Origin of the sequence: Neopararhizobium haloflavum (assembly GCF_002750855.1) — a bacterium.
GTDB lineage: Bacteria > Pseudomonadota > Alphaproteobacteria > Rhizobiales > Rhizobiaceae > Georhizobium > Georhizobium haloflavum.
The window spans coordinates 168,905-225,359 of the sequence record NZ_NWUC01000002.1 but is presented as its reverse complement, the minus strand read 5'-3'; the positions used below and the strand labels follow the sequence as shown (position 1 = coordinate 225,359).

Here is a 56,455-nt window from a genome sequence, read left to right as displayed (position 1 = left end):
CCGAATCGGCTCGCCTTGCGCTGCCTCACCCTCGTCACGATCACCTGCCAGGTGCGCGGTTAACCATCCATCAAGGTTAATCGATCATCTTCGCCCTAAGGGACATTGGTTCGCGGGCGTTGGAGTGTGTTTGTGTTGGGGCGTTTTATCAGAGCCAGAAGACGACGCCGCCGTCAGGCGGGATTGAGACAGGCGGCATGGGCCGCGCCCTTTGTCATCGGGCTCGTTGGCTTGTTCGCAACGCCGACGCCGACTGCGCTGTCCGACACCACCAGCATGCTCGCCGGTCTCGACACAGGTTCCGCGCGCTGGCGCGCGCACATGATTGCCGCCCCGGCAGGCTCTCTTCATGGTGCGGAGATGCCCTTCACCGATTCGCTGACGACCGGAACGGTCGGCGCAGGTGTGGAACTCGCCAACGGAACAAAGGTTGCATTCCGCGGTGCGAACGACAAGAACAGCGCCTCGCCGGACGAGTGGCGCGTCAATCGGCCGGCCAAGAAGGGGCGGGTCCTCGCCATCACCCCGAAGGCGCCGCCCAAGGCGTTTTCGGCAGGTTCGATTCTTGAGCGCACCTCCCGCCTCATGGGCCCGGCACTTTCGGACGACACCCATCGCATGGCGTTCGCCGCACCGGAGCTTGACGGGCGGGAAATCGAGATCGCCACCGCATTCTACAAGAAGCACGAGGAGCCCGTCGTCACCGGCGTCTCGCCGATGCTCGCCAGCCTGGTGACGAGCAACACCGCCGACATCCTTGCGACCGCCTATGCGCCGCCGGCGCCCGATTATGCGCGCGAGTCGCCTTTCGCCTCGATCCTGCGCGAGGAAGAAGCGCGCGGCCGTTTCATCCCGCCTGTGGAGGAAGACGACCACAACTGGGCGTCGACACCCCTGCCGCCGCGCGTCTTCACCGCCGCGGAACAGAAATGCCTCGCTGAAAGCATCTACTTCGAAGCGCGTGGCGAATCGGTCAAGGGCCAGGCCGCCGTTGCTCAGGTGGTTCTGAACCGCGTGCGCAACCCGAACTACCCGAGCACGATCTGCGGCGTCGTCTATCAGAACAAGAGCTGGCGCAATCGCTGCCAGTTTTCCTTCGCCTGCGATGGCATCCGCGATGCTGTGCGCTCGCCCAAGAATTGGGACATCGCCGAGGAACTTGCGATGGCGGTGACCGCCGGCAAGATCTGGCTGCCGGAAGTAGGCTCGTCGAGCCATTATCACGCGACCTATGTCCGCCCGCGCTGGGCGCGCAGCATGAAGCGCATGAGCAAAATCGGGTTGCACGTGTTCTATCGCACCTATGGCGGCGGCTGGAGCTGAGGCTCCACCTGGCACGCGCCATCACACTGCGCCCGTCTGTCGCAGCGCACACCCGATTCATGCGACTTAAGACGGCCGTCACTGCGCTGACGATATAAGCCGCTGAATTTGATAGTGAAAATGCCTTCGGTTCCGACCGATTGCGTGCCTTGACTATAAATCCGCACAAAACTATGTTGCGCGCGACTTCGAGGGGCCCATGCGGCTGCTCGGTCGTGTTTTCCTGTCGGGCAGATTTTTTCAAGTGAGCCTTCATGAGCAACGGGCCGCCGCGCGACGACAGCGAGAATACGGAGCCGGATCGCGACATCTTCGATGATCGTGAATTGCAGGCACGGCGCGACCGGCTGGCTTCCAATCTGGCCAAGCTGCGAAAGCGCTCGAAGTCCGAAGAGGAAGGCGGCAGCACTTCGGCCAGGTCGGGCTGGGGGCTTGCAGTCAAGGTCTCTAGCGAATTCATAGCCGGCATCACGGTCGGCGCGATCTTGGGGTTCGGCTTCGACAGCTATTTCGGAACCTCGCCCTGGGGCTTGATCGTGCTCTTGATGCTGGGTTTTGCGGCGGGCGTGCTCAATGTGCTACGTGCCGTCGGCAAGGTGGCTGAGCCACCGAAATTGTAAGTGTGCCGGTTTTCCGGCAAGGGAATTGAGGCGCGGTTCGTGCCGCGCATTAAGAGAGGCTAGACGGTGGCACAAGATCCGATTCACCAGTTCCATATCTCGCAACTGGTCCCGATCGAAATCGGCGGGCTCGACTTTTCCTTCACCAATTCCTCGCTGTTCATGGTCGCCACGGCTGCGGTCGCTGGTGGCTTTCTTTATATGACGACCGCCAATCGCGGTCTCGTTCCGGGCCGCATGCAGTCGGTTTCGGAAATGTCCTACGAGTTCGTCGCCAATATGCTGCGCGACGGAGCCGGCTCTCAGGGCATGCGCTTCTTTCCGCTCGTCTTCTCCCTCTTCATGTTCGTGCTGGTCGCAAACCTCATCGGCATGTTCCCGTACTTCTTCACGGTCACCAGCCACATCATCGTCACCTTCATGCTTGCCATGCTGGTGATCGGTACGGTCGTCGTCTACGGCTTCATGAAGCACGGTCTTGGCTTTCTGAAGCTCTTTGTGCCGCAAGGCGTGCCGGGTGTGTTGATGCCGCTGGTCATCGCGATTGAGGTCATCTCGTTCCTCTCGCGACCGATCAGCCTGTCCGTCCGTCTGTTCGCCAACATGCTGGCCGGCCACATCACGCTCAAGGTTTTCGCGGGCTTCGTCACTTCTCTCGGTGCGCTCGGCGCGCTCGGCGTCGGCGGCGCGATCCTGCCGCTCATCATGACGGTGGCGCTGACCGGCCTGGAGTTCCTGGTCGCCTTCCTGCAGGCCTACGTCTTCGCCGTGCTCACCTGCATGTATCTGAACGACGCCCTGCATCCGGGCCACTGAATCCCCATCGGCGGCTCCGGCCGCTACCCGCAAAGCCGCATCCACATCCATTCCAAAGGAGTTCAATCATGGAAGCAGACGCAGCAAAGTTCATCGGCGCCGGTATCGCATGCCTCGGCATGGGTGGCGCAGGCATCGGCCTCGGCACGATTTTCGGCAACTACCTGTCGGGCGCCCTGCGCAACCCGTCGGCAGCTGACGGCCAGTTCGGCCGCCTCATCTTCGGCTTCGCCGTGACGGAAGCTCTGGGCATCTTCTCGCTGCTCGTTGCCCTGCTGCTCCTCTTCGCCGTCTGATTGATCAGCCGTCGCATTGACAACGGCCATGCCGCCCCGCGCAATGGCGGCGGCGTGGCCGCATGCAATTGGAGAGGATAATGTTCGTTACCCCGTCATTCGCCCAGGAGGCGACAGAGGACGCGGCGACGTCGGAACCGGAAGCGCTCCACACCGAAACGGGTGTCGACGATCACGGTGCTACGGCCGAAGGCTCGTTTCCGCCGTTCGACTCGTCCACCTTCGCCTCGCAGATTTTGTGGCTCGCGATCACCTTCGGGCTGTTCTACCTCTTCATGCAGAAGGTGGTCGTTCCGCGTATCGGCAGCATCCTGGAAAATCGACGCGATCGCATCGCATCGGATTTCGACGAGGCTGACAGGCTGAAAACGGAGGCCGACGAGGCCATCGCCGCCTACGAGCAGGAATTGGCCGAAGCCAAGACCAAGGCCAATCAGATCGCCCAGAAGGCGCGGGATGATGCCAAGGCCGAGGCCGACATCGAGCGCACCCAGGTCGAGTCCGATCTGGCGGCCAAGCTGTCCCAGGCCGAAGCCCGGATCGCCGAGATCAAGGCGCAGGCACTCGGCGAGGTCGACACCATCGCCGAAGACACCACGGCGGCGATCGTCGAGCAGCTCATCGGCGAACCCGTTTCGAAATCCACCGCTTCGTCGGCCGTCAAGGCTGCCGCCGCCGGCGAGAAGTAAAGGAGGCCCGCCATGGATGCGACATTCTGGGCGCTGGTCGCCCTCATCATCTTCATCGCCATCATCGTCTACCTCAAGGTTCCGGGCATGGTCGCCGGCTCGCTCGACAAGCGCGCCGACACGATCCGCAACGAGCTGGACGAAGCCCGGCGTATGCGCGAAGAGGCCCAGCAGCTGCTGGCCGAGTATCAGCGCAAGCGCAAGGACGCCGAGAAGGAAGCCTCCGACATCGTTGCGTCGGCAGAGCGCGAAGCACAGACCATCGTCAAGGAAGCCAAGGAAAAGACCGAGGAGTACGTCGTGCGCCGCACGGCGATGGCCGAGGAGAAGATCGCCAAGGCCGAATCCGACGCGGTGGGTGAGGTTCGCGCTTCCGCCGTCAACCTGGCGGTCGCCGCCGCCGAGCGCATCATCGCCGAGAAGGCCGATGCCGCGACGCAGAAGACGCTGTTCGACAAGTCTCTCACCGAAGTGAAGCAGCGCCTCAACTGAGGATCTGAACATGTTCGGTACGAATGGGCCGGGAGCGATCCCGGCCTTTTTTATGTCCGGCGCTTCATGGCTGGACGCCGTCGGGCCTGATCGGCCGGAAAGTCATGCGATGCAGCGGGCAGGGGCCAAGAACCGCGATGGCTTCGCGATGAACTTCCGTTGCATAGCCGGCGTGCATGGCAAACCCATAGGCCGGATAGCTGGTGTGCAGTCGCCGCATCATCCGGTCGCGCATCACCTTCGCGACGATCGAGGCTGCGGCGATCGAGGACGATCGCGCATCGCCCTTGATGACGGCATCGCCCGGACAGCGTATTCCCGGCGGCACGTCGCGGCCGTCGAAAAGCGCATGACAGGCTGCTTTCGGGAGCCCGCACAATGCCCGCCGCATGGCATCGAGGCTTGCCTTGCGAATATCGGTGCGGTCGATCGAGCGCGGACTGGAGGAGGCGACCGACACATCGGCCGATTCCAGAATTGCGTTGAAAAGCTGCTCGCGCCTTGCCGCCGTCAGCTTCTTTGAATCGTTGAGGCCGTCGGGTATCCGATCCGGCCTGAAAGCAACGGCCGCGGCGACCACCGGCCCGGCAAGCGGACCCCGTCCGGCTTCGTCGAGACCGGCGATGATGCGCAGCCCGCGCTTCAGGGCGGCAAGCTCCATCGAAAAATCCGGCCTGGCCGGCAGGTCGAAGAGAAGCGGTGAATCGGACGGTCTGCGAGACATGCGGCATCATTCGCATCCCGTCCGATTCCCGGCAAGGTCTTCCGCGGCGCCAGGGGCAATGCGCGGCGAAAGAAAGGGCATGACGAAGCCTTGCCTCCGTGACGATGCGAAGGCTGCGTCATGCCGGTCTCGGGATCGGCGGCCTTGGGGCGGGGCCGTGGCCGAGTGCCGAGAGCGTCACCGCCCTGCCATGCGGCAAGCAGGACGATCTCTTGAGGCGCCGCTGATGGGGCGCCCGCATTCAATCAGAGCTCACAGAAGCGCAAGCTGCGCGCCGGTGCCGGCCGGCGGAACGAAGAGATCCGTGCGCAAGGGACGGCGCGCGGTGTTCAGGCCAAGCCGCTTGGCTGCCAGCGAAAAGCGTCGGCCGAGCTGCCAGGCATAGGGACCGGCGCCGCGCATGCGCTTGCCGAACTCCGCATCGTAATCCTTGCCGCCGCGCATCGAGCGCACCAGCGACATGACGTGCCGATAGCGATCCGGGTAGTTGCGCAGGAGCCAGTCGCGAAACAGCGGGCTCACCTCGTGCGGCAGGCGAAGGAGCACATAACCCGCTTCGCGCGCACCGGCGGCCGCCGCCGAATCGAGGATGCGCTCGATCTCGTGATCGTTGAGTCCCGGAATGATCGGCGCTGCCATGACGGAGGCCGGGATGCCCGCCTCCGAAAGCGCGCGGATCGCCTCAAGCCGCTTGGTCGGCGTCGAGGCGCGCGGCTCCATGGAGCGGGCCAGTTTGCGATCGAGCGTCGTGACCGACAGCGCCACCTTCGCCAGCCCGCGTTCTGCCATCGGCGCCAGGATGTCGATATCGCGCATCACCAGCGCCGACTTCGTCACGATGCCGACGGGATGATTGGCCGCCGACAGCACTTCGAGGATCTGCCGCATGATGCGCCATTCGCGCTCCACCGGCTGGTAGGGATCCGTGTTGGTGCCGATCGCGATCGAGCGTACGGCATAGCCGGGCTTGGCGAGTTCACGTTCCAGAAGCCGCGCGGCATCGGGCTTGGCAAAGAGCTTCGATTCGAAATCGAGGCCGGCGGAAAGCCCCATATAGCTGTGCGACGGCCGGGCGAAGCAGTAGATGCATCCATGCTCGCAGCCCCGGTAGGGGTTGACCGACCGGTCGAACGAGATGTCGGGCGAGCTGTTTCGCGTGATGATGGTTCGCGGCTTTTCCACCTGGACGTCTGTGCGGAACGCAGGCAGGTCCTCCAGCGTCTCCCAGCCGTCGTCGAAGCCGTGCCGGGATGTTGTCTCGAACCGACCGGACGGATTGAGGCCCGCGCCGCGGCCGCGCCGGCGTTCTTCGCCGATGCGCATGCGCGACTGGTTGACCAGATGGTCGGCGATATCGGCCGTGTGGGCGGGTGAGAACGCGGCCTGTTTCAAGTCTTGCAACACATCCATCTGCGTCTCCGCCGGTCCGTATCGAATGACTTTATTCCTAAATCATAGAACCGAACAAAGCAAGAACAAATTTGGCGTTCGGCGCGCGCTTGGCCCTTCGGGGCATATGCGCTATGGGCTAAATCCATGATTTCTGTGCTGATCGAGGCGAGGGGCCCTGCCGAACCATTGGCCCTGACGCTGGCAGGGTTGGTGTCCGGCGCGGTCGAAGGTCTGGTCGGCGACGTCGTGATTCTGTCCGGCGGCGAGGATGGCGCGATAGCCGAGCTCGCCGATGCCGCCGGTTGTCGCCTCGCGCCGCTGGCCGATCTGAGGGCGGCGATCGAGAGCGCGCGCTGCGATTGGCTGTTGATGCTGGAGCCGGGCGCCCGGCTTCTTCCTGGCTGGATCGAGGGGGCGGGGGAGCATATCGCGCACGCGGGCGGCCCGGCGCGCTTCCGCCATGCCCGCAGCGAACGCGGGTCGATCCTGTCACGCTTTCAGGAGCGCCGGTCTCCGCTTGCCTTCGGGCTGCTTGCACCAAAGCGCGACGTGCTCGCCCTCGATCCGCGGCCGGGTGGTCTGCGCGATATCGCACGTGCGCTGAAAGGCACACGGCTCGACTGTGCCATCATGCCGGCCGGCCGGCCCCGCGCTTGAGGTGCTCGTCGAGCCGCGGCATGATTTCCACGAAGTTGCAGGGCATGTGGCGGTAGTCGAGCTGTGCCGCCAGAATGCCGTCCCAGGCATCCTTGCATGCGCCCGGCGAACCCGGCAGCACGAAGACGAAGGTGGCATCGATGACCCCGCCGGTCGCCCGCGACTGGATGGTCGAGGTGCCGATCTTGTCGTAGGAAATCCGGTGGAACACCTCCGAAAACCCGTCCATGCGCTTGTCGAAGATCGGCTCCAGCGCCTCGGGTGTCACGTCCCGGCCGGTAAAGCCGGTACCGCCCGTGGTGATGATCACGTCGATCTCTTCCGTGGCGCTCCACGCCCGCACCTGATCGCGTATCTGCTCCACGTCATCGGTGACGATCGCGCGCGCGGCGAGCCTGTGGCCGGCCTTTTCGACGCGCTCGGCAAGGATATCGCCAGAGCGGTCGTCGGCCATCGTGCGAGTGTCCGAAACGGTCAACACCGCAATGCCGATGGGGATGAAGGAGCGTGTTTCGTCAAGCCGTTGCATGCGCTGCCTCGCTGGCGCGGGTTGTGGTTGCCTCGATATACCAGTGCGCATGGCGCGCTTGAAGCTGCGCCGCCGCATCCTTCGCCGCCGTCTGTGTCGCGAAGATGCCGAAGCAGGTCGCGCCCGAGCCCGACATGCGCGCAAAGAGGGCGCCGCTTTGGGATAGTGCGTCCAGCACCGTTGCAATCGGCGGACATTGCAGCGTCGCCGCCGCCTGCAGATCATTGCGCGCGCTCTGCAGATAGTCGACCAGCCCGGCGGTGTCGACAAAACCGGTGGCGGGTGCGAGCGGCGGATTGTCGGTTCGCGCCAGCGCCTTGAAGACCGAAGGGGTCGAGACCGCCACGCCGGGGTTCACGACAACGAGGTGCAGCACTGGCAGATCGACGGCGGCAAGCGTCTCGCCGATCCCCTCGGCCCTGAGCGGCCGGTTTGCGAGGCACATCGGAACGTCGGCCCCGAGTTCCTGCGCAACCGCCTCCAGCCCCTCCGGTCCGATGCGCCACAGCCGGCAAAGACCGCGCAGCGTCGCCGCCGCGTCGGCCGAGCCGCCGCCTATGCCGGAGGCGACAGGCAGGTGCTTGTCCAGATGGATCGCTACCGGTTTGCCCTCAGCCATCCGTCCCGAATGCACACGAAGGCGATCGCGCGCTTCCAGCACGATGTTGGCGGTATTGCTCAGGTCCGTTGCAAACGGGCCGGCAAGGGTGAAGGCATCCTCGGCGCCATCGCGGAACGTCAGGTAGTCTCCGAGGTCACAGAAGACGACAAGGCTTTCCAGGAGGTGGTAGCCGTCGGCCCGCCGTCCGACGACATGCAGGGCCAGGTTGACCTTGGCAAAGGCGCGTTCTTCGACGATCAAGGCTGCGTCTGGTTGAGCGCGAGACCGCCGAACCGGTCATCAGGCGTCTTCAAATCGCTGCGCTCGTCGGGACTTGCCGCCGGCGGGCGATCGTTCTGGCGTTCCTCGGCGGTGGCCGGCTGCCCTTCCGCGTCCAGCCCATCCTCGATCTTCGCCCTGATCAGCGGGATCTGGTCGTCCTCCGGCTCCAGCGTCAGCGCCCGGTTCCACTGGAAGGTGGCCTCCAGCTTCCGGCCGACGCGCCAGTAGGCATCGCCCAGATGATCGTTGATCGTTGCATCGGCAGGCCGCAATTCGACCGCCCGTTCCAGTTCGCTGACAGCCTGCTCGTAGTCGCCGAGCCGATAATGCGCCCAGCCAAGCGAATCGACGATGTATCCATCGTTCGGCCGCAGTTCGACGGCCTGCTCGATCATGTCCATGCCTTCGTCGAGGTTCATGTTCATGTCGACCCAGGAGTAGCCGAGATAGTTCAGCACCTGCGGCTGGTCGGGAAAAAGATCGAGTGCCTTGAGGAAGTTCGGCTCGGCGGTCTCCCACTCCTTCAGCCGCTCATAGGCGATGCCCCGCTGGAAGAAGATGTTCCAGTGGCTGCGGTTCGGGGTTGGCCCGATCTTCTCCACCGCCGTATCGTAATTGGCCGCCATCTCTTCGTATTGCTTGGCGTTGGAAAGCACGCTGCCATAGGCGAGATAGGAGCGCATGTCGTCGGGGTCGGCTTCGATCAGCGCCTTCAGATGCGCCTTGGCTTCCTCCGTGCGGTCCAGGTCGGCCAGGTTCAGTCCGAGCTGCAATTGGGCGACTCGCCGCATCGGTGACGCTTCGGGAACGCTTTCGTAGATATCGATCGCCTGTTCCGGCTTGTCGAGATTCTCGGCAAGACCGGCGAGCAGGATAAGCGTCGCTGCGTTTTCAGGGTCGAGCACCAGCGAAAGGTGCAGATAGAGCGATACGACCTCCTCGGCGCCCTCGCGGTTCAGGGCGGCCGCGATCGTGTGCAGCACGGCGGCAACGCCGCCGCTGGCTGAACTGATGTCGATTTCCGGCTTCTCGCCGTTCTCGATGCTTTGCCTCAATGCCATCAGCGGCGCGTAGCCGCTGGAGAAGGCGTCGCCCGTGGATATCGCGTCGAGCGCTGCCTGCTGGTTACCGGCGCGCGCTTCAAGCGCGGCCAGCGCCATCACGGCGCGCATGTAGGTGTCGGGTGCCGCGCCGCCGCCCGCCTGATCGGTGATCACGGCTGTATAGCGCTGGCGCGCCTGTTCCCTGTCGCCGGCGGCAGCAGCGATCGCCCCGCCGTGGAAATTGAGGAAGATCGAATACCAGTCGGGCCCCTGCAATTCGTCGATCATCGCCAGCGCTTCGTCGGCGTCGCCGCTGCCGAAGCGCGCCCAGGCCTGCACCAGACCGGTCATCAGGCTGTCGAGTTCGTTCGGTCCGTCATAGTCGAGCAACTGCTCGACCGCGCGGTATTCGCGCTTGCGGATCGCTTCCACGGCCCGCGTCAGGTCCGTCACCCGTTCGATCGAGGAATCGTCCTTCAGCTCTTCCGCGAGCGCCAGGCCTTCCTTGAACCGCCCCTCGGTGATGTAGGCGAGCATCAGCCGCTGCTTGATCTCGTTGTTGTCGGGCTCGAAGGCGAGGCCGCGTTTGTAAAAGGCGATCGCCGCGTCGGTATCCCGATCGAAATCCGCCGTGCGCGCTGCGAGAAACGCGCCCGCGAAACTGCCGATGTGCTGGGGGTCGAACGGCGAGGATGCGGCATCCTCCCCACCATCCTGCGCCGCGGCCGCGGTCGAAAGAGCGGTGGTCGGCAGCGCCAGAACGAGCGTCAAAGCCGCCGCGCTCATCAACCGCACAAATCGACGTTCAAGCATAAGCATCAGCCTTCCGATGGTGTCCCGTCCAGGGGGCAAGTTGCGATTGTTCAGCCATCGCACCCCAGAATGGCTTTTTTTGGCAGATTCGCAACACGGCGCGAAGTCACGCCTTTGTGTGGATCGGGCGCCTGCCCGCCGCCATGACGGCGGGAATCGCGTTGGCTCGTCTCACACCACGCGGCTGATGCAGAAGTCGATCACTTCCATCAGCGCCGCCTTGTGGGCGCCTTCAGGTAGCGGAGCGAGCGCGTCGCGGGCGATGTCGCCATAATGATTCGCCCGCGCGATCGTGTCGTTCAGCGCACCGTATTTGGTGATCAGACCGAGCGCGTGGGACAGCGCCGCATCGTCGTTCCCGCCTTCTTCGATGGCCTCGCGCCAGAAGGCGCGCTCGTCCTCGGTGCCGCGCCGGTAGGCCAGTACGACGGGCAGGGTGATCTTGCCTTCACGGAAATCGTCACCGACGTTCTTGCCGAGTTCGGCGGCCTTGCCGCCATAGTCGAGCACGTCGTCCACCAACTGGAAGGCAAGCCCCAGATTGGTGCCGTAGGAGCGCATCGCGTTGCGCTCCGACTTGCCGGCGCCGGCCACGATCGGGCCGACCTCGGCCGCCGCCGAAAAGAGAGCCGCCGTCTTGGCGCGGATCACCGCGAGGTAGTCGTCCTCTGTCGTCTCCATGTTCTTGGCGACCGACAATTGCAGCACTTCGCCCTCTGCGATGACGGCGGCAGCGCTCGAGAGCACATCGAGCGCGTCGAGTGAACCGACATCGACCATCATCTTGAAGGCTTGGCCAAGCAGAAAGTCTCCGACGAGCACGCTTGCCTGGTTGCCCCATATGATCCGCGCCGTCGACGATCCGCGCCTGAGATCGCTTTCGTCCACCACGTCGTCATGCAGCAAGGTCGCCGTGTGCATGAACTCCACCGACGTCGCCAGCTTGATGTGCTTGTCGCCCTCGTAGCCGAACATGGCGCTCGCCGCGAGCGTCAGCATCGGCCTCAGTCGCTTGCCGCCCGAGGCGATCAGGTGGTTGGCGATCTCCGGGATCATGTCCACATGCGATCCGGCCTTGGCCAGGATCAACTGGTTCACCCGCTCCATGTCGTCTTTGGTCAGCGCCTGAAGCGGCTTTACCGACGCGGATTTGTTCTTGCCCTCATCGAGGGGTATGACGACGCCCACAGGCATGCACTCCTGTTCAAATTGCTGGTCGAAGCATAGAAAGGGTGCCAGTGCGCGGCAAGGGGCGAATTGGCGCGATGGGTGCCGCCAGACGATGCCAGAGAGGTGATATGCAGGAACTGATTCGGACCAACGACCCGGTGGTCATCTCCTTCGCCGAAAGCCTCCTGAAGGAAGCGGAGATCGGCTATTTCATCGCCGATCAGAACATGAGCATCGCAGAGGGCTCGATCGGCGTTCTGGCCAAGCGTATCCTTGTGGAAAGCGACCGGATCGATCAGGCCCGGCGCCTGATGATCGATGCCGGGATCGGCCAGGAACTTCGACGCGAGGATTGAGCCGTCAATGGTCCTGCCAGCGCCTCCCGCCCCATCCGAGCCGTGCGAAACGGTCGATGCCTTTCATTATGGCCGGTTCCATCTCGTCCAGCCGAAGGGGCGGGGGCATCGCGCCGGCATGGACGCCATGCTGCTCGCCGCGCTGGTACCGGACGATGCAACCGGCCGCCTGGCCGATCTTGGGGCAGGCGCCGGCGCGGCAGGTTTTGCCGTCGCCGTTCGCGCGCCGCGCCTCCATGTCGATCTCGTCGAGCGCTCGGCCTTCATGGCGCACTATGCGCGCAGATCCATAGCCCTGCCGCAAAACGGCGCGCTGGCCGGCCGTCTGTCCGTCATCGAGGCCGATGTGACGCTTGCTGGCAGGGCGCGCCTTGCGGCCGGTCTCGCCGACGAGGTCTATGATCACGTCGTCATGAACCCGCCGTTCAACGCCGCTGCCGATCGCCGCACGCCCGATGCGGAAAAGGCCGACGCCCATGCCATGCAGCCCGATATGTTCGAGACATGGATAAGGACCGCCGGCGCCATCGCGCGGCCGGGCGCGCAGCTCTCGCTGATCGCTCGTCCGGGCTCCCTTGCCGCCGTCATCGCCGGGTGTGGTCGCCGCTTCGGCGGTCTGGAGATCACGCCGGTGCATCCGCGAGCCGAGGAAGCCGCGATCCGCATCCTCGTCACCGCCATCAAGGGCAGTCGGGCAGGGCTTTCGTTGCGCTCCGCGCTTGTCATGCACGATGGCAACGGGCACGCCTTCTCCCCCCGCGTCAACGCGCTGAACAACGGTGAGGCCTTTCACCCCCGGCTATCTTCCCGGTGAATGCTGAAAAAATCGGCTTGATTAATCGCTATGCATGCGTTGCAATCGTCGCGCAACTTGCCGCAGCCCGCCCGCTGCAGGGTGGATCCATGATTGGAGCATTGCCATGGCGCACGACGATCTTTCCATCAAGTCGATCGATCCCACCCTTTACAACGAGGACCTCGCACCGTTGCCGCACGACAAGCGGCGCTGGGGTTGGTTCGAGATCTTCAATGTCTGGTCGAACGACATCCAGAGCCTTTTTGGCTACACGCTGGCCGCAACGCTCTTCATCTCCTACGGCCTGAACGGTTGGGCTGTCTTTGCCGCCATCGTTCTCGCCGGCCTCATCGTCATGTTCCTCGTCAATCTCACCGGCAAGCCGAGCGTCAAATACGGCATTCCCTATCCGGTCATGGCGCGTGCCGCCGTCGGCGTGCGCGGCGCCAATTTCCCGGCCATGGTCCGCGGCATCGTCGCCATCTTCTGGTACGGCGTGCAGACCTATTTCGCCTCGACCGCGCTCGCCCTGATGCTCTACGCGTTTTTCGGCGGCGAGGAGGGCGCCACCTTCCTCGGGCTGACGGCCGTCGACTGGATCGCCTATCTCCTCGTCTGTGTCTTCCAGGTCGCGCTCTTCATCCGCGGCATCGACTGGATAACCAAATTCCTCAACTGGGCCGGGCCGCTTGTCTACGTCGTGATGATCGTGCTGCTCGCCGTCATCTGGTACCAGGCAGGCAGCGGCATGCTCAGCGAAGTCGGCAACATCTTCGCCGGCTCCGGCGACTATGAAGGCGGACCCGTCATGGCCTTCGTCGCCATCGTCGGCACCATGGTCGCCTATTTCGCGGCGGTCATCATCAATTACGGGGACTTCTCCCGTTTCGTGCGTACCGAACGCGACATGAAGCTGGGCAACTTCCTCGGCCTGCCCGTCAGTCTCGCCTTCTTCTCGCTTCTGGCGCTGATGATCACCGCCGGCACGGTCGTCGTCTTCGGCGAGGCACTCACCAACCCGTCCGACATCGTCGGCCGCGTCGACAACATCGTCCTCACCATCGTCGCCGCCATCACCTTTTTCGCCGCCACCGTCGGCATCAACCTCGTCGCCAACTTCATCCCGCCGGCCTATGACCTTGCCAACCTTTCGCCGACCAACATCAGCGCCCGCACCGGCGGCTTCATCACAGCCTTCATCGCCTTCTTCATCGGCGCGCTGTGGATTTCCTTCATCTCCGCCATCGGCATCGCCGGCTTCGTCGATACGCTCGGCGCCGTGCTCGCCCCGCTCTACGGCATCCTCGTCGCCGATTATTATCTCATCCGCCGCCAGAGCCTGAACGTCCAGGATCTGTTCTCCGCCAATCCGGCCGGCGCCTATTTCTACGAGGGCGGCTGGAACAAGAAGGCGATGATCGCCTTCGCCGTCGCGGCCATCTTCTCCGTCGGCTCGGTCTGGATCCCGGCGCTTGCGGCCCTGTCCGGCTTCGCCTGGCTCATCGGCGCGGCGATCGGCGGTGCGCTGCACTTCATGCTGATGCGCCAGGAAGCATCGCGGCTCGCCGTCCCGACGGCGTAGCCAGGCCTTCGCCCTTGCAACCCGAGTGCCTGCCATTGCGTTTGTATGGCAGGCACTTACATCTGCCTGGAACAAACACCTCAAAGAACAGGCGGACCTCATGGCATTTTACGACGCACTGCTCCCCCGGCGCATGAAGAAGGATGTGACGGTGGTGCCTGTGGTGCGGCTTCAAGGGTCCATCATGTCGGGCGGCAGCCAGTTTCGTCCCCATCTCAATCTCGCTTCCGCCGCGCCGCTGCTCGAAAAGGCCTTCGCCAACAAGCGCGCCCCTGCCGTCGCCATCTCCATCAATTCGCCGGGCGGCTCGCCGGTCCAGTCGCGGCTCATCTACAAGCGCATCCGCGATCTGGCCGAGGAGAAGAACAAGCACGTCCACGTCTTCGTCGAGGACGTCGCCGCATCCGGCGGATACATGATCGCGCTCGCCGGCGACGAGATCATCGCCGATCCCTCGTCCATCGTCGGCTCGATCGGCGTCGTCTCCGCCAGCTTCGGCTTTCCCGAACTCTTGAAGAAGATCGGCGTCGAACGCCGCGTCTATACGGCCGGCGAAAACAAGGTCTCGCTCGATCCCTTCCAGCCGGAAAAGGAACGCGACATCGAGCACCTGAAGGCCCTGCAACTCGATGTCCACGGCACCTTCATCGACATGGTCAAGGCGCGCCGCGGCAGCAAGCTGGCCGACGACAAGGACCTTTTCACCGGCCTCTTCTGGTCAGGCGTCAAGGGGCTGGAGCTTGGCCTTGTCGATCAACTCGGCGACCTGCGCTCCTATCTCAAGACGAAATACGGCGCCAAGACCCGCCTCCAGCTCATCGCCCCGCCGCGCGGGCTCCTCGGGCGCCGCGTGCCCGGATTCGGCACCGCGGGCGGCCTTGCTCAAAATATTGCCGCATCTGCGGCCGATGGTCTTGTCGATTCGATCGAGGACAGGGCAATCTGGGCACGCTACGGTTTGTGAGCAAGATCTTTCCGGAGACACGCATGCCGCAACTCCTGCTTCTGGCAGCTGTCGGCGCCATCGCCTGGTATGGCTACCGCCGGCTTTTGAAGGAAGCCGAGCGGGTCAGCGCGCAGGTCCGCCGCGCCGAAAAGGAAGCGGAAAACCGAACCGCCGGCACCCTGGTTCGCGACCCGACGACCGGCGAATACCGCCTCGAAAACCGAGACTGAGCGCGCGAAGCCGTAGCGCAGCGCCAGGACGCGCAATCAGGACCTCAAGCTTCCACACCAAGCGCGCCAAGCCGCTCGGCTAACGCCTCGGGGGGGCTTGCCAGCAGCCCTCCGCTAAGGCTCCGGGCGCCCCCCTTTTCCCCGCCCCTCGCGCCCGTGCCATACTCTACTTTCCTTCGCCGCGACGGGATGGGACAGGTCGACGGTCCGGCCCAGGGCGAAGGACGGCGCTTCCGCCGGCGGTGAATCGTGGCCGCCGGCCGGAGAGATCCCGAAACGGCTCCCCCTGGCACTATGACCAGGTTCGGCTGCGTGCCCGTGCAAGCGGGCCGGCCGCGCGTCCCCGAAAGGCCGAGCGCCCGAAGGGATGGCCGGTCCGCGCAGAGAGCTTGAACCGGGATCTGACGGAGGATGCTCCCGAGAACGCCGCCGGGGCGCGAAGACCGCGCCATGACAACACACATCTCCAGGCGGCTCGATCCTTGCGCCCCGGACCCGTCATCACTGCCAGCCCCTCCGGCGCTCCCGCGTCGAGAGGCCGTTGGCGCGTCGGCTTGACGCTCCAGGGTCCGCATGGCACCTGTCCCGCCACAAGATCATCCGTGCAGGACCCTTTCGCCCCATGACCGCATCGCCCGCGCTTGCCGACCACATGCATCCGACGCGCTCCTTCCAGGGGCTCATCCTTGCGCTCCACAATTACTGGGCGAACTACGGCTGCGTCGTGCTTCAGCCTTACGACATGGAAGTCGGCGCCGGCACCTTTCATCCGGCAACGACGCTGCGCGCGCTTGGGCCGAAAAGCTGGAATGCGGCCTATGTGCAGCCCTCGCGCCGTCCGACGGATGGGCGCTATGGCGAGAACCCCAATCGGCTCCAGCACTATTACCAGTATCAGGTGATCCTCAAGCCATCGCCGCCCGACCTGCAGGAGCTTTATCTCGGCTCGCTGCGTGCCATCGGCATCGATCCGCTGGTCCACGACATCCGCTTCGTCGAGGATGACTGGGAAAGCCCGACGCTGGGAGCCTGGGGTCTGGGCTGGGAGTGCTGGTGCGACGGCATGGAGGTCTCACAGTTCACCTATTTCCAGCAGGTCTGCGGCATAGAATGCGCGCCCGTCGCCGGCGAGCTGACCTACGGGCTGGAACGCCTCGCCATGTATGTGCAGGGCGTCGACAGCGTCTACGATCTCAATTTCAACGGCCGCGAGGGCGATGAGAAGGTCACCTATGGCGACGTCTTCCTCCAGGCCGAGCAGGAATATTCGCGCCACAATTTCGAGTTCGCCGACACGAAGATGCTGCTGAAGCATTTCGAGGATGCCGAACGGGAATGCCAGGCCCTGCTTGCCGCCGGCGCTGCAAACCAAGAGGCGAGGAGTGCCGAAGGCACGACCGGGAACATCCATAAATGCGTCTTTCCCGCCTATGACCAGTGCATCAAGGCATCGCATGTCTTCAACCTGCTCGACGCGCGCGGCGTCATCTCGGTGACGGAGCGCCAGAGCTATATCCTGCGTGTGCGCAATCTCTCCAAGGCTTGCGGCGAAGCGTTCCTGCAGACCGATGCCGGCGGCGTGCATCTGAAGGCGGAGGCGGCTTGATGGCGAAGACCTTGATGGAAATGGCCGGCGCTGACCTGACACCGCCCGCGCTGAAGGACACGACGCTCCTCATCATAGACGCACAGAACGAATACGTGACGGGCAAGCTGCCCTTGCCCGGCGTAGATGCTGCGCTCTCGAATATCGGGATGCTCATTGCCAAGGCCCGCGCAGGTGGCTCGCCGGTCGTGCACGTTCGCCACAAGGGCCGGCCCGGCGGTTTGTTTGATCCGGAGCAGGACAACTTCGCCATTCATTCGAGCGTTTCACCGGCCGCCGGAGAAACGGTTGTCGACAAGGCCCTGCCCAATGCGTTTGCGGGAACGACGCTCGACGCGACATTGAAGAACATCGGCGCCAAGCGGCTCGTGATCGTCGGCTTCATGTCTCATATGTGCATCTCGTCCACGGCGCGCGCCGCGCTCGATCTCGGCTATCAGACGGTGGTGCCGCACGACGCGTCGGCGACACGGGATTTGCCGTCCCCCGATGGTGACGGGGTGATCGCGGCCGCAGATATTCATCGCGCGGAACTGGCAGCCTTGGCGGATCGCTTCGCATTGGTTTGCGCCGCGGCGGATCTTGGCTGAACGATCATCGAACTGTACCCGGCCGGTCGGTTTCATGGTTCAATAGCCGTCGTCGGGAGAGCCGGCTTGAACGGAGGATCGGTGATGGCGGCACATGGGCATTTTCACTGGATGGAATTGAACACGCGCGAGCGCGAAAAGGCCAAGGCCTTTTATGGTGCAGCGCTCGGCTGGACGTTCGAGGATGTTCCGATGGGCGGCGGCGCCCCTTATGTCGTCTGCAAGGCTGGCGGCGACATGGTGGCCGGCTTCTTCACCATGGAGGGAGAGGGCTTTGACGGCGTGCCGGAGCACTGGTTCGTCCACATCGCCGTCGACGACGTGGACCGCCGGGTCGACATGGCGAAAGCGGCCGGCGGCACGGTGGTTCGCGAGCCGTGGGACATAGAGGGTGTCGGACGGGTGGCGATCGTCAAGGATTCCTCCGGCGCCGTCAGCGGCTGGATAACGCCCTCGGCTTGAAGCCGGAGTGGGGCCAGCCGCTTCGCATTGCGATGCATGACAAGACGCCGCGATGTTGCTACACGCGGCACAACCTGAATCCGTCCGTATGAGCCTCCAGGAAAATGCCTGATCTACTTCTCGAACTTCGCTCCGAAGAGAGTCCCGCGCCGCCCGCGCGCCCGCAGCGCCTTTGGCGCGAGGACGTGCAGAGACAAACCAGCATGCGCGGAGCTTTGAGCGATGCCTGATCTTCTACTGGAACTTCGCTCCGAGGAAATTCCCGCGCCGCCCGCGCGCCCGCAGCGCCTTTGGCGCGAGGACGTGCAGAGACAAACCAGCATGCGCGGAGCTTTGAGCGATGCCTGATCTTCTACTGGAACTTCGCTCCGAGGAAATTCCCGCGCCGCCCGCGCGCCCGCAGCGCCTTTGGCGCGAGGACGTGCAGAGACAAACCAGCATGCGCGGAGCTTTGAGCGATGCCTGATCTTCTACTGGAACTTCGCTCCGAGGAAATTCCCGCGCGCATGCAGCGCAAAGCGGCGGGTGACTTGAAGAAACTTGTCACTGATGCGCTGGTGGATGCGGGGCTGACCTATGAGGGGGCGCAGGAGCATTGGACGGCGCGCCGGCTGGTGCTCGATATTCGCGGCCTGACGGCAAAGTCGGCCGATGTACGCGAGGAGCGCAAGGGGCCGCGCACGGATGCGCCGCAAAAGGCGATCGATGGGTTTCTGCGCGGCGCCGGACTTGAATCGATCGATCAGGCGACGGTCGCAAGCGATTCAAAGAAAGGCGATTTTTACGTCGCGGTGATCGAAAAGCCCGGCCGGCCGGCCGAGGCGATCATTGCCGGGATCATGCCGACGATCATCCGTGATTTCCCCTGGCCGAAATCGATGCGCTGGGGCAAGGCGTCCGCCCGCCCCGGTGCGCTGCGCTGGGTGCGTCCGCTTCAGTCGATTCTGTGCACGTTCGGACCTGAAACCGAAGAGCCCGTCGTGATCGATTTCGAGATCGGCGGGATCCGCTCCGGCAATGTCACCTACGGCCATCGCTTCCACGCGCCGCAGGCCATCACCGTTCGGCGCTTTGACGACTATGTCGAGAAGCTTTTGAAGGCCAAGGTCGTGCTCGACGCCGAGCGGCGCAAGGAAATGATCGCCACCGACGCGAAGAACCTCGCCTTTGCATCCGGCATGGAGTTGGTCGAGGACCCGGCGCTGTTGGAGGAAGTCTCCGGCCTCGTCGAATGGCCGGTCGTGCTGATGGGCGCCTTCGAGGAAAGTTTCCTGGCGATCCCGCCCGAGGTCATCCGCCTGACCATCAAGGAAAACCAGAAATGCTTCGTTCTGCGCGATCAGGCAGGCGAGGGGCTGGCCAACCGCTTCGTCCTGGTCTCCAACATCGAGGCCAGGGATGGCGGCGCGAAAATTGCGCGCGGCAACGGCAAGGTGGTGCGCGCGCGGCTTTCCGATGCGCTTTATTTCTGGCAGTCCGACCAGGGCGATCTGCCCGATCTTGGCGAATTGAAGCCGTCTGCGGAAAAGTTCGGGCTTGATCTAGCAAAGCCGCTCGACCAGCGCATGGCCAAGCTCGACCATCTCGGCGTGACGTTCCACGCCAGGCTCGGCACCCAGGGCGAGCGCGTCGAGCGCATCCGCCGGCTGGCGAGAGAACTGGCGCCCTTGGTCGGCGCCAATGCGGATCATGCCGACCGTGCCGCCGTTCTCGCCAAGGCGGATTTGACCACGGAAGCGGTCGGCGAGTTTCCCGAACTGCAAGGCCATATGGGGCGGCGCTATGCCGAACTGCAGGGCGAACCGGCGGAGGTCGCGGCGGCGATCGAGGATCACTACAAGCCGCTCGGCCCGACCGACACGGTGCCCTCCAATTCCGTCGCCGTCGCTGTCGCGCTCGCCGACAAGCTCGATATGCTCACCGGTTTCTGGGCGATCGACGAAAAGCCGACGGGCTCGAAGGACCCTTACGCCTTGCGCCGCGCAGCGCTTGGCGTCATCCGGCTGGTGCTGGAGAATGGCGTGAAGCTTTCGCTCAAGGCGCATGACGTGACGGAAGACCTTCTTTCTTTCTTCCACGATCGTCTGAAGGTCTATCTGCGTGACCAGGGCGCACGGCATGATCTGATCGACGCCGTCATCTCGCCGGAGGCCGACGACCTTCTGGCGGTGACGCAGCGGGTCCAGGCGCTCGGCCAGCTTCTCGATACGGACGACGGCAAGAACCTGCTTGCCGGCACAAAGCGCGCCGCCAATATCCTTGCCGCCGAAGAGAAGAAGGGAACGACGGTCGCCGGTCGTGTCGATCAGAGCCTCTTTGCGATGGACGAGGAACGGCGCCTTTCGGCCTCCGTCGACGAGGTCGAGACCGAAGCCGGCAGTGCCATCGCCGGGGAGGACTATGCCGGTGCCATGCGTGCGCTTTCGAAGCTGCGCGAGCCAATTGATTCCTTCTTCGAAGCCGTCCTCGTAAACGACGGGAATGATTCGATAAGAGCCAATCGCCTGGCGCTTCTGGCGCGTATCCGGACCGCGACCGCGCGGGTCGCAGATTTCTCGCGGATTTCGGGCTGAGGACCTTTTCGCAAACCGCCGCGTTGCACGACGAAGACGGGACCTGGCGTGAAAGGATTGAAAGCATGGGACTGTTCAGCGGGCTGCTCGGCCACGCATCTGACGTCGATCTCGCCAAGGTGCACGAGGAGCTTCAGCCGATCCTCGCCGATGGCGAGGAACTGGAGCTCGGGTTCCAGGTCGTGCGCGACCAGATGATCTTTTCCGACCGGCGCATCATTCTCATCGACAAGCAGGGCATGACCGGCCGCAAGCGCGAATACCTGTCCATCCCCTACAAGTCGATCACCATGTTCTCGGTCGAGAACAGCGGCTCTTTCGATATGGAATCGGAGATGAAGGTATGGGTGTCCGGACAGGCGGCGCCGATAGCCAAGACGCTCGACCGCAAGTCGAACATCGCTGGTATTCAGAGCGCTCTGGCCAAGGGCGTCTGCCGATAGACCGGTTCAGTTGAGCCGCAGTTGCATTGCGTCCGGAGAAAATGCCGTGTCCGTTTCGGCAACCGCCGCCGTTGTCGCATCGCGGTCGATGGCCGCGGGCTGCGCGTCGGGTTCGATTTTTTCGTCCGCCTTTGCGTTCGCGGTCGTTTCCGGTGTGCCGAAGACGAGGGCGGGACTGGCGACTGTCGCGACCGGGCTGCCGCCCAGCATGTTGTCGATGCGGAAGACCTTCTCTTCTCCACCGACGATCCGCGTCTCGCTGATCATGCCGCCCGTGAACGTCTTCAAGGCCGGGTCGACCGGCGCTTGGCGGGTGACGCAGGTGGTGCAGCGGATGATGTCGATACTGGACGACCCGGCGCCGTCGGCATGCCATTCGCCCACCGCCTGCGCCGAGGCGCCTGCACAAAGGCCGAGAAGTATGCCAGCAGCTGAGATGATACGCATCGAATACGCTCCGCAAGAACCCTGGTCGGCAGCCAGCGAGATGGCCACCGCAACTTGCGCAGCTTATCGAAACGATCTTTCCAAGCCGTTGTCGTGTTTGCTCAATTTTGAGTTAATGCAGTCGGCGCTATAGCGCCCGCCAACCGATGTCCGTGCGGCAGAACCCATCCGGCCAGTCGATCTTGGCGACCGCCTCGTAAGCCCGTTGGCGCGCCGCCGCGATGTCGGGTCCGAGCGCCGTGACGTTGAGCACCCGGCCGCCGGCCGCAACCAGCGCGCCGTCCTTGAGCGCCGTGCCCGCGTGAAAGATCTTGACCCCATCCACGCGCGCCGCCTCTTCGAGACCGGCGATGCGTGAACCCTTGTCATAGGAGCCCGGATAACCCTTCGCCGCCATCACCACCGTCATCGCCGCCTCATCGTGCCAGCGCGCGCTCATGGAGCCGAGCGTGCCGTCCGCACACGCCTTCAGGAGAAGCAGTATGTCGTCCTTCAGCCGCATCATCAGCACCTGGCATTCCGGATCGCCGAAGCGGACATTGTATTCGATCAGCTCCGGGCCGCGCTGTGTGATCATCAGGCCGGCATAGAGAACGCCCTTGAACGGCGTGCCCCGCGCCTTCATTCCGGCAAGCGTCGGCGCGATGATCTCGCGCATGGTCCGCGCGACGAGTTCCTCGGTCATGACCGGAGCGGGGGAATAGGCACCCATGCCGCCGGTATTGGGCCCGGTGTCGCCGTCGCCCACCCGCTTGTGATCCTGCGCGGTGGTCAATGCCAATGCATGCTCGCCATCGCAAAGGCAGAAGAAGCTGGCCTCCTCGCCATCGAGATAGGCTTCGATGACGACTTCCGCGCCCGCCGCGCCGAACGAGCCTTCGAAGCAGTCGTCGATGGCCGCCATGGCCTCCGCAAGGCTCATCGCGACGGTAACACCCTTGCCGGCCGCAAGCCCGTCGGCCTTGACGACGATCGGGGCGCCCATCCGGCGCACATAGGCTTTCGCCTTGGGCGCATTGTTGAAACGCTCATAGGCGCCGGTCGGGATCGCGAATTCGGCGCACAGATCCTTGGTGAAGCCCTTGGAGCCTTCCAGCTGCGCCGCAGCGGCCGATGGCCCGAAAGCGGAAATTCCCGCCGCCTGCAGGTCGTCCGCAAGTCCTGCGACGAGTGGCGCCTCGGGACCGATGACGACGAGATCGATGGCCTTTTCCCTGGCAAAGGCGATCACGGCGGCATGGTCGGCCGGATCGAGCGCCACAAGCGTTGCGTCCTCGGCAATCCCCGGATTGCCCGGCGCGGCGTAGAGCGTGCCCAGAAGCGGGGAGGCGGCGATCTTCCAGGCAAGGGCATGCTCGCGCCCGCCGGCGCCGATCAGCAATACGTTCATTGTCCGCTAGTTCCCGTTTTCGTCAGCCTGTCGTCGCAGGCGGGTTAAGCGGCGCGCGCCCTCCGGTCAAGTCGGTGACACGCGGCTTTGACTTGACCGGCATGGCCGCGCCTGCCACCAATTTGAGATGAGCCAAACCGATCTGAGCGATGCGCGCGTCGCCGATGCGCCCTCCCGCAATTTCGTCTACCGCACCCTGCCGCGCTGGCTATGGCCCTACGCGCAACTTGCGCGATGGGATCGTCCGATCGGCTGGCAATTGCTGTTATGGCCGTGCCTCTGGTCGGCCGCGCTTGCCGCCAACGTTCCGGGCGTTGCCGAAACCGGTTACGGCATCGGTGCGTTCGTCTGGCATTCGATACTCTTCACGATCGGCGCGATCGCGATGCGCGGCGCCGGCTGCACCTACAACGATCTCGTCGACCAGCGCATCGACGATCAGGTCGCCCGAACGCGGTCCCGCCCGCTGCCATCCGGCCGTGTCAGCCGGAACCAGGCGAAGATCTTCATCGCGGCCCAGGCGCTGGTCGGGCTGCTCGTCCTGTTGCAGTTCAACCTCTTCGCAATCCTTCTCGGCTTCGCTTCACTTGCCTTTGTCGCGATCTATCCGTTTGCCAAGCGCTTTACCGACTGGCCGCAATTCTTTCTCGGACTTGCATTTTCCTGGGGCGCGCTGATGGGTTGGGCAGCAGCCTTCGGTGGTCTCGCGCTGGCGCCGGTGGTCCTTTATGCCGGGGCGATCCTCTGGACGATCGGCTATGACACAATCTACGCCCATCAGGACAAGGAAGACGACGTGCTCGTCGGAGTACGCTCGACGGCGCTGCTGTTCGGCACCAACACCCGTCAATGGCTGATCGGCATGTTCACGGGCGCGGTCGTCCTGATCGCCCTCGCTCTGGCGCTCGCAGGCGCCTCGCTATGGGCCTATCTCGGCCTGGCCGCCGCCGCCGCGCATTTCGCTTATCAGGTGCACAGGCTGAACATCGATGATGCTGACCAGTGCCTAGCGCTCTTCAAGTCGAACAGCCAGGCAGGTCTCATCCTGTTCATCGGTTTGACGCTCGGCGCGCTGGCCAACGCCATCACGGCGTTGCCGCCCGTCTATTGAGAGAAGCTGTCGGCAACCAGCTGTTGCGATCGTTCGTGCCGCCGCCCACGCTGCGCCACACGGCGGCGTGCTCCGGCGCCTGGGTCTTGAGGATCTGATAGCCTGTATCATTCCAGCGCCGGATATCGTCGCGCTGGCTGTCCAAGACGACGTCGCCGCCGGTTGTGCGCAGCGTCACGACGATATGAGCCACGCCGCTACGCAGCCGGACCATTGTCAAAAGGACGTTGGAGGGCGCGAACCCGGCATCGATCAGGCGGCGTCGCTTGTGGAGCGCGTAATCCTCGCAATCGCCATAGGTCGACGCGTAGGACCAGACCTCGATCGCTCCATGCACCGCGGCGTCGGATTTGGGCTTGATCGAACGGTTCACCGATCGGTTGATGCCGTCCACCAGGCGCCAGGCAGCCTCGTCGAGTGCAGCCGGCTCTGCCGTCGCCATCGGCTGGCACTCCGCTTCATGGGCTTTGCAGAATATATGATGACCGTAGGGAACGGTTGTCTTCTCTCTGATCTCCATCCACGGCTGCGCTTTCGCAGGAAAAGTACAGCAAAGGCCCACTCCGACGGTGGCGCAGAACAGGCTGAGAGGCGGCAATCGCATGCAGGCACTCCGGTACCCAACGATCCGGCTACCCTAGCGACGGCCAAAATTTAATTCAATGCACCGGCCGACCCGAAGGACGTCGGCCCGATAACAAAAAATGGCCGGATGAAATTTCATCCGGCCATTGTTCACGCGTGCTGGCGATCGTCGTGCGATCGATCCAACTGGCTCAGTAATGCGGACCGTGGTCGCCAAAGCCATTCTGCGGCGAATACTCATCGTATACGTTTCCGTCATCGATGGCAGCGGTCGGGGTATAATCGATCCCGGTGCCGTTCTGCTCGATCGCCGGCGCTTCGTCGCCGAAATTGTTAGAGGCGGAGTACTCGTCGTTGACGTAGCTGTCGCCGCCGGACAGACCGACATTCGGTACGATTTCCTGGTTGATGGTGCGCTCAGGCTGCAGGGGAAGGTCGAGGGCCGATGTCTGGGCGAAAGCGCTCGAGCCGGCAGCAAGGAGGAGACCCGTCGTCAGTGCGATAGCGGTCTTTTTCATTGTTATGTCCTTTCTTCTTATCAGCAGGACGACGTCAGTTGGATATCCGCGTCGTCCGATGATCCTGAGATAAGGGCTGCCGAACGGCTTTTAAGGTGCGCAATGGTGAACGCTGCGTCGCACAAATTCTGCCTTGAAAGCTGAAACTATTTTGCAAGTGCTCAAATTCCATAATATCTCGGAAATACAACATCTTAAGTGGTGCTATTGCCACATCTGGTCACGCCGGCGCCCTGCCGGCAGCGATGGACGATCGTCACGACGTCGGTGTGTTCCGCGAATACAAAAAAGGCGGCCAACTTTCGCTGGCCGCCACCCATCTCACAATGAGATCGTCAATCAGTCGGTTTCAGGGGACTCGTCACCGAAGCGATCGTCGGCGTCGTTTTCTTCTTCGATCACTTCCGCGCCGTCCGGACCGCTTGTCGAAGCGCCGTCGCCTTCCATTTCGGGAACGGAGTCGCCGAATTGCTCGTCAGCTGCATTTTCTTCGGCAATGTCCGCATCACCATCGGCTGAACCAGACTGCATTTCGCCGGCGTTCTCGCTGTCCTCACCTTCCTCGAGAACCTGCGAATCCGGTGACTGGTCGTCGTCCGCCGGGTCGGTTTCGTCATCGATCGACTGAGCGAGGATCAAGATGTCGGTGCTGCGGTCCGCATCGAATGCGTCGGCGATGCTCGGAGCGGCAAGCGCGCTGCCAGAAGCCATCATTGCAGCGGTGATAAGTGCCAAAGTCTTGGTCATGTCGTTCTCCTTAGTTCGACGCGAAACAATCAAGACGATCCGCGTCATGGACGGTCGACGATCAATGAATGAACTTGAATAGAGGGAATCAAGTCTTAGAGCGCGTCGCCAATAAGCAACCGGCGTGCCGGAGTGATCAAACAACGAGGCAGCTTCTATTCGGTTCCAAATTTCTAAAGTAGCAATTTTTGAAAAATGTGCGTGATATCGACTTGAAATGCGAAGACCGGCCACTAGGGGCCGGTCGATGTCGAATGGGTCTGCGGATGGGTGAAACCCGCTTACTGCCGAGCGATGATCTCGTGTCCGCGGATCACCAGTCGCGCGATCCCAAGCGATCCCGTCTTGCGGCGAACGAGAAAGCGCGGACGCCGGTCGGCGAAGAAGGAGTAGCGGCGGCGTGGCCGCGAAGGGCCGAGCGCGACCCGACCCGACGGTGCGCCGAGCGGACGCGCAATGCCGTCGGCTTCCACCATCATCATCGGCAGCGCATAGGCCGCAGACCAGGCACGCCAATCGGCGGCGATGTCATCGAGATCGTGCGAGACGAGAAGCGGCACGCACAATTCGGGATCCGTGTGATGCAATTCGAGCGTTACCGTCACGTCTCCGTCGCCATGATCAATCGCCCTTGCGGCAACGCCCGAAAATGCGCGGGCGGGCAGGGCGATCGAAAGGGGCAGTCCACTGACCGGCAGCGTGCGGCGGAGCACCGCGCCGCGGCGGTCGAGCGTGATGGCGATCTCGCCGGACTGATTGCGCGTGCAATAGCTGACCTGCTGGGGCAGGTGGTCGGGATCCAGCCGCAACTCATGGCCGGCCCAGACGGGTTTGGAGAGCGGTTTGAGAACCGTGTTGGACATGTCGGACGCCTTCTGTTTGCACTCTCGAGAGCCGGTTTTCCGGTCTTCCCTTGGGGACGCTTCGTGGCGTCCTCTTGTGTGACAGAAGATAGCTGCCCGAGGTTCCGGGCCGCTTAAGAGACGCGGTTAAAAAACCTTGACGTTTCCGATGGTTACCAAAGTCGGAATGATCAGATGCTGAGAACCTTTCCGGGATTCATGATGCCGGCAGGGTCAAAGGCCGTCTTGATCCTGCGCATCAGGTCCATCTCGATTGCCGGGCGGATCGCCGCCAGTTCGTCGCGCTTCAACTGGCCGATGCCGTGCTCGGCCGATATCGACCCGCTGAGTTCGCGAACGATGCCATGCACGCATTCGTTCATTTCTCCCCAACGCGCCAGGAAGGCCTGCTTGTCCGCCTCGATCGGCTGGGAGATGTTGTAGTGGATGTTGCCATCACCGAGATGGCCGAATGCGACAATCCGGGCGCCGGGGATGGCCTTCAGGACGGCTGCATCGGCGCGCGCGAGGAATTCGGGGATCGACGCGACAGGTACGGAGACATCGTGCTTGATCGAACCGCCTTCCGGTTTCTGCGCCCAGGAAAGGGATTCGCGCATGTGCCAGAGCTGATCGCGGTGCGTTTCGTTTTGGGCCAGCACCGCATCCTCGATCAGCCCATCGTTAAAGCCCTTCTCGAACAGCGCTTCGGCGAGCGATCGTGCGGCTTCTTCCGACCGGCCGGACGATATCTCCGCAAGGACATACCAGTGATGTGGTTCCTCGAGCGGATCGCGCACGCCTTCGATGTGCCGGGCGGTGAATTCCACGCCGATGCGCGGCATCAGTTCAAACCCGGTGAGTGCCGGTCCACACAGGTCGTCCGCGCGGCGGAAGAGACGTAGCGCATCCTCCGGGCCGGCAAGGCCGGCGACCATGACCTCGCGGCCACGAGGACGCGGGAAAAGCTTCAGGACAGCGCCGGTGATGATGCCCAGCGTTCCTTCCGCCCCGATGAAGAGATCGCGCAGATCATAGCCCGTGTTGTCCTTCTTCAGTCGTCTCAGCCCGTCGAAGACCTCTCCCGTCGGGAGCACCACTTCCAGACCTAGGCAGAGCTGACGCATGTTGCCGTAGGCAAGGACAGCGGTGCCGCCGGCATTGGTGGAAAGGTTGCCGCCGATCTGGCAGGAGCCCTCTGCGCCAAGCGAAAGCGGAAACAGGCGATCGGCCTCCCGCGCCGCGTCCTGAGCGCTCTGCAATATGACCCCGGCATCCACCGTCATCGTATTGCCGACCGGATCGATCGAGCGAATGCGGTTGAGCCGGGACATCGAAATGATGATGCCGGCCGGTCCGTCAGTAAGCGGCACCTGTGCGCCGGTCAGCCCCGTGTTGCCGCCTTGCGGGATGACGGCTGTACCGGTTTCGCTGGCCAGCGTGAGAAGAGCGCAGACCTCCTCGACGCAGCCGGGGCGCACGACGAGCGGCGTTGCGCCATGGTAGAGACCGCGGTGCTCCTGCGTATAGGCGGCCTTGTCGTTGTCATCGCGCAAGGCGTTGCCATCGCCGACGATCGCGGCGAAGCGATCGAGCAGGGCCGGATCAAGAATGGTGTCTGGAGAGGCGAGCGGGGAGGGGGAAGACTTGTTCATGGCTCGGATGTATTCCCGCTCTGCCGCCGAGTCGAGCCTTTGCAGCCATGTCAGCTGCGCGGGGCGGCGGCCCTGCGGATGCGGTCATTGATCGCCTCGCCAAGGCCGTGGACGGGGATCGGGGCGAAGGCAATGCTGCCCGCGCCCATCGCATCGGCCCGCTTCATCGCGTCGAATAGGCCGGCGGCAGCCTCGCCAAGACGGCCCGACGGACTGAGGTCGATGACGGCCACGGCCCTTTCCTTGCCTCGGACCGGCTGGTCGGCGAAATCGATCAGAACCTCATCCTGAGCGACGGCATCGACGTTGAGCCGGACGGCCGCGAGCGGTGCGTAGTGCGACGCCATCATGCCCGGTGCCTCGATCGCGGCCGGACCTTCAGTGCGCGCAAGCTGCGTGGAAAGCACCGCTTCGATGTCCTCGGCCGCCACCCCGCCGGGGCGCAGCAGCACGGCTCTCTGACCCTCCACCTTGACGATGGTCGATTCCAGGCCGACGCGGGCTGGCCCGGCGTCAAGGATCAGGGGGACCTTGCTGCCGATATCTGCCTCGACATGAGCGGCGCTCGTCGGGCTGATCCGGCCCGACGTGTTGGCGCTGGGCGCGGCGAGGGGCCGGTCGAAAGCACCGATGAGTTCACGAGAAAAGCCGCTGGGAACCCTGACGGCGAGCGTGTCGAGCCCTGCCGTCGTCAGCGATGCGATGCCCGAATCCGCGATGAGCGGCAGGACGAGCGTTAGCGGCCCCGGCCAGAACGCGGCGGCGAGCCTTTCGGACATGGCGTCGAAGCGCACATACCGGCGGGCCATGTCGATGGACGCCATGTGGCAGATCAGCGGATTGAAACGCGGCCGGCCCTTTGCCTCGAAGATCGCGGCGACGGCGACGCCATTGGTCGCATCGCCGGCAAGGCCGTAGACCGTCTCTGTCGGCAGACCGATCACGTCGCCTGCCGACAGCGTCTCGCATGCGCGGCGAAGGGCCCGGTCCTTGTCCGTTGCGATCGAAATGATGTCTGCCATGAAAGTCCTCGTGGGAATGCGCGCCGCTCATACACCATCAGGGAGGCGGCTGCATCACCACAATTTATTGACGTTTACGTAAAAATAAAATACTCGACCGGGCTTGCCGATCGACCGATGGCACATGATCATTGGTCAAGGCATCGCGCAGGAAGATGCTGACCAAACGGTGGAGGAGGACGCCATGTATCGTGCGCCGGTGGCGGATATCGCATTCACGCTCAGAAAGATTGCCGGACTGGAGGATGCCATCGAGAGCGGCGTGCTCGGCGATCTCAGCGACGATCTGGTTGATGCGATCCTTCAGGAGGCCGGCCGCTTCGCGTCCGATGAGATGGCGCCTCTGGCCGAAGCCGGAGACCGCCATGGCACACCGCTCGCCGATGGCGTCGTCACCATGCCGCCCGGCTGGAAGCAGCTCTATGCCGACTGGATTGCCGGTGGCTGGAATGCCCTTGGCGGCCCGGAAGCGTTCGGCGGACAGGACCTGCCGACGATGCTGTCGGTCGCGACCGCCGAGATGTGGAACGCGAGCAACATGGCCTTTGGCCTCGGTCCGCTGCTGACGATGGGCGCCATCGAAGCGATCGACAAGCACGGCGACGATGCATTGAAGGCCCGCTACCTGGAAAAGCTTGTCTCAGGCGAGTGGATGGGGACGATGAACCTGACCGAGCCGCAGGCGGGCTCCGACCTCAACGCGCTGAAGACGCGTGCCGAACCGCGCGGCGATGGCGCCTACCGGATTTTCGGCCAGAAGATCTACATCACCTACGGCGAACACGACCTGACCGACAATATCGTGCATCTCGTGCTGGCCCGCCTGCCGGACGCGCCGGCCGGCACGCGCGGCATCTCGCTTTTTGCCGTGCCGAAGTTTCTGGTCGGCGACGATGGCGCGCTCGGCGCGCGCAACGACGTCTTTTGCAGCGGCGTTGAGCACAAGCTCGGCATTCACGGTTCCCCGACCTGCACGATGATCTATGGCGACGGCAAGTTCGGCGATGAGGCGGGGGCGATAGGCTGGCTGGTGGGTGAGGAAAACCGCGGGCTGGCCTGCATGTTCACGATGATGAACAACGCCCGCCTCAATGTCGGGATCCAGGGCGTCGCGGTCGCCGATGCGGCCTACCAGAAGGCGCTGGCCTATGCTGGCGAACGCGCGCAGGGCAAGGCCGCCGGCCATGACGGGAAAGGCATGAGCCCGATCATCGAGCATCCGGACGTCCAGCGCAATCTTCTGACAATGCGTGCGCTGACCGAGGCGGCGCGCGCGATCTGCTATGCCTGTGCGCACGCCATCGACATGGCCCGCGCGGCCGGCGACGCGGACACCGCGCGCGACTGGCAGGAGCGGGCCAATCTGCTAACGCCGGTCGCCAAGGCCTTTTCGACCGACATCGGCTGCGAGGTGGCGTCGATCGGGGTGCAGGTCCATGGCGGCATGGGTTATGTCGAGGAGACGGGCGCTGCCCGTTTCATGCGCGATGCGCGGATCGCACCGATCTACGAAGGCACCAACGGCATCCAGGCCATCGATCTGGTCCAGCGCAAATTGCCCCTTTCCGGCGGACGTCAGGTGGCGGGCTACATTGCGGAACTGCGCGCGATCGCAGAAGACGTCAGCCGCTCCAATCGCGAGGGCTTTGGCCGAACCGGCGCCCGGCTCGATCAAGCGGTCGACGATCTCGACGAGGCGACGCGGTGGCTGAGCGCGGCGATGGCGGACGGACGTCAGCAGGAGGCACTGGCGGGCGCGCAGCCCTATCTGCGCCTGTTCGGTCTGGTCGCCGGGACGGTCTACCTCGCCAAGGGTGCGCTTTTGGCTGAGGACGACGCGCCGGCCCGCACGGCGATGGCCCGTTTCGCCGCCGAGAACCTTCTCGGCGAGGCTTCCGCCTTGCGCGAGCGCGTGACCGAGGGCGCCGACAGTCTGCTTGCCGCCCGCGCCGCCCTGACCGCATGATCCCGGAGAAGTGAAGTGACGACCGACGATGTCCTGATCGAACGCCCCGATGCCGCCCCCGGCGTCCAGGTGATCCGCCTCAACCGCCCATCCAAGAAGAACGCGATCACGCGCGCGATGTACGGCGCGATGACGAAAGCCCTTAAGGAAGGTGATGACAGCGACGCCGTACGCGCCCACGTCTTTCTCGGTGTCCCGGGCGCATTCTCGGCAGGCAACGACATGCAGGATTTCCTGACCTATGCCAGCGGCGGTGCGCTCGGCGGCGAGGTGATCGATTTTCTCAAGGCGCTGGCGACGGCGCAAAAGCCGCTTCTGTCGGGGGTCGACGGGTTGGCGATCGGCATCGGAACGACACTCAACCTGCACTGCGACATGACGTTCGCGACGCCGGCGGCGCAGTTCCGGACGCCGTTCGTCGATCTCGCCATTGTACCCGAAGCCGCCTCGACGCTTCTTTTGCCGCGCATCGCCGGCCATCAGCGCGCCTTCGCCATGCTCGCTGCGGGTCTGCCGTTTTCGGCCGAGGACGCGTGTGCGGCCGGCATCATCTTCAAGGTGGTCGCGGCGGAGGAACTGGAACCCGCCGTTCTCGGTGCCGCCACCGCGCTGGCTGCCAAGCCACCCCAGGCGCTCAAGATCGCGCGCGATCTCGTTCGCGGCGATCGGAGCGACGTCGTTGCCAGGATCGACGAGGAAGCCGAGCACTTCAAGACGCAGCTTCGATCCAGCGAGGCGCGCGCCGCATTCGAGGCTTTCATGGCCCGCAAGGCGTGACGGCTCGATGAAACGGTCCTAGGGCGCGGCCTTCTCCTCGCGTTCGCGGGGCAGCCATCGGCCATCCTCCTGCTGGCGGATGAACGCGAAGATTTTTTCCAGAATGACGCAGCGCAGTTCCCATGCGGCAGAGGGGTCCTTGGCCGAGGCGTAGAGCCGCACGGTCATGGCCCGGTCATTCTGGTCTATGACCGAGACTTTCGGCTCTTGCGCACCGTCCCAGTCGTCCTGTTCGCGAAGCAGTTCTTCGAAGTGGGCGCGGATCGCCGCGACGTCGGCCGTCGGATCGAGCTTTATCTCGACCGGCACCATCAGGGCGGCATCGCGCATCGACCAGTTTTCGAATGGTTCGCTGACGAACTCGCGTACAGGGGCGATGAGCCGGCGATTGTCCCAGGTGCGGATGAGCACGAAGGTGAAATTGATTTCCTCGACATAGCCCCAGTCGCCGCGGAAGGAGACCGCATCGCCGATCCGGATCGGCTTGGCGAAAGCGATCTGGATGCTGGAAAGAATATTGCCGAGCACGGACTGGGCGGCAAAACCGAAAATCAGCGAAAGCACGCCGGCCGATGCCAGCAGCGATGTGCCCACCGTCTGTGACAGATTGAGCTGCGATACGATGACGATGCCGCCGAATATGATCGCGACCAGAATGACGAGACGCCGGGCGACCGAAATGTTCGTATAGAGGGCTCGCGAGGCGGAATTTTCCTCATTGGCGATTTCGGCGACGAAGTTCGACGTGACAATGTCGAGCAGCGCATTGATGACGCTGAGGAAGACCATGGCAACCGTCACCACGAGCGCAACGGTGATGACGGCCGACATGAGGACGTTGGTCGGTCCCGAAAAGCTCAGATACTCGGCATGAAAGGCGGCGACCACAACGCTGGCGATCAGCAGCGCCACGGAGAGCGCGGTATGCTCCATGATATTGGGAATCCAGCGCCAGCCCGGCAATTCGACGAGATCGTCATTCGTCTCCGAGCGCCGTCTGCCGAATCTTCCAAGTCGTGAGCGCAGCGTTCGAGCCAGCAGTCGGACCAATCGATAGGCAGCCATGCCGGCAATCGTCGCCATGATGATGAAAAGCGGAACGGCGATCATCTGCCAGATCGGAACGCCGCCAATCGCTTCTCGCTTGATCGAATTGGGCAGAGCCTGCTCGACCCGTCCCGGGCCATGTTCTTCGAAAAGCGCGGGGATGTAGCCGACGGTTCGGTTGGAGATGAGCCACAGAGCATCGTCACCGGATGCCTGGTAACGGTCGAGCCTGATCTCGGTCGGTCGGCCGTCGACGTCGATGAGACCGAGGCGAAGGGATCGCCGTGGCTGGCCGGCCAAGGCATCGTCGGCGGAGGCGAAATCATCGACCCCGTCGGCGCGATCGGGCAGATCACCCCAATCGATAAGGATGGTCCGCTCAAGTATCTCGTGCAATTGATAGGCGAGTTCCGGTCCGCGCTCCGCCTGCTGCGCCGCTTCGATGTCGTTGAGATTGAGAAAGTGCGCCGCTTGTCGGTAGTTCTCCGCATCGACGCTGTCGATGAAGCCTTCCATCGCCGCGCGTGGCGTTGATCGATCGAGATCGGGCGGCTGAGCCAGACCTTCGTTGATGGCCTCGACTTCGAAGACAGCGTCGCCCTCCTGTGCGAGTGCGGGCAGGGCGCACGCGATAACGGCCAGGCACATCAACAGCCGCATCAGCATCCTGGATGGCCTTCGGCAGGACATGTCAGCCATGAGCGGTCTCCGTGAAGCCTCGACATCACCGTTCCAGAAGCGCGACCACCTCGACATGAGACGTCCACAGGAACTGATCGATCGGTCGAACGAATGTGAGCCGGTAGCCGCCTGCGACGAGAGTGGCAAGGTCGCGCGCCAGTGTGACCGGATTGCAGGAGACGGCCGCGACTCGCTTGACCGCAGAGCGCGCGATTTCGGCGGCTTGTGCCTGCGCGCCGGCACGGGGCGGGTCGAAGACGAGGCCGTCGAAATGCTTGAGGTCCATCGGCATCAGCGGACTGCGGAACAGATCGCGCCGCTCGGTGGTGACCGTCTTGAGTCCCGGTGTCCGGCGAAAGCCACCGTCGAGCGCATCGAGCGCCGCCCGTTCGCTCTCCACTGCATGAACCATCGCCCGCTCGGCAAGGCGCAGCGTGAACGTGCCGCTGCCGCAAAAGAGATCGGCAATGCGCTTGCAGCGCTTGAGATGCTTCATCACGTCGTTCGCCATGACCGCCTCGGCAGCTTCGCTGGCCTGAAGAAAGCTTCCCGGTGGTGGGTGGATGGTTGCCTTACCGAATTGCACCAGCGGCTTTTCCGGCTCGACGATGATCTCGCCGCCGATCGCCACACGGGCGATGCCGGTCATGGTAAGCGCGGTCTCGATCAGCATGCGGCGCTGGCGATCGCCGAGCTTGACCGGACCCTCGATCGCAATGTCGAGCCCGACGGGCGTCGCGAGCACCGTCAGCCGCATCGAACTCGTTCCGGTGGCGGCAGCGGATGCGATCCTGGCGATATGGCCAAGCCGCTGCGCGATCGCGGGCGCGGCGACCAGACAGCCGTCGATCGCGACAATGGTATGCGAGCCAGCTTCCGACAGGCCGAGCACCATGCCCTTCTCGGTGCGCCGCGCAGTCAGCGTCATGCGTCTCCTTGCGCCCGGAAGGCAGGATGTCAGCGGTGCGACCTCAGCCGCAAGACCGGCTTCCGCGAGCGCCGCGACGACCAGATTCCGTTTCCAGTTCTCATAGGCGCCACGCTCCATATGCTGCAGCGAGCAGCCCCCGCAGGCGCCATTGATGCTATCCGGACCGAAATGCGGGCAGGGCGGTGCAACCCGCTCCGGCGCTGCCGCCTTGATCGCGAGGAGATCGGCTCGGTCCTTGTGCTGCGCGATGGAGACGGTTTCGCCCGGCAAGGTGAACGGGACGAACACCGCACCACCGCCGATCCTGGCAACGCCGTCGCCTTGAGCGCCCAGCGCCGTGATGGTGACAGTGTCCGCACTCATGTTCTGGTTCCAGCCAAGAGAAACTCCTGATTGCCGTCACCGCCGGTGACAGGCGAAGGGATGTAGCCGAGCGACTGCCATCCAGGTTGCTGGCCGAGCCAGATCGAAAGTGCCTCGGCGATTGCCGGACCATCTTCGCGATTGCGCAGAAGGCCGCCCTTGCCGATGGCGGATCGCCCGGCTTCGAACTGCGGCTTGACGAGCAAAACGCAGAATGCGCCCGGCGCGGCAAGGCCAAGGGCCGGCGGCAGAGCAAGCTTGAGTGATATGAAACTGACGTCGCTGACCACGCATCCGATGGTTCGGCCGCCCAGATGCTGGCGCTCCAGTCCGCGCGCGTTGAGGCCCTCGATCGATGTGACCTGCGGGTCATTGGCCAATGATGGGTGAAGTTGACCGTGGCCGACATCGACGGCGACGACATGACAAGCGCCGCGCCTCAGGGCGACCTGGGTGAAGCCGCCGGTCGAGGCACCGATATCGAGGACGACGCGGCCGGCTGCATCGAGCCTGAAGTGGTCCAGCGCCGCAACGAGCTTGAGCGCCGCGCGCGAGACATAGTCGATGGCAGGATCGTCAACCGTGACGGCAGCGTCGGGTGCCGTCGGCAGGCCCGGCTTGCTGGCCGGCACGCCGTCGACCTTCACCGCGCCGCGCAAGATCGCATCGCGCGCGCGAGACCGACTGGTGAAGTGGCCGAGTTCGACCAGATACTGGTCCAATCGCTTGCGCGCCGACCGACCATCGGGGTCGTGGGTTGAAACGTCGCCGGGATGCGTCATCAGGTGGCTATGGGCGGTCGTGACGCCGCTGGCAAGCCCTGAGATGTGACGACGGTGGCAGGAAACACACAATGCGCAGCAATTGCGTGGATGCGTTGGAAGAAGCCATTGCAATTGCATGTGTCTATAGGCCAAGTCCAGCAAGTGACACACCACCGCGCCGCGGCGCCAACGAACAGTGAGTGCAGTGCAGGCCGGGTCCATCAGTTTCGTCCAAGCGGTGCTCGTTCGCACCGAGACCCTTCGCCAGCAACCGCTGTTGCGCTGGGGACTTGCGGTGGTCTCCATCCTCATCGCGTTCATCGTGCGCTATCTGCTGGAAGGGCGCCTGCCGCCCGGTTTCCCCTACCTGACCTTCTTTCCGGCCGTCATTCTGACGACGTTCTTCGCGGGGCTGGCGCCAGGTCTTTTGGCCGGAGCGCTGGGCGGGCTGGCGGCATGGTACTTCTTCATCTCGCCGATCAACAGCTTTGCGCTGAGTGGCCAGGCCCTGGTGGCGCTTGGCTTCTACGTCCTCATCATCACGGTCGACATACTGCTCATCCACTGGATGCATGTCGCGCTCGAGCGTCTCAACCGGGAGCAGATCGTTTCGCGGCGGCATGCCGAAGAGCGTGACGTACTGTTCAAGGAAATGCAGCACCGCGTTTCCAACAACCTGGCCGTCGTCAGTTCACTGCTGAATGCGCAAAAGCGCGCCCTGCCGGAGGGCGAAGCTTCCAGTGCGCTGGCCCAGGCCGCCACGCGGGTCAACCTCGTCGCGCGCATGCAGCGTGAACTCTACGACCCCTCCCGCCAGTCGCTCGAATTCGCGACCTACCTCAAGGGCCTCGGCCCCGACATCATCGAGGCGATGGATGCGGGGCATGTCACCTATACGACCGATGTCGAAGAGATCGCCGTGCCGTCGCACCTGGCGGTTCCGCTCGGCCTGATCGCGACCGAGCTCATATCGAATTCGGTGGAGCATGCCTTCGCCGATCGCCGGCCGGGCCGGATTCATGTCGTACTGAAGCGGACCGCCGAGAACCGCGAGACGGTGGTCCTGCGCGTCAGCGACGACGGGCCGGGTTGGCCCGACGGCTTCACGCCCGATACGTCGCGCAATCTCGGCATGCGCATCGTCCTTTCACTGACCCAGCAGATCGGCGGTGACTTTGCGTTCGGCAACGAAGATGGCGCCGTGTCGACCTTGCGGTTCACGGTAGCGGCTGACACGGCGTAAGGTCAGGCCTCGCGCGAGCGGCCAGCCCGTTCGGTGCCGAGCGCCGCGAACACCGTGTCGACGATGCCGCGCCGATCAAGCCCGGCCTTGGCGTACATCGCTTCCGGCTTGGCCTGATCCATGAAGATGTCGGGCATCGTCAGCGAGCGCATCTTGAGGCCGTTGTCGAGCAATCCTGCACCGGCCATGAAATGCAGCACATGGCCGCCGAAGCCGCCGACGGCGCCTTCCTCAACAGTGACGAGCACATCATGCTCGCTGGCCAACCGGCGAACGAGGTCCTCGTCGAGCGGCTTGGCGAAACGGGCATCGGCGACCGTGGTGGAAAGGCCTGCCGCGTCGAGGTCTTCGGCCGCGAGAACGCAATCGGCAAGACGTGTGCCGAACGACAAAAGCGCGATGCGGCTGCCCTGCTTGACGATGCGACCCTTGCCGATCGTCAGCAGTTCGCCACGCTCGGGCATTTCGATGCCGACGCCTTCGCCGCGCGGATAGCGGAACGAGATCGGTCCTTCGTCATAGGCTGCCGCCGTGCGGATCATGTGTTTGAGCTCTGCCTCGTCCGCCGCCGCCATCACAACGAAGCCGGGCAGCGTCGCGAGATAGGTCGTGTCGAACGAGCCGGCATGCGTCGAACCATCGGCGCCGACGAAGCCGGCGCGGTCGATGGCAAAGCGCACGGGCAGTTTCTGGATCGCCACATCATGGACGACCTGATCGTAGGCGCGTTGCAGGAAGGTGGAGTAGATCGCGGCGAAAGGCTTCATGCCTTCGGTCGCCATCCCGGCGGCAAAGGTAACGGCATGCTGCTCGGCAATGCCGACGTCGAAGGTGCGCGAGGGGAACTCCTTGGCGAATTTCGCCAGCCCCGTGCCGTCCGGCATGGCCGCCGTCACGGCGACGACCCGGTCGTCTTCCCTTGCCTCGCGGATCAGCGCCTCGGCAAAGACGTTGGTGTAGCTCGGGGCATTCGGCTTTGCCTTGGCCTGGGCGCCGGTGATCACATCGAACTTCGAAACGCCATGATACTTGTCGGCCGCCGCCTCGGCTGGCGCGTAGCCCTTGCCCTTCTGGGTTACGACGTGAATGAGAACCGGGCCCTGGCCGTTGTCGCGCACGTTGCGCAGCACCGGCAGCAGATGCTCGAAGGAATGCCCGTCGATCGGGCCGATGTGGTAAAAGCCCATTTCCTCGAACAAGGTGCCACCCGTCACGTAGCCGCGCGCGTGCTCGACGGCGCGGGTGATCGCCCGGTCGACATTCTTGCCCAGATAGGCCGTCAGTTTCTTGCCGAATTCGCGGATGCCCATATAGGTGCGGCCCGAGGCAAGGCGGGCGAGATAGGCGCTCATCGCGCCGGTCGGACGCGCGATCGACATGTCGTTGTCGTTGAGAATGACGATCAGCCGCGCATCGAGCGCGCCGGCATTGTTGAGCGCCTCATAGGCCATGCCGGCTGAAAGGGCGCCGTCACCGATCACCGATATGACATGACGCTTCTGTCCCTGAAGGCCGCTGGCCACCGCCATACCGAGCCCGGCCGAAATCGATGTGGAGGAGTGGGCAGCGCCGAAGGGGTCGTATTCGCTCTCGTCGCGCTTGGTGAAACCGGACAGGCCGTCTTCCTGACGCAGCGTGCGGATGCGCGCACGCCGGCCGGTGAGAATCTTGTGCGGGTAGCATTGGTGCCCGACGTCGAAGATCAGCCGGTCGCCAGGCGTGTCGAAGACCTTGTGGATCGCCAGCGTCAGTTCCACGACACCAAGGCCCGCACCGAGATGGCCGCCGGTGACAGACACGGCGTCGATCATCTCGGCCCGCAGTTCCTCGGCGAGTTGCGGCATCTGCCGGTCGTCGATCCTCTTGAGATCGGCGGGAAACTCGACCTGGTCGAGAAGCGGCGTCTCCGGTCTCTTGTCGGCGGAAGAATGCGTCACGCGTCGCGCCTCATATTCGCGCGGGCGGTGCTTTCCGTTATCCACGCCATTCCTGTCTTCAATCCCGCTCCAGCCACAGAGTCCGCGGATTTTTTGGACTGTTTATCCAGTTTGATCGCTCCGGCAAAGAGACGATTTCGGTTTCCTGACGGGGACCGTCTTGAAACACCGGCCACGTCATTCAAACGTCGGCGCCTCGCGTTGCGCTTTCGAAGACGAGACGACGTTCTCAAGGATATGGCGTTTCGCGCCGCAAGTTGCACCCCCCGAGGCGCGTGAAATCGGCTCTCTGGCAATCGCACGATGGCATATTTCGGCTGAAACAGGGGCGAAAGGCGCACGCTGTTCGCTTTTGGAAAGGCAAATTTATTCTTTGGATACCGGCCCTTAACGTCTGTCGCCTAGCAAGTTTCTGGCACGGAGCTGGGGCGTGATGACATGGGATTGACTGCTGCAATACAAAGACAGAGCCGACGATCGTACCGTCTGTCACAATTGTCGCTCTTCGGCGCGATTACTGCGAGCGGGGCCATCCTGCTGTCCGACCATACGGCCGCGCCGGTCACGATGTCGGCCTTGCTCTCGATGACAGCGATCGCCGGTTCGATGTTCACGTTGCATCATGCGCGCCGCGGCATCTATCAGCGCCTGCAGGAGGCCGGCAGTGCCGAGGCCGAACGCCAGCGCCTCCTGCAGAGCGATGCGGTAACGGGGGCAATGACCCGCCGGCACTTCCTCGAAACGCTGGAAATTGCCTTGAAGCGGGCAACCAAGACGCCAACGAGCCTCCTCCTGATCGATATCGATTACTTCAAGCAACTCAATGACAGCCTTGGCCACGCAGCTGGCGATGCCGCGCTCGTCCACACCGTCGCCTGCCTGCGCCAGGCTTTTCCCGATTGTGCGGTGGGCCGACTGGGCGGCGACGAATTCGCAGTCTTCGTCAATGACCGCAGCCTCGCGTGGTGCGAGGAGCAGGCGCGCAAGTTCCTGGCACTGATCTCACGCCCGTTCCGGTATTCAGGTTTCGATATTTCGCTGAGCGTTTCGGTGGGTGCGGCTTCCTCGGTCGATCGTCAACTCGACATGGCCGGTCTCTCGCAAAATGCCGACCTGGCGCTCTATGCCAGCAAGACGTCGGGGCGGGGACGGGTTACGCTGTTCGACGAGGTCATGCTGTCGGAGCGGCGGCACGTGCGCTATCTGGAGCGCGAATTGCGCGCGGCGCTCTATCTCGACCACCTCGAGCTGCACTATCAGCCGGTCGTCGATACGCATGGGGTGGCGCGTGCCATGGAAGGTCTGGTCAGGTGGCGCCATCCGGTGCGTGGCTTGATCCCGCCGGGCGAATTCATTCCGGTGGCCGAGACGTCGACGCTGATCGATCAACTCGGCGAGTGGGTCTTCCGGCGCGCGTGCCGCGATCTGCCCCGGTTCGACGGATGCCGCATCAGCATCAACATATCGGGAGAGCAGCTGAAGCGCGACAGCGTCGTTGCGATGATGGAGCGGGTGCTGCGCGAAACGGGCAGTGCAGCGGCTGATTTCGTCATCGAGATCACGGAGACTGTGGCGACGGAGGCGACCGACGATGTCGTCAACAGGCTGGATCGCCTGAGAGCGTTGGGCTTTCGCATCGCGCTCGACGATTTCGGGACCGGACATTGCGGGTTCAACTACCTGAAGACGCTTCCGATCGACGCGATCAAGATCGACAGAAGCTATATCTGCAATCTCGGTAGCGACCGCGTCGCACAGGTTCTCGTCTCGGCATTGGCGGAAGTCGGCCGATTGAGGGGCATAACGATCGTCGCCGAAGGCGTGGAAACGGCGCAGGACCTGCAGTTGGCGAAGGCCGCTGGCTGCGATCGCTTCCAGGGCTTTTTCATCAGCCGTCCCGTGCCGCTCGCCGCCGCCGCCGCGACATTGCCCGCAGCGAAGGGCGACCCGCAGGCGCTTTCCGCCTGATCTTCGTCGCTACGGGTGAGCCGCGCCGGCCGGGAAGCGGCTGGAGGCGCTGATGGCGAGTGCGACCAGTTCGGTTTGGCGCTGAACGCCAAGCTTTTCGGCCGCGGCCGACAGCTGCGCCCGCGCGGTGTGATAACTGACGCCAAGCGTTTCCGCGGCTTGCCTAAGGTCCCCACCCTGGCAGAGCTGGCTGACGACTCGCGCCTCCGCCATCGTGATGCCGAGCGTGCGGGCAATGTCGTCGCTCGGACTTTGGAGAAGCTCGGAGGCGTCGATGAGGACCAGCAGCGTATCGGCCTCGCCCGATCGGAAATAACTGAGGACCGGGTCGATCTGCGTGTCCCGGGGCAGGGTGATGCAATAGCCGCAGATCCGGTGCGGCTTGGGCGCGGGTACCGCGAACGGACCACTTGCGCTATGGGTCGACAAGCTCTGGCGCAGAGCCCCTTCGATCGCCGCGCGCTGATCGTGGGACGCGAAGGAAAATGTCGCCCGGCATGTCAAAGAAAGGCCGCAGCGCGTCTCCAGCAGTTTCGCCGCAGCCGCGTTCATCTTGGATATTTGTCCTTGCCGCGAGACGATGAAGGCCGCGCTGGGCAGGGTATCGATCCAGAACTGCGTTCCGGAACGGCGGCTCCGCTTCAAGTCGAGTTCCTTCATCAGCGCGAAGCTCTGGCGCAGATGCGGATGGATGGCAGCCAGCGAAGCGTCGAGCGCGGCGCGATCCCTGTCGCTGTAGCGGGCCGGAACATCCACCGTGAACAGCGCCGCGTGCTCGCTCGTACGGTAGGCGAAGAGCCCCATCGAGGAGGACAGATTGTCCCGGTGACGCAGGAAGAGATTGTAAATGTCGGTCCGCCTGTATTCGTCCGGCGTCAGGAACTCTTCCGAGCGGATGACGCGCTCTTGCGGAAAGCGGGCGCCAAGGGCGGGCATGATGTTGAGATGCGCGATCGGCAGATAGTCGGCCAGCGCCCGCTCGTCGTAGTTGAACGTGCGGAACGCGAAATATCGATTGTCTTCGAGCAGGCTCGCCTGCCAGCTGAACCTGATGTCGGGGAAGCGCCGCGTATAAGCGGCGAGGACCGGTTCAATGCCATTTCCTTCGGCAACCGACCGATAAACGTTGGAAATGAAGTCTATGTCGTGCTCTTGCAGCGATTTCGACATCTCCTTGGCCCCTCTTTGGCCAAAGAGTACGGTGTGTTCACGAAAAATTGAAGCGCGAAGGTTGTCTTTTCGACAATCAGTTTTCGTCCAGCGGCTCTGTGCCGACCGGTTGTCCATTGCGGTCCAGACGGATTTTCTCGATTCTGTCCTCTGCCGCTTTCAGCAGCTTTTCGCAATGCTTCTTCAGCGCTTCGCCCCGCTCATAGATTTCGATGGAACGGTCGAGCGGTACGTCTCCGCGTTCCAGATCGCTGACGATGCGCTCCAGTTCGGCAAGCGCCTGTTCAAAAGACAGCGTGGCAATGTCTGGCCGGGTCTCCGGGGTCGTGTTCATGGTCAGCCTTTCATCAGTCTCTGGATGTGGACGGCGGCCGATTCAGCCAGGCCGACAAGGTCGTATCCACCTTCCAGCAGGCTGACGATGCGGTGGCCGGCATGGCGCTCCGCGAGGTCCATGAGTTTGCCGGTCGCCCAATCGAAATCGTCCGCGACGAGGTTGATCTGTGCCAGCGGGTCGCGGTGATGAGCATCGAAGCCCGCCGATATGATGATCAGGTCCGGCATCGCATCTTCCAGCGCCGGCAGGATGCGGGAGCGGAAAGCTTCGCGGAAATGATCGCCGGCCGTGTCCGGGGCGAGCGGCGCATTGACGATGTTGCCGGCGCCCGTTTCGTCCTTGGCCCCGGTGCCGGGGTAAAGCGGCATCTGGTGCGTCGAGAGGTAGAGAACGGTAGGGTCGTCCCAGAAGATGTCCTGTGTGCCGTTGCCATGGTGGACATCCCAATCGATGATCGCGACGCGTTCCACGCCATAGGTGCGCTGCGCGTGACGCGCGGCGATCGCAGCGTTGTTGAACAGGCAAAATCCCATCGCCCGATTGTGCTCGGCGTGGTGGCCCGGCGGCCGCGAGGCGACGAAGACGTTGTCGGCGCGGCCGGAAAAGACATCGTCGATGCCGGCCATCGCCGCGCCGACGCCCGCCAGCGCTGCCTCGAGGCTTTTCGGGCTGACATGCGTGTCGGCATCGATCTCGCTGCGGCCTTCCGTGGGGATCGCGGCGCGCACGCGTTCGAGGTAAGCCTCGGGATGGGCCATCAGCACCGCTTCTTCCGGCGCGATCGGTGATTGCACCCGGTCGAGTGCCCTGAAGTTCTCGTGTTCGAGCGCCAGTTCGAGCGCGCGCAGCCTGTCAGCGCGCTCTGGATGTCCCGGCGGCGTCAGGTGCTCCAGATAGACCGTATGCGAATAGAGGCGGGTAGACATGATGTCCTCTCCTGCCCGCTCAAGGGCAGATTTCCGTTTCCGTGATGGCGATGCCGAACCCTTCCAGCCCGACATAGTGCCGCTCGCGCGAGGCCATGAGCCGGATCGACGTGATGCCGAGATCCTTCAGGATCTGGGCGCCGAGGCCGATTTCAAGCCACTCGCTCTCGCGTTGTTTTGCTTCCGCATGCGCCTCCTGGTCCTCGCTCAGATGCTCGCGTCCGCTGTCCTGATGGCCGACGCCGACGGAGCCTTCGCGAAGATAGACGACGACGCCGCGTCCGTGTTGCGCGATGCGTTCCATATAGAGATCGAGCGGACGCTGCCGTCCGAAGACATCGTCACCGACCGATTCCGCCTGAAGCCTGACCGGAATGTCCTGTCCATCGCGAATGTCGCCGAAGACGACAGCCAGATGATGCATCGGGTCCCATGGAAGCGAATAGGAATAGGCGGTGGCGCGCCCGTGCGGCGTATCCACCGGGAAGGTCGCGTTGAGCTTGACCAGCGTTTCCTTGCGCTGACGATAGGCGATGAGGTCGGCGACCGACACCTGCTTGAGGCTGTGCTGGTTGGCAAAGGCGGCCACATCGGGACCGCGCATGACCGTGCCGTCATCGTTGACGAGTTCGCAGATCACGCCGATCGGCGGCAGGTCGGCGAGACGGCAAAGGTCGACGGCTGCTTCGGTGTGGCCCGAGCGCATGAGGACGCCGCCCTCGCGTGCGACAAGCGGAAAGATGTGGCCGGGCCGCACGAAGTCGACCGCGCCGGCATTGGGGTTGGCGAGATTGCGCGCCGTCAAGGTGCGATCCTCCGCCGAGATGCCTGTCGTCGTTCCATGCTTGTAGTCGACCGAGACGGTGAAGGCCGTCGCGTGCGGGGCGTCGTTCTCGGCAACCATCGGTGCCAGATTGAGCCGGCGCGCTTCCTCGCGTGGCATCGGCGTGCAGACGATCCCCGACGTGTGGCGCACGATGAACGCCATCTTTTCGGGCGTGCAATGAACTGCGGCGACGATCAGGTCGCCTTCGTTCTCACGTCCGTCGTCATCGGTGACGACGACGATTTCGCCTGCTTCGAACGCCCGAATGGCGTCGACGACGGTTTTTTGGTTGTATGGCATGAATTCCTCAGCGCGTGGCGAATTGCGACATAGCGATCGAAGTGGCCGGCGTCGCTATTCGCCGCTGGCTATCCGTTCCTTCCCTGTCTGTCCTCGGTCGCGCAGATAGTGGTCCGCGATCGTGCAGGCGAGCATGGCTTCACCGATCGGCACGGCCCGGATACCGACGCAGGGATCGTGGCGACCCTTGGTGCGCACATCCACTTCGTTTCCGTCCGCATCGACGCTGCGGCGTTCCGTCAGGATCGACGAGGTGGGCTTGACGGCGAACCGGGCGACGACCGGTTGCCCGGTCGAGATGCCGCCGAGGACGCCGCCGGCATTGTTGGACAGAAACATGGGTGTGCCATCCGGCGCAATCCGCATCTCGTCGGCGTTCTCCTCGCCACTGATGCGCGCGGCCTCGAACCCGTTCCCGATTTCAACGCCCTTGACCGCGTTGATCGACATGAGATTGGCGCAGATGTCCTGATCGAGCTTGGCATAGATCGGTGCGCCGAGACCGGCGGGGACACCCTCGGCCACGACCTCCACGATCGCCCCGACGGACGAACCCGCCTTCCGAATTTCGTCCAGATAGGCCTCCCAGAACGGCACGATCTCCGGGTCGGGCGCGAAGAACGGGTTGTTGCCGACGCTCTCCCAATCCCAGTTCTGGCGGTTGATCGGCTTGTCGCCGATCTGCACCAGCGCGGCGCGCACGGTCATGGCGGGCACGACCTTGCGAGCGATGCCGCCCGCGGCGACGCGGGCGGCCGTCTCGCGGGCCGATGAGCGTCCGCCGCCGCGATAATCGCGAACGCCGTACTTCACGTCGTAGCTGTAGTCGGCATGGCCCGGCCGGTAACGCCGCGCGATCTCCGAATAGTCCTTCGAGCGCTGATCGGTGTTCTCGATCATCAGAGAAATCGGCGTGCCGGTCGTCGTGAAGGTGAACCCATCGTCTTCGGGCATCACACCCGACAGGATCTTGACGAGATCGTCTTCCCGGCGCTGCGTGACGAAGCGTGACTGTCCCGGCTTGCGTTTGTCCAGCCAATGCTGAAGTTCGGCCTGCGTAAAGCGGATACCGGGTGGGCAGCCGTCGATGATGCAGCCAAGCGCGGGACCGTGGCTTTCGCCCCAGGTCGTCACGCGGAAAAGATGGCCGAATGTGTTGTGTGACATGGTCTTGGTCGTAGCGCTCGCGTGGAGAGGACTGGATGCCTGCTCTAGACCAGGCAAGGCGCGCCGTAAATGTCAGGATTGGATCGGTTTGGCTAGAGCGCTCGATCCACAACAGCGAACGGCCGACGACGCAGCGATTGCGCGGACTGCCGGGCCGGATTGAAACATGCTGTTGCAACGCGTGATGGCGCGGCGCCAAAATGCCGTGGAAGAAGACCATTTCCGCCACAATGCGGGATGCATCTGGAGGATACCGAAAACCGCGATTCCCATGCGAGGAACGTTCAGATGCGTTTCGTTCTCACTGCGTTGCTGCTGACGAGCAGCCTGATCGCGCCGCTGGCCGCGTTCGCCGAAGCGCGAAATGCCGGCGTGGAGGCGCGAATCGCCTCGATCGACCCGCGCGGCGAGCATCTGGCGCTCGACGACGGCAACATCTACATGCTGCCGGGCGAGTTCGACCTGGAAGGTCTGAGCGAGGGCACGCTCGTCTATGTCTACTACGTGGAAGAGGACGGCAAGCGCCGGGTCTTCGACCTCGAGGTGATCAACTGACGTCGCCGCCGGGCGGTTTGTCTTCAACCCAGCCGATACGGCCTTCCGCAATGCGCACGATGCTGTCCTGATGCGCCGGCAAAAGGGCCGCGTCATTCGGCTCGTGGCCGCCGACGATTCGAAACAGCGCGCGCAGGACGCCGCCGTGACAGACGCAGACCGTGGGCGTTTGAACGGTCTCCAGCCATCCCGCGACGCGCTTGGAAAGCATCTCGTAGTTCTCAGCGGACGCGCCCGGAGGGCGGTAGAACCACTTATCGCGATCGCGCGCGGCGACAAGACCGGGTGTGTCGGCATCAATCTCGGCGAGCGTGCGTCCTTCCCAATCGCCGAAGCAGACCTCGATCAGCCGTTGGTCCGTGCGGTAGTCGTGAGGATCGAGACCGAGTTCGCCGCGGATGATCTCCATCGTATGGCGCGTGCGTCCGAGCGGGCTGGCGACGAAATCGAAATCGTCGATGGACGCGCCGGCAAGTCGAGCGAGCAGGCGCCCGTTGTCGCGCGCCTGCCGCTGCCCATGCGCGTTCAGCGGCACGTCCCTGGCGCCCTGCAGGCGGCCTTCCACGTTCCAGTCGGTCTGTCCGTGTCGAATGGCGTAGATCAGCACCGTTCCGTGTCCCGACGCCCTCAATCCTTGACGACGGAGATATCGGGCGCGTCGACCGCCTTCATGCCGACGACATGATAGCCCATGTCGACATGGTGCACCTCGCCGGTGACTGCGGTGGAGAAGTCCGAAAGCAGGTAGACAGCGGACTTGCCCACTTCGTCGATCGAAACGGTGCGCTTGAGCGGCGAATTGTACTCGTTCCACTTGAGGATGTATCGGAAGTCGCCGATGCCCGAGGCGGCGAGCGTCTTGATCGGCCCGGCCGAGACGGCATTGACGCGGATCCCGCGATTGCCGAGGTCAACGGCGAGGTAGCGCACGCTGGCCTCAAGCGCTGCCTTGGCGACGCCCATGACGTTGTAGTGCGGCATCACCTTTTCCGCGCCGTAATAGGTCAGCGTCAGCATCGAGCCGCCATCATTCATGATCCGCTCGGCGCGCTTGGCGAGCGCCGTGAATGAATAGACTGAGACGTCCATGGTCCGCGCAAAATTCGTGCGCGATGTTTCCAGGTAGCGGCCAGTCAACTCGTCCTTGTCGGAAAAGGCGATGGCATGAACGATGAAGTCGATCGTGCCCCACTGCTTTTCGACTTCGGCGATGACGTCATCGATCGTGGCCTCGTCGGTGACGTCGCAGTGGCCCGCAACGATGGCACCGAGCTCTTTGGCCAGCGGCTCGACCCGCTTTCGCAGGGCATCGCCCTGGTAGGTGAGAGCGATTTCGGCACCCTGGTCGGCGCAGGCTTTCGCAATGCCCCAGGCGATCGAACGGTTGTTGGCGAGTCCCATGATGATGCCGCGCTTGCCCTGCATCAGCCCCGTCGCCTGAACCATTGCCGTCTCCCTGGCCTGTGGATGGTGCCGAGGCTATTGCACACGGTCATGCGGCGTTCAAGTGACGGGCACGTCAACGGCGTGGCTAACCACACTTTCCAGCGCCGGAACGGCGCGAACCGCCGTCAGACGAACCACTCGCCTTTCTGCAGGCGCATGAAATCGACAAGCTTCTCGTCGCGGTTCTCGGGAAGGGCAACGACGAGGGAGACGACCAGATCGCCACGCGAACCATCGCCCCGCGGCAGCCCGCGCCCGCGCAGGCGCACCGTCTCGCCCGGCTTGGGCCATTCCGGAACATCGACGTGCTGCGGGCCGTCGAGCGTCGTGACAGTCGCCGATCCGCCATGGATGGCCTGTTCGAGATTGATGGTGAGGGAGGTGAGAAGGTCACTGCCTTCGGCGCGCAGCGAAGAGTGGGGCGCATGCCGAACAATCACGATGAGATCGCTCTTCTGGCCACGAATTTCCGGGCCCAGCGAGCTCATGCGCACGATATGACCGTCTCTTGCGCCGGGTATCACCGTGACCATGACGGTCGATCCGTCCGGCAAGGCAAGTGGTTCGACGCCGCCCCTGAGGATCGTTTTCAGATCGACGGTGAGTTCGGCGACGGCTGGCAGGCCTTCAACTGTCTCATCGCGTCCGCCGAGCATGCGCGCGAGAGGCCGGATCGCCAGATCGAGAAAGGACCAGCCATTTGCGCGCGGTGCCGGCTGAGGGTCTGCCGTGTCACCGATCGGCACGTCGTCGATGCCGGGCGCTTCTGCGATCGTCTCGCGCTCCGTCGGCTCCGGCTTGGGCGGATCACGCCGCTTTTCTCGCTGGAAGGCCTCACCGAAAATGCGCTCCGCCACGGCCTCGGCCGTCTCCGGTTCCTCTTTCTCAGACCGTTTCCGATTGATGTCGACGCCGGCAAAGGGATCCTTGGACCGGCGCGCCGCGCGAACCCGTCCTCGCGCATCGATCAACCCATCGTCAAAACGCCGGCGCTGATCGGGATCCTTGAGCAACTGATAGGCAGACTGAATTTCGGCGAAACGCTCGTGCGCGCCAAAATCGTCCTGATTGTGATCGGGATGAAAGGCCATGGCGAGGCGACGGAACGCACTCTTGATGTCGTCCATATCGGCGTCTGGCTGGACGCCCAGCACGAAATAGGGATTGCGCATCGCCTTCAAACCTTTCGACCTCGATCACAATCTAGAAAGAGAGTGCTAACCGGGGGTTTATGGACCAGGCGCAAACGCGGGAATTTGCAACGCCCTTCACGAAACGGGGCGAAAGGCCTTCAGGTTCCACTGTCCGCTGTCATCGCGGCAAGTTGCGCCATCGAAGAGGGCGATGCCGTCATAGCGGTGGACCGTCGTGGTGAAGGCGCGGCAGGGCACGCCGGTTTCCTCGGTCTCTTCAAGGGCGGATATGACGCCGGTGCTGCCCGTCGATCGATTGGCCCACGGAAAGGGTGCGTTGGGCGTTTGCTCCAGGTCGATCTCGGCCACTGCGCGGGCCACGGCCTCCTCGTCCGCCGCGGGCGCCGGGAGGGGAGGGTCTGCCCGCGCGGTGGGAATCGCCCCGGTCGTCATCGTATCGACCGCCAGCGTCTCGTCGATCCCCGACCCCATACAGCCCGAGAGTCCCATGACTGCCAATGCGACAGCGAGAAGCGGAGCCTGCCGACGACGGCGAAGCAAGATGGACTTGGCGGCAGGGAAGACCATATGGTTCGGCCCGGTCAGGAATCGAAAGGCGAGATGTGCCGACTATGAGCGAAACACCGTTAACGCGTGGTAACTTTGCCGAGATGAGCGATCCGATCGCGCTTTTTGCCCAATGGCTCGAGGATGCGACCAAGAGTGAGCCGAACGATCCGACGGCAACGGCGCTGGCCACCGTCGACGCCGACGGCCAGCCCAATGTGCGCATGGTCCTTCTCAAGGGCTTCGACGCGCGCGGTTTCGTCTTCTACACGAATTTCGAGAGCGCCAAGGGGCAGGAGGTGTTGGCGACGATGAAGGCGGCGATGTGCTTCCATTGGAAATCGCAGCGGCGCCAGGTGCGAGTGCGTGGACCGGTGGAGGAGGTGTCGGCTGCCGAGGCCGATGCCTATTTCGCATCGCGCCCGCGGGGCAGCCGAATTGGAGCGTGGGCCTCGCAGCAATCGCGTCCGCTGGAAAGCCGCGCGGTTTTGGAGAATGCCGTTGCCGAGGTCGATGCGCGATACGGGGAGGACGTGCCGCGGCCACCGCACTGGTCGGGCTTCCGCATCAAGCCGACGGCGATCGAATTCTGGCAGGATGGGGCTTTCCGACTCCACGACAGGATCGTTTTCACGCCAGCAGCTAGCGGCTGGGAAAAGGAGCGGCTCTATCCGTGATGTCCGGCTCCGGGCGCGTTCAGACGAATTTGAAAGCGAGACCGGATGCGAGCGCGCGCACATACCGCGCCTTTTGATAGTGCCCGTTGAGCGAAATGCGCTTGAGCGCCGTCGGTTCGCGTTCGAGCATCGTTCGGTCGATCGTGCCGGGCTGCGTCGTCACCGCGAGGCGAAAGCCGGCTTTCGCTGCCGCCGCATATTCGCGCGGCCCGGCGGCATGAGCGTCGCCGTAAGGGTAGGCGAAGCTTTCGGTCGCTTGACCGGTGATGGCGCTGACAAATTCTGCCGAGCAGGCCATTTCGTTTTCAAGCCGGTCGTCGGCGACATGCGCGAGGCTGGGATGTGTGAGCGTATGAGCGCCGAGCGACACCAGCGGATCGTCTGAAAAATTACGCAGTTCGCCGGCATCCATGACTTCGTGGTCAACGATCGTCAGCGGATCAATCCCGGCCGAAAGTGCCGCGTCGTCGAGTTCCGCGATGAAGCGATCCTGCTCCTGCGATCGTATCGTTGCGGCCAGCCGTTCGAAGGCTCGACATTTTTCGCCATGGGTGCCCGTCGGCACGATCTCGACGCCGCGTCCCTGGCCGAAATCGAAGGAAAGCTGCGGGACGTGTGCGATCAGGTCTGCCGCGGTTTCCCACCACAGGCTTTGCCTGCGCTCCACGAAACCGCGCGTGACGAAGACGGTAAAGGGCACGGCATGTTTCCTGAAGACAGGCAGGGCATGGTCGCGGTTGTTGCGGTAGCCGTCGTCAAGCGTGAAGGCAAAGAAGCGTGCGCCATCTGCCGCCCCCGCCATCCGTGCCGGAAGGTCGCAAAGCGCAACGGGCTCGAATCCATCGGCTTTCAACGCCGTGATCGCCGTGTCGAGGAAATGCGGCGTGATTTCGAGATGGGCGTTTGGTGCGAAGCTGCGCCGCGAGGCCGGTCGCACATGATGCAGCGTGAATATGACGGAACGGACATGCGGCGTGCCCGCAAGCCCGACACGTTCCGCGATATGTAATCCTTCGAGCCCGGCCCGAATCACCGCGCTCTTCAAGACCGTCTTCGCTGCGCCCGTCATGATCCCCCGCTCGCCGCCCATCGGTTTCCCGATGCGATATCAGGCCCGGCTTAAGCTTTCTTGAACGGCCGGTCCGACCCGGAAAGGATTTCGTCGACGAAAGCGGGCACGAGCGATGTAGCCGGACCGGCGCGTGTCTCATGGAAAAGCGCCGCGCCCGTCGGCTCCAGATTGATTTCGACGGTAAGGGCTCCGCAATGCCTGGCTTCATCCGCAAAGCCGGCCGCCGGATAGACCGTGCCGCTCGTGCCGATCGAAACGAATAGCGCACAATCGGCAAGCCGTTCGTAAATCTCTTCCATCCGATACGGCATCTCGCCGAACCAGACGACGTCCGGGCGCATGCCCCCTGCGGTGTTGCAATGCGGGCAGCAGCTCTCCACCGAGAGATCGTCGATCCAATCGGACCGCCTGTCGCAGAGTACGCACAGCGCCTTTTGCAGTTCGCCATGCATGTGAAGGACGGCCCTGGATCCGGCCGCCTCATGCAAGTGGTCGATATTCTGCGTCACGAGCAGGAAATCGCCGTCGAAATCCCTTTCGAGCCGCGCGAGTGCCTGATGTGCGGCATTCGGCTGGATCGCGCCCAGCCCCCGCCGGCGCGCGTTGTAGAACGCATGCACGCCGGCGGGGTCACGCAGAAACGCTTCGGGCGTCGCGACGTCCTCGATCCTCACCTTCGACCAAAGGCCGTCCTTGTCGCGAAAGGTGGCGACGCCGGACTCGGCGGAGATCCCGGCACCGGTCAGAATGACGATGGAAGGACATCCGGCAAGGTTCGTCATGCGACCATCATATCATCCTGCCCGAAGATGGTGATGTGATCGAATGTCATCGCATCGGCCTCGACGCTGAGCGCGACCCGCGCGGCAACCTCATCGCGCCCGACGCCGGCATCGAGCTGTCCGCACCAGTAGCCGCTGTCGGCGTCATCCGCGTTTCGGCCCAGCGCCTGCTGGTACAACGCTCCAACGAAGTCGTCGCTCGAAAGCGCATCGCTCCACCGCATGAATTCGGCCGTGTCGGTGATGGCGTTTGCAATGGTCGCAAGGTTGGTGCCGTGATCGAGGGTCTCGGTCCAATACACCATGCCGGCAAATTCGGCGCTGCGTCCCAGCAACTGGTCGTAGAGGCGGGCGAGATCGCCTTGCGCGTCGTTGTCGAGGACCATCATCACGGCGTCGCTTTCTTCCGAGAAAGCGAAATACTGCACGTTCTCCGCCGCGACCGTACCGGCGTCAAAGCCCACGCTCACGCCGCTTGAGGTTTGAGCGAACTGATAGTCCGCGCGGCTTCCGGCAAGGACGATCTGGTCGAATCCGGCGCCACCATCGACGGAGGCCGACGCAAAGACCTCGATGGTGTCGCTGCCGCGCCCGGCCATGACCGCCTGATCGGCCCTCGACAGGGCGATCAGATCGTTGCCGTCGCCCGAGAAGACGAGAGAGATGTTGGTCGCATCGGTCAGCGTCAGGGCCGTTCCGGCCACATCCGCCGCGCCGGCTGCCAGGTCGACCGAAACCGCCCCGCTCACAGCCGCGAAGTTCAGCGTGTTGAAACCGGACGCGTCGTCGAGGATCGTGCGCTGCTCCTCGATCGCGGCAAGCGCGCCGAAATCGTCCGTATAGATGTAGGTGTCGTTGTCGCCGGCCTCCGAGCCATAGGCGCTGAGGGTGAGCGCGTTGACGGTGCCGATGTCGCCTTGCTTGGCGTCTTCGATGCGGACGGTCCATTCGCCGCCGCTGGCTTCGCCCCGAAAGTGGGCACTCGTCAAGGTGTGGTTGATCGTGTTGCTGATCTCACCGTCATAGCCCTCGGCCGCTGCGACCGCGCCGACTAGCTCGCTCGCCCGCGCATCGGCGATGCGATAGAGCAGGAACGATTCGGTGCCGGAAGGCGAAGTCAGGATGACGATCAGATCGCCGAACTCCTCGTGGGTGATGTCGAACTCAAGCGCCAGCGTCTCGATGTCGATGCCGTCTTCCAACGTGAAGGTGAAGGTGGTTTCGCCGCCGTCCGGAATGGCACGGGCGCCGGACTGTGCGCTGGCGGTCGTCGAAATCTCGTTGGCAAGGGTCTTCTGCTCCGTCCAGGTCTCGGCGAGACGGACGGCAGCCGTCGCATCGACCAGCCCGAACCCGTAATTCTCGTTGGTCGCCATCCCACCGCCATTGGCGTCGGTCGCAGCGTTGACCTGCCAGCTTTCGTCCTCCAGATCGGTCAGTCGTGCCGAATGCGCCAGGATGTCCTGAACGTCGCGATAGCCGAGATTCGGATTGGCCTGCAGAATGAGCGCGATGACGCCCGAGACGACCGGCGCGGCGAACGACGTTCCGCTGCTCACTGCGACATCGCCTTCCAGGTTGTAACCCAAGTCACCCTGAATGTCGGTCGAGGCGACATTGGTTCCCGGCGCCGAAACGAGCAGAGACGCACCGGGCGTGGTGTAGCCCTGTCCGTCTTCGCCGTCCTGATAGGTCCCGTTGATGTCGAGTGCGCCAACGGAAATGACGAAGCGGGAATTCGCCAGCATGTCCATATTGGTGTCGGCATAGGGAAACTCGCCGGACCACTCGAAACCCAGATCGCCGAAGAAGTGTGGAAGTTGATAGTCGTTGCCGGCCGCGAACACGATGTTGAGCCCCAGGCCCTCGCGCCCCGTGCCGGCGGCGTATTCGATACTCTGAAAATAATCCGTGTTGTGACTGTTGCTGAACGGCAGGGTCGGCCCCCAGCTGTTGTTCATGACGTCGAATCCGTCATCGGCCGCCTTCGCGAACGCCGTGGCCGCCAGTGCGCCGTTGAAACCGGCATATCCGGTGAATGTCGATTCGAAGGCGACACCGACGATGCCGGAGCCTTCGCCCGTTCCTGCAATCAGCCCGGCGACGAAGGTGCCGTGCGGATCCGCCTCTTCCAACGTGAGGTACGATCCGTCCTCGACGCCGTCGACGAAGTTGAAGTCGAACGCCTCCAGATAGTTGGCGGCGAGGTCGGGATGGGTGGTGTCGATCCCGGAATCGAAAACTGCGACGCGAATGCCTTCGCCGCGATAATCCTGCCAGACCGGCAGGACGTTGATGTCGGTCAGCCCGTCGCCGAACTGGCCGAAATTGTTCAGATGCCAAAGTCCCTGATTGATCGGGAAAGATGCCCCATGCGCCATTCGATTGCCCCCAGTTGATATAACGGGGAGCAAGACAGCGTCCGACCTCCCCCCACCATTTGTTCGATTAGCGGGGTGAGTGAATGATTCGCTACAATAAAAGTTAAGTCCTAGCTGAATTCATCAATTGCCCCTAAGACTTGATGGGGTTTTTACTGTCCAGATCGGGGGCGGCAAAAAGAGGCGCGCCGCCGACGCGATTTCAACTCAAGCCTCGGTGCCGCCGACGGTCATGCGTTCCATCTTCAGATGCGGCTGACCGACGCCGACGGGCACCCACTGGCCCGCCTTGCCGCAATTGCCGACACCGGTGTCGAGCTTGGGATCGTTGCCGACCATGGAGACGCGTTGCATGGCTTCGGGCCCATTGCCGATCAGCATCGCGCCCTTGATCGGATGGCCGATCTTGCCGTTTTCGATCATGTAGGCTTCGGTGCAGCCGAAGACGAACTTGCCGGAGGTGATGTCGACCTGGCCGCCGCCAAAGGAGACGGCGTAAATCCCGCGCTTGACCGAAGCGATCATCTCGTCGGGTGTGTGCCCGCCCGCCAGCATGTAGGTGTTGGTCATGCGCGGCATGGGCACATGGGCGTAGGATTCGCGGCGGCCGTTGCCTGTCGCCTTCATGCCCATGAGCCGCGCATTCTGCCGGTCCTGCATGTAGCCGACGAGCTTGCCGTCCTCGATCAGCACGTTATGGCCGGAGGGCGTGCCTTCATCATCGATCGTGATCGAGCCGCGGCGCTCGTCGATTGTGCCATCGTCGACGACGGTGACGCCTTTCGCCGCCACCTGCTCACCCATGAGGCCGGCAAAAGCCGAAGTCTTCTTCCGGTTGAAATCGCCTTCCAGGCCGTGCCCCACCGCTTCATGCAGCATGACGCCGGGCCAGCCATTGGCGAGAACGACGTCCATCGTGCCGGCGGGCGCGGGCAGGGCGCGAAGATTGACGAGCGCCTGGCGCAGCGCCTCGTCGGCGCCGGCCTGCCAGTTCTCGGTCGCCAGATAGTCGCCGAAACTGCGCCGTCCGCCGATGCCGAACGTGCCGGTTTCCTGCCGGTCGCCATCGCCGACCACGACGGCGATGTTGATGCGCGTCAGCGGCCTCACGTCCTGCACCCGGTGCCCGTCGGCACGCAGGATCTCGACCATCTGCCAGTTGGCTGCGAGCGACGCGCTGACCTGGCGAACTTTCGGGTCCTTGCCACGCAGATAGGCGTCGATCTCCTGCAAAAGCTTGGCCTTCGCCTCGAAATCGGGCGAGCCGATCGGGTTCTCCTCGCCATAAAGGCGCCGGTTGGTGCCCTGGGGCGCGGCGGCATAAGTGCCGGAATGGCCGCGCGTGACGGCCGACACCGCGTCGGCGGCGCGCTTCAGCGCGCCTTCCGACAATTCTCCCGCATGGGCATAGCCGATCGCCTCGCCAGCGACAGCGCGCAGCCCGAAACCGCGGTCGGTATTGAAGTTGCCGGCCCGCAGTCGCCCGTTGTCGAACATCAAGGCTTCCTGCTGGCGGTATTCCAGGAACACCTCGCCATCATCGGCGTCCTTCAGCGTTTCGGCGACGATGCGCTCCACCTTGTCGGCGGAAATATCGAACTGATCGAGCAATGGGGTGGTCAAGGATTATCTCCCGGCGTTTCGGTGCTGCCCGTCATATAGTCCTGCACCCAACGCATTCACACCCCGCCGAGAGCGACGGTCGTGGCCGGTCACGGCAGAGCGTCGAAGCCTTCGCCGAAGCCGTCGAGGTCGACGGGGATGCCGATGCCTTCCTCGGGCGTCTGGAAGACGATGAACGTTGCCGTCGTTCCCTCGCGCATGGTCTGGAGCAATTCGTCTTCCAGAATGACCTCGGCATAGCAGCCATCGGTGAAGCAGCGGACGAAATAGGCGCGGCCGATGTCTTCGCCGTCCACATTCAGTCCGAGACCATTGGGCAGCAGCACGCCGAGCGGTGCCAGGACGCGCAGGATGCGGCCCTGATCATCGGCCGTTTTCAGGACGACGACAGACAGCCCGACCTCGGGACGGTCTTCTGCGATGACGTTCTGCATGAGGGCGCATTGCTCGTTCGGCGCGCCGGCTTCC

General features: G+C 63.7%; 57 protein-coding genes (1 of these 57 only partly in view). 25 read left to right on the top strand and 32 right to left on the bottom strand.

Annotated features, from left to right (window positions below; genetic code table 11):
- Positions 1–147 precede the first annotated feature (147 nt).
- The 6 genes from CN673_RS05470 to CN673_RS05445 all read left to right on the top strand — a co-directional run bounded on the left by CN673_RS05470 (position 148) and on the right by CN673_RS05445 (position 4,236).
- Complete coding sequence (locus tag CN673_RS05470) at positions 148–1,323, top strand: cell wall hydrolase (RefSeq protein WP_370853012.1); 1,176 nt, start codon at positions 148–150, stop codon at positions 1,321–1,323.
- Between the two features lie 254 nt (positions 1,324–1,577).
- Entirely contained in the window at positions 1,578–1,943 is a 366-nt protein-coding gene (locus tag CN673_RS05465) for an AtpZ/AtpI family protein (RefSeq protein ID WP_370853006.1), read from the top strand.
- A gap of 66 nt (positions 1,944–2,009) precedes the next feature.
- Positions 2,010–2,759: a F0F1 ATP synthase subunit A gene (locus CN673_RS05460; protein ID WP_099865239.1), complete on the top strand. Its 750-nt coding sequence runs from the start codon at positions 2,010–2,012 to the stop codon at positions 2,757–2,759.
- 68 nt (positions 2,760–2,827) lie between these two features.
- Positions 2,828–3,055: a F0F1 ATP synthase subunit C gene (locus CN673_RS05455; protein ID WP_099865238.1), complete on the top strand. Its 228-nt coding sequence runs from the start codon at positions 2,828–2,830 to the stop codon at positions 3,053–3,055.
- An 80-nt stretch (positions 3,056–3,135) separates the two neighbouring features.
- Complete coding sequence (locus tag CN673_RS05450; protein ID WP_099865237.1) at positions 3,136–3,744, top strand: F0F1 ATP synthase subunit B; 609 nt, start codon at positions 3,136–3,138, stop codon at positions 3,742–3,744.
- 12 nt (positions 3,745–3,756) lie between these two features.
- Positions 3,757–4,236: a F0F1 ATP synthase subunit B gene (locus CN673_RS05445; protein ID WP_099865236.1), complete on the top strand. Its 480-nt coding sequence runs from the start codon at positions 3,757–3,759 to the stop codon at positions 4,234–4,236.
- Between the two features lie 64 nt (positions 4,237–4,300).
- On the opposite strand, the gene rnhB is transcribed toward CN673_RS05445, so the two are convergent.
- A complete protein-coding gene (gene rnhB, locus CN673_RS05440; RefSeq protein ID WP_099865235.1) occupies positions 4,301–4,960 on the bottom strand; it encodes a ribonuclease HII in 660 nt (219 codons plus the stop codon).
- Between the two features lie 98 nt (positions 4,961–5,058).
- Between rnhB and CN673_RS21430 the strand changes: the two genes are divergently transcribed.
- Positions 5,059–5,187: a hypothetical protein gene (locus CN673_RS21430; protein WP_280951165.1), complete on the top strand. Its 129-nt coding sequence runs from the start codon at positions 5,059–5,061 to the stop codon at positions 5,185–5,187.
- A gap of 25 nt (positions 5,188–5,212) precedes the next feature.
- Here CN673_RS21430 and CN673_RS05435 read toward each other — a convergent pair whose 3' ends face one another.
- The gene (locus CN673_RS05435; protein ID WP_099865234.1) at positions 5,213–6,370 is read right to left on the bottom strand and encodes a PA0069 family radical SAM protein; all 1,158 of its coding nucleotides are present in this window, start codon (positions 6,368–6,370) and stop codon (positions 5,213–5,215) included.
- Between the two features lie 126 nt (positions 6,371–6,496).
- Here CN673_RS05435 and CN673_RS05430 point away from each other — a divergent pair, with 126 nt between their 5' ends.
- Entirely contained in the window at positions 6,497–7,009 is a 513-nt protein-coding gene (locus CN673_RS05430) for a glycosyl transferase (RefSeq protein WP_099865233.1), read from the top strand.
- Here CN673_RS05430 and moaB read toward each other — a convergent pair.
- The 4 genes from moaB to CN673_RS05410 form a co-directional block, all read right to left on the bottom strand.
- The gene (gene moaB, locus CN673_RS05425) at positions 6,981–7,538 is read right to left on the bottom strand and encodes a molybdenum cofactor biosynthesis protein B (RefSeq protein ID WP_099865232.1); all 558 of its coding nucleotides are present in this window, start codon (positions 7,536–7,538) and stop codon (positions 6,981–6,983) included. The two genes, CN673_RS05430 and moaB, sit on opposite strands and share 29 nt — an antisense overlap.
- Positions 7,525–8,400 carry a 4-(cytidine 5'-diphospho)-2-C-methyl-D-erythritol kinase gene (locus tag CN673_RS05420; protein ID WP_099865231.1) on the bottom strand — a complete coding sequence of 292 codons (876 nt, stop codon included), beginning with the start codon at positions 8,398–8,400 and terminating at the stop codon, positions 7,525–7,527. The genes moaB and CN673_RS05420 overlap by 14 nt, the downstream gene beginning before the upstream one ends.
- Positions 8,397–10,277, bottom strand: coding sequence for a tetratricopeptide repeat protein (locus tag CN673_RS05415; protein ID WP_099865230.1), 1,881 nt, complete (start codon positions 10,275–10,277; stop codon positions 8,397–8,399). The genes CN673_RS05420 and CN673_RS05415 overlap by 4 nt, the downstream gene beginning before the upstream one ends.
- A gap of 171 nt (positions 10,278–10,448) precedes the next feature.
- Positions 10,449–11,465 (bottom strand): polyprenyl synthetase family protein, encoded by a 1,017-nt coding sequence (locus CN673_RS05410; RefSeq protein WP_099865608.1) that lies wholly within the window; start codon positions 11,463–11,465, stop codon positions 10,449–10,451.
- A gap of 110 nt (positions 11,466–11,575) precedes the next feature.
- On the opposite strand from CN673_RS05410, the gene CN673_RS05405 reads away from it, so the two are divergent.
- The 10 genes from CN673_RS05405 (at position 11,576) to CN673_RS05360 (ending at position 21,031) form a co-directional block, all read left to right on the top strand.
- The gene (locus tag CN673_RS05405) at positions 11,576–11,803 is read left to right on the top strand and encodes a putative signal transducing protein (RefSeq protein WP_099865229.1); all 228 of its coding nucleotides are present in this window, start codon (positions 11,576–11,578) and stop codon (positions 11,801–11,803) included.
- Between the two features lie 7 nt (positions 11,804–11,810).
- Complete coding sequence (locus CN673_RS05400; protein WP_099865228.1) at positions 11,811–12,617, top strand: tRNA1(Val) (adenine(37)-N6)-methyltransferase; 807 nt, start codon at positions 11,811–11,813, stop codon at positions 12,615–12,617.
- A gap of 106 nt (positions 12,618–12,723) precedes the next feature.
- Entirely contained in the window at positions 12,724–14,181 is a 1,458-nt protein-coding gene (locus CN673_RS05395) for an NCS1 family nucleobase:cation symporter-1 (protein ID WP_099865227.1), read from the top strand.
- Positions 14,182–14,281: 100 nt separating this feature from the next.
- Complete coding sequence (locus CN673_RS05390) at positions 14,282–15,145, top strand: S49 family peptidase (RefSeq protein WP_099865226.1); 864 nt, start codon at positions 14,282–14,284, stop codon at positions 15,143–15,145.
- A 23-nt stretch (positions 15,146–15,168) separates the two neighbouring features.
- Positions 15,169–15,357, top strand: a complete 189-nt coding sequence (locus CN673_RS05385; protein WP_099865607.1) for a hypothetical protein — start codon at positions 15,169–15,171, stop codon at positions 15,355–15,357.
- Between the two features lie 622 nt (positions 15,358–15,979).
- A complete protein-coding gene (locus CN673_RS05380) occupies positions 15,980–16,963 on the top strand; it encodes a glycine--tRNA ligase subunit alpha (RefSeq protein ID WP_099865225.1) in 984 nt (327 codons plus the stop codon).
- Entirely contained in the window at positions 16,963–17,553 is a 591-nt protein-coding gene (locus CN673_RS05375; protein ID WP_099865224.1) for a cysteine hydrolase family protein, read from the top strand. Before CN673_RS05380 ends, CN673_RS05375 begins: the two co-directional genes overlap by 1 nt.
- A gap of 84 nt (positions 17,554–17,637) precedes the next feature.
- Positions 17,638–18,015, top strand: coding sequence for a VOC family protein (locus CN673_RS05370; protein ID WP_099865223.1), 378 nt, complete (start codon positions 17,638–17,640; stop codon positions 18,013–18,015).
- 458 nt (positions 18,016–18,473) lie between these two features.
- Positions 18,474–20,588, top strand: coding sequence for a glycine--tRNA ligase subunit beta (gene glyS / locus CN673_RS05365; protein WP_099865222.1), 2,115 nt, complete (start codon positions 18,474–18,476; stop codon positions 20,586–20,588).
- A 65-nt stretch (positions 20,589–20,653) separates the two neighbouring features.
- The gene (locus CN673_RS05360; protein ID WP_099865221.1) at positions 20,654–21,031 is read left to right on the top strand and encodes a PH domain-containing protein; all 378 of its coding nucleotides are present in this window, start codon (positions 20,654–20,656) and stop codon (positions 21,029–21,031) included.
- Positions 21,032–21,037: 6 nt separating this feature from the next.
- Here the strand turns inward: CN673_RS05360 and CN673_RS05355 are convergent, their stop codons facing one another.
- Together CN673_RS05355 and purD are read right to left on the bottom strand one after the other, a co-directional pair.
- Positions 21,038–21,478 carry a hypothetical protein gene (locus CN673_RS05355; protein WP_157928811.1) on the bottom strand — a complete coding sequence of 147 codons (441 nt, stop codon included), beginning with the start codon at positions 21,476–21,478 and terminating at the stop codon, positions 21,038–21,040.
- Between the two features lie 127 nt (positions 21,479–21,605).
- On the bottom strand, positions 21,606–22,868 hold the full coding sequence (gene purD, locus CN673_RS05350) for a phosphoribosylamine--glycine ligase (RefSeq protein ID WP_099865219.1): 1,263 nt from the start codon (positions 22,866–22,868) through the stop codon (positions 21,606–21,608).
- 127 nt (positions 22,869–22,995) lie between these two features.
- Here purD and ubiA point away from each other — a divergent pair, with 127 nt between their 5' ends.
- Positions 22,996–23,979, top strand: a complete 984-nt coding sequence (gene ubiA, locus CN673_RS05345; protein WP_099865218.1) for a 4-hydroxybenzoate octaprenyltransferase — start codon at positions 22,996–22,998, stop codon at positions 23,977–23,979.
- Here the strand turns inward: ubiA and CN673_RS05340 are convergent.
- From CN673_RS05340 to CN673_RS05315, 6 genes are all read right to left on the bottom strand, one after another.
- Positions 23,954–24,499 (bottom strand): transglutaminase-like cysteine peptidase, encoded by a 546-nt coding sequence (locus CN673_RS05340; protein WP_157928810.1) that lies wholly within the window; start codon positions 24,497–24,499, stop codon positions 23,954–23,956. The genes ubiA and CN673_RS05340 overlap by 26 nt on opposite strands.
- A 256-nt stretch (positions 24,500–24,755) precedes the next feature.
- Entirely contained in the window at positions 24,756–25,082 is a 327-nt protein-coding gene (locus CN673_RS05335) for a hypothetical protein (protein WP_099865216.1), read from the bottom strand.
- Positions 25,083–25,421: 339 nt separating this feature from the next.
- Positions 25,422–26,063, bottom strand: coding sequence for a hypothetical protein (locus CN673_RS05330; RefSeq protein WP_157928809.1), 642 nt, complete (start codon positions 26,061–26,063; stop codon positions 25,422–25,424).
- Positions 26,064–26,110: 47 nt separating this feature from the next.
- A complete protein-coding gene (locus CN673_RS05325) occupies positions 26,111–26,692 on the bottom strand; it encodes a DUF6101 family protein (protein ID WP_099865214.1) in 582 nt (193 codons plus the stop codon).
- 170 nt (positions 26,693–26,862) lie between these two features.
- Entirely contained in the window at positions 26,863–28,326 is a 1,464-nt protein-coding gene (locus CN673_RS05320) for an FAD-binding oxidoreductase (RefSeq protein WP_099865213.1), read from the bottom strand.
- Positions 28,327–28,376: 50 nt separating this feature from the next.
- On the bottom strand, positions 28,377–29,348 hold the full coding sequence (locus CN673_RS05315; RefSeq protein ID WP_099865212.1) for an L-threonylcarbamoyladenylate synthase: 972 nt from the start codon (positions 29,346–29,348) through the stop codon (positions 28,377–28,379).
- A 184-nt stretch (positions 29,349–29,532) separates the two neighbouring features.
- On the opposite strand from CN673_RS05315, the gene CN673_RS05310 reads away from it, so the two are divergent.
- Together CN673_RS05310 and CN673_RS05305 are read left to right on the top strand one after the other, a co-directional pair.
- The gene (locus CN673_RS05310; RefSeq protein ID WP_099865606.1) at positions 29,533–31,314 is read left to right on the top strand and encodes an acyl-CoA dehydrogenase family protein; all 1,782 of its coding nucleotides are present in this window, start codon (positions 29,533–29,535) and stop codon (positions 31,312–31,314) included.
- Positions 31,315–31,329: 15 nt separating this feature from the next.
- Complete coding sequence (locus CN673_RS05305; protein WP_099865211.1) at positions 31,330–32,091, top strand: crotonase/enoyl-CoA hydratase family protein; 762 nt, start codon at positions 31,330–31,332, stop codon at positions 32,089–32,091.
- An 18-nt stretch (positions 32,092–32,109) separates the two neighbouring features.
- Here the strand turns inward: CN673_RS05305 and CN673_RS05300 are convergent, their stop codons facing one another.
- The 3 genes from CN673_RS05300 to CN673_RS05290 are packed head-to-tail and all read right to left on the bottom strand — an operon-like array spanning position 32,110 to position 35,895.
- On the bottom strand, positions 32,110–33,837 hold the full coding sequence (locus CN673_RS05300; RefSeq protein WP_157928808.1) for a mechanosensitive ion channel family protein: 1,728 nt from the start codon (positions 33,835–33,837) through the stop codon (positions 32,110–32,112).
- Between the two features lie 25 nt (positions 33,838–33,862).
- Positions 33,863–35,113, bottom strand: a complete 1,251-nt coding sequence (locus tag CN673_RS05295; protein WP_099865209.1) for a class I SAM-dependent RNA methyltransferase — start codon at positions 35,111–35,113, stop codon at positions 33,863–33,865.
- On the bottom strand, positions 35,110–35,895 hold the full coding sequence (locus tag CN673_RS05290; protein ID WP_099865208.1) for a TlyA family RNA methyltransferase: 786 nt from the start codon (positions 35,893–35,895) through the stop codon (positions 35,110–35,112). The genes CN673_RS05295 and CN673_RS05290 overlap by 4 nt, the downstream gene beginning before the upstream one ends.
- Positions 35,896–36,073: 178 nt before the next feature.
- Between CN673_RS05290 and CN673_RS05285 the strand changes: the two genes are divergently transcribed.
- Entirely contained in the window at positions 36,074–37,120 is a 1,047-nt protein-coding gene (locus CN673_RS05285; RefSeq protein ID WP_099865207.1) for a sensor histidine kinase, read from the top strand.
- Between the two features lie 2 nt (positions 37,121–37,122).
- On the opposite strand, the gene dxs is transcribed toward CN673_RS05285, so the two are convergent.
- Positions 37,123–39,057, bottom strand: a complete 1,935-nt coding sequence (dxs, locus tag CN673_RS05280; protein WP_099865605.1) for a 1-deoxy-D-xylulose-5-phosphate synthase — start codon at positions 39,055–39,057, stop codon at positions 37,123–37,125.
- Positions 39,058–39,495: 438 nt separating this feature from the next.
- Here dxs and CN673_RS05275 point away from each other — a divergent pair, with 438 nt between their 5' ends.
- On the top strand, positions 39,496–41,025 hold the full coding sequence (locus CN673_RS05275) for a putative bifunctional diguanylate cyclase/phosphodiesterase (RefSeq protein ID WP_099865206.1): 1,530 nt from the start codon (positions 39,496–39,498) through the stop codon (positions 41,023–41,025).
- A gap of 9 nt (positions 41,026–41,034) precedes the next feature.
- Here CN673_RS05275 and CN673_RS05270 read toward each other — a convergent pair whose 3' ends face one another.
- From CN673_RS05270 to aroC, 5 genes are all read right to left on the bottom strand, one after another.
- The gene (locus CN673_RS05270) at positions 41,035–42,195 is read right to left on the bottom strand and encodes a helix-turn-helix transcriptional regulator (protein WP_099865205.1); all 1,161 of its coding nucleotides are present in this window, start codon (positions 42,193–42,195) and stop codon (positions 41,035–41,037) included.
- A gap of 76 nt (positions 42,196–42,271) precedes the next feature.
- Positions 42,272–42,529, bottom strand: coding sequence for an exodeoxyribonuclease VII small subunit (locus CN673_RS05265; protein WP_099865204.1), 258 nt, complete (start codon positions 42,527–42,529; stop codon positions 42,272–42,274).
- A 2-nt stretch (positions 42,530–42,531) separates the two neighbouring features.
- Positions 42,532–43,458: a histone deacetylase family protein gene (locus CN673_RS05260; protein WP_099865203.1), complete on the bottom strand. Its 927-nt coding sequence runs from the start codon at positions 43,456–43,458 to the stop codon at positions 42,532–42,534.
- Between the two features lie 19 nt (positions 43,459–43,477).
- On the bottom strand, positions 43,478–44,584 hold the full coding sequence (gene ribB / locus CN673_RS05255; protein WP_099865202.1) for a 3,4-dihydroxy-2-butanone-4-phosphate synthase: 1,107 nt from the start codon (positions 44,582–44,584) through the stop codon (positions 43,478–43,480).
- 54 nt (positions 44,585–44,638) lie between these two features.
- A complete protein-coding gene (gene aroC / locus CN673_RS05250; protein ID WP_099865201.1) occupies positions 44,639–45,751 on the bottom strand; it encodes a chorismate synthase in 1,113 nt (370 codons plus the stop codon).
- 288 nt (positions 45,752–46,039) lie between these two features.
- Between aroC and CN673_RS05245 the strand changes: the two genes are divergently transcribed.
- Positions 46,040–46,306 carry a DUF1344 domain-containing protein gene (locus tag CN673_RS05245; protein WP_099865604.1) on the top strand — a complete coding sequence of 89 codons (267 nt, stop codon included), beginning with the start codon at positions 46,040–46,042 and terminating at the stop codon, positions 46,304–46,306.
- On the opposite strand, the gene CN673_RS05240 is transcribed toward CN673_RS05245, so the two are convergent.
- From CN673_RS05240 to CN673_RS05225, 4 genes are all read right to left on the bottom strand, one after another.
- Positions 46,299–46,913 (bottom strand): histidine phosphatase family protein, encoded by a 615-nt coding sequence (locus CN673_RS05240; RefSeq protein WP_099865200.1) that lies wholly within the window; start codon positions 46,911–46,913, stop codon positions 46,299–46,301. The genes CN673_RS05245 and CN673_RS05240 overlap by 8 nt on opposite strands.
- Positions 46,914–46,933: 20 nt before the next feature.
- Positions 46,934–47,752 (bottom strand): enoyl-ACP reductase FabI, encoded by an 819-nt coding sequence (gene fabI, locus CN673_RS05235; RefSeq protein WP_099865199.1) that lies wholly within the window; start codon positions 47,750–47,752, stop codon positions 46,934–46,936.
- 125 nt (positions 47,753–47,877) lie between these two features.
- A complete protein-coding gene (locus CN673_RS05230) occupies positions 47,878–48,924 on the bottom strand; it encodes a DnaJ C-terminal domain-containing protein (protein ID WP_157928807.1) in 1,047 nt (348 codons plus the stop codon).
- A 96-nt stretch (positions 48,925–49,020) separates the two neighbouring features.
- Positions 49,021–49,377, bottom strand: a complete 357-nt coding sequence (locus CN673_RS05225; protein ID WP_157928806.1) for an RT0821/Lpp0805 family surface protein — start codon at positions 49,375–49,377, stop codon at positions 49,021–49,023.
- A 140-nt stretch (positions 49,378–49,517) separates the two neighbouring features.
- Between CN673_RS05225 and pdxH the strand changes: the two genes are divergently transcribed.
- A complete protein-coding gene (gene pdxH / locus CN673_RS05220; protein ID WP_099865196.1) occupies positions 49,518–50,129 on the top strand; it encodes a pyridoxamine 5'-phosphate oxidase in 612 nt (203 codons plus the stop codon).
- A 19-nt stretch (positions 50,130–50,148) separates the two neighbouring features.
- On the opposite strand, the gene CN673_RS05215 is transcribed toward pdxH, so the two are convergent.
- From CN673_RS05215 to CN673_RS05195, 5 genes are all read right to left on the bottom strand, one after another.
- Positions 50,149–51,198 carry a polysaccharide deacetylase family protein gene (locus tag CN673_RS05215; RefSeq protein ID WP_099865603.1) on the bottom strand — a complete coding sequence of 350 codons (1,050 nt, stop codon included), beginning with the start codon at positions 51,196–51,198 and terminating at the stop codon, positions 50,149–50,151.
- 50 nt (positions 51,199–51,248) lie between these two features.
- Positions 51,249–51,983: an NAD-dependent deacylase gene (locus CN673_RS05210; RefSeq protein ID WP_099865195.1), complete on the bottom strand. Its 735-nt coding sequence runs from the start codon at positions 51,981–51,983 to the stop codon at positions 51,249–51,251.
- Positions 51,980–54,364 carry a S8 family serine peptidase gene (locus tag CN673_RS05205; RefSeq protein ID WP_099865194.1) on the bottom strand — a complete coding sequence of 795 codons (2,385 nt, stop codon included), beginning with the start codon at positions 54,362–54,364 and terminating at the stop codon, positions 51,980–51,982. The genes CN673_RS05210 and CN673_RS05205 overlap by 4 nt, the downstream gene beginning before the upstream one ends.
- Before the next feature lie 207 nt (positions 54,365–54,571).
- Complete coding sequence (gene tldD, locus CN673_RS05200) at positions 54,572–55,987, bottom strand: metalloprotease TldD (protein WP_099865193.1); 1,416 nt, start codon at positions 55,985–55,987, stop codon at positions 54,572–54,574.
- 89 nt (positions 55,988–56,076) lie between these two features.
- Positions 56,077–56,455: the 3' portion of an invasion associated locus B family protein gene (locus CN673_RS05195; RefSeq protein ID WP_099865192.1), read on the bottom strand. Its footprint extends 278 nt past the window's final position; the window shows 379 of its 657 coding nt (coding positions 279–657); its start codon lies off the right edge, out of view; it ends in the stop codon at positions 56,077–56,079.

Coding starts and splice junctions, on each gene's coding strand:
- CN673_RS05230 (WP_157928807.1), bottom strand. CDS start 48,924: ATGCGCAATCCCTATTTCGTGCTGGGCGTCCAGCCAGACGCCGATATG.
- aroC (WP_099865201.1), bottom strand. CDS start 45,751: ATGTCACACAACACATTCGGCCATCTTTTCCGCGTGACGACCTGGGGC.
- CN673_RS05300 (WP_157928808.1), bottom strand. CDS start 33,837: ATGGCTGACATGTCCTGCCGAAGGCCATCCAGGATGCTGATGCGGCTG.
- CN673_RS05405 (WP_099865229.1), top strand. CDS start 11,576: ATGCAGGAACTGATTCGGACCAACGACCCGGTGGTCATCTCCTTCGCC.
- CN673_RS05400 (WP_099865228.1), top strand. CDS start 11,811: ATGGTCCTGCCAGCGCCTCCCGCCCCATCCGAGCCGTGCGAAACGGTC.
- CN673_RS05375 (WP_099865224.1), top strand. CDS start 16,963: ATGGCGAAGACCTTGATGGAAATGGCCGGCGCTGACCTGACACCGCCC.
- CN673_RS05215 (WP_099865603.1), bottom strand. CDS start 51,198: ATGACGGGCGCAGCGAAGACGGTCTTGAAGAGCGCGGTGATTCGGGCC.
- CN673_RS05325 (WP_099865214.1), bottom strand. CDS start 26,692: ATGTCCAACACGGTTCTCAAACCGCTCTCCAAACCCGTCTGGGCCGGC.
- CN673_RS05260 (WP_099865203.1), bottom strand. CDS start 43,458: ATGTCTACCCGCCTCTATTCGCATACGGTCTATCTGGAGCACCTGACG.
- CN673_RS05205 (WP_099865194.1), bottom strand. CDS start 54,364: ATGGCGCATGGGGCATCTTTCCCGATCAATCAGGGACTTTGGCATCTG.
- CN673_RS05430 (WP_099865233.1), top strand. CDS start 6,497: ATGATTTCTGTGCTGATCGAGGCGAGGGGCCCTGCCGAACCATTGGCC.
- fabI (WP_099865199.1), bottom strand. CDS start 47,752: ATGGTTCAGGCGACGGGGCTGATGCAGGGCAAGCGCGGCATCATCATG.
- CN673_RS05390 (WP_099865226.1), top strand. CDS start 14,282: ATGGCATTTTACGACGCACTGCTCCCCCGGCGCATGAAGAAGGATGTG.
- CN673_RS05445 (WP_099865236.1), top strand. CDS start 3,757: ATGGATGCGACATTCTGGGCGCTGGTCGCCCTCATCATCTTCATCGCC.
- CN673_RS05265 (WP_099865204.1), bottom strand. CDS start 42,529: ATGAACACGACCCCGGAGACCCGGCCAGACATTGCCACGCTGTCTTTT.
- CN673_RS05385 (WP_099865607.1), top strand. CDS start 15,169: ATGCCGCAACTCCTGCTTCTGGCAGCTGTCGGCGCCATCGCCTGGTAT.
- ubiA (WP_099865218.1), top strand. CDS start 22,996: ATGAGCCAAACCGATCTGAGCGATGCGCGCGTCGCCGATGCGCCCTCC.
- CN673_RS05435 (WP_099865234.1), bottom strand. CDS start 6,370: ATGGATGTGTTGCAAGACTTGAAACAGGCCGCGTTCTCACCCGCCCAC.
- CN673_RS05370 (WP_099865223.1), top strand. CDS start 17,638: ATGGCGGCACATGGGCATTTTCACTGGATGGAATTGAACACGCGCGAG.
- CN673_RS05340 (WP_157928810.1), bottom strand. CDS start 24,499: ATGGAGATCAGAGAGAAGACAACCGTTCCCTACGGTCATCATATATTC.
- purD (WP_099865219.1), bottom strand. CDS start 22,868: ATGAACGTATTGCTGATCGGCGCCGGCGGGCGCGAGCATGCCCTTGCC.
- CN673_RS05320 (WP_099865213.1), bottom strand. CDS start 28,326: ATGAACAAGTCTTCCCCCTCCCCGCTCGCCTCTCCAGACACCATTCTT.
- CN673_RS05210 (WP_099865195.1), bottom strand. CDS start 51,983: ATGACGAACCTTGCCGGATGTCCTTCCATCGTCATTCTGACCGGTGCC.
- CN673_RS05315 (WP_099865212.1), bottom strand. CDS start 29,348: ATGGCAGACATCATTTCGATCGCAACGGACAAGGACCGGGCCCTTCGC.
- CN673_RS05295 (WP_099865209.1), bottom strand. CDS start 35,113: ATGAGTGCGGACACTGTCACCATCACGGCGCTGGGCGCTCAAGGCGAC.
- CN673_RS05395 (WP_099865227.1), top strand. CDS start 12,724: ATGGCGCACGACGATCTTTCCATCAAGTCGATCGATCCCACCCTTTAC.
- glyS (WP_099865222.1), top strand. CDS start 18,474: ATGCCTGATCTTCTACTGGAACTTCGCTCCGAGGAAATTCCCGCGCGC.
- CN673_RS05450 (WP_099865237.1), top strand. CDS start 3,136: ATGTTCGTTACCCCGTCATTCGCCCAGGAGGCGACAGAGGACGCGGCG.
- CN673_RS05360 (WP_099865221.1), top strand. CDS start 20,654: ATGGGACTGTTCAGCGGGCTGCTCGGCCACGCATCTGACGTCGATCTC.
- pdxH (WP_099865196.1), top strand. CDS start 49,518: ATGAGCGAAACACCGTTAACGCGTGGTAACTTTGCCGAGATGAGCGAT.
- CN673_RS05355 (WP_157928811.1), bottom strand. CDS start 21,478: ATGCGTATCATCTCAGCTGCTGGCATACTTCTCGGCCTTTGTGCAGGC.
- CN673_RS05225 (WP_157928806.1), bottom strand. CDS start 49,377: ATGGGGTCGGGGATCGACGAGACGCTGGCGGTCGATACGATGACGACC.
- CN673_RS05415 (WP_099865230.1), bottom strand. CDS start 10,277: ATGCTTGAACGTCGATTTGTGCGGTTGATGAGCGCGGCGGCTTTGACG.
- CN673_RS05310 (WP_099865606.1), top strand. CDS start 29,533: ATGTATCGTGCGCCGGTGGCGGATATCGCATTCACGCTCAGAAAGATT.
- CN673_RS05290 (WP_099865208.1), bottom strand. CDS start 35,895: ATGACGCATCCCGGCGACGTTTCAACCCACGACCCCGATGGTCGGTCG.
- CN673_RS05245 (WP_099865604.1), top strand. CDS start 46,040: ATGCGTTTCGTTCTCACTGCGTTGCTGCTGACGAGCAGCCTGATCGCG.
- CN673_RS05275 (WP_099865206.1), top strand. CDS start 39,496: ATGGGATTGACTGCTGCAATACAAAGACAGAGCCGACGATCGTACCGT.
- CN673_RS05455 (WP_099865238.1), top strand. CDS start 2,828: ATGGAAGCAGACGCAGCAAAGTTCATCGGCGCCGGTATCGCATGCCTC.
- CN673_RS05270 (WP_099865205.1), bottom strand. CDS start 42,195: ATGTCGAAATCGCTGCAAGAGCACGACATAGACTTCATTTCCAACGTT.
- rnhB (WP_099865235.1), bottom strand. CDS start 4,960: ATGTCTCGCAGACCGTCCGATTCACCGCTTCTCTTCGACCTGCCGGCC.
- CN673_RS05380 (WP_099865225.1), top strand. CDS start 15,980: ATGACCGCATCGCCCGCGCTTGCCGACCACATGCATCCGACGCGCTCC.
- moaB (WP_099865232.1), bottom strand. CDS start 7,538: ATGCAACGGCTTGACGAAACACGCTCCTTCATCCCCATCGGCATTGCG.
- CN673_RS05335 (WP_099865216.1), bottom strand. CDS start 25,082: ATGAAAAAGACCGCTATCGCACTGACGACGGGTCTCCTCCTTGCTGCC.
- ribB (WP_099865202.1), bottom strand. CDS start 44,584: ATGCCATACAACCAAAAAACCGTCGTCGACGCCATTCGGGCGTTCGAA.
- CN673_RS05465 (WP_370853006.1), top strand. CDS start 1,578: ATGAGCAACGGGCCGCCGCGCGACGACAGCGAGAATACGGAGCCGGAT.